General features: G+C 60.9%; 50 protein-coding genes and 3 tRNA genes (1 of these 53 running past the window's edge). 16 read left to right on the plus strand and 37 right to left on the minus strand.

Annotated features, from left to right (window positions below):
• Both FH975_RS02970 and FH975_RS02975 read right to left on the minus strand, forming a co-directional pair.
• The coding region (locus FH975_RS02970; protein WP_202922952.1) for an asparagine synthase-related protein at window positions 1-1240 on the minus strand (1240 nt) is incomplete at its 3' end.
• A 50-nt stretch (window positions 1241-1290) separates the two neighbouring features.
• Window positions 1291-2493: a glycosyltransferase gene (locus FH975_RS02975; RefSeq protein ID WP_162319950.1), complete on the minus strand. Its 1203-nt coding sequence runs from the start codon at window positions 2491-2493 to the stop codon at window positions 1291-1293.
• Window positions 2494-2534: 41 nt separating this feature from the next.
• Here FH975_RS02975 and FH975_RS02980 point away from each other — a divergent pair, with 41 nt between their 5' ends.
• The 5 genes from FH975_RS02980 (at window position 2535) to FH975_RS03000 (ending at window position 9282) form a co-directional block, all read left to right on the plus strand.
• Window positions 2535-3650 (plus strand): hypothetical protein, encoded by a 1116-nt coding sequence (locus FH975_RS02980; protein ID WP_162319951.1) that lies wholly within the window; start codon window positions 2535-2537, stop codon window positions 3648-3650.
• A 64-nt stretch (window positions 3651-3714) separates the two neighbouring features.
• Window positions 3715-5076 (plus strand): glycosyltransferase, encoded by a 1362-nt coding sequence (locus FH975_RS02985; protein WP_162319952.1) that lies wholly within the window; start codon window positions 3715-3717, stop codon window positions 5074-5076.
• A complete protein-coding gene (locus FH975_RS02990) occupies window positions 5073-6704 on the plus strand; it encodes a glycosyl hydrolase family 28-related protein (RefSeq protein WP_162319953.1) in 1632 nt (543 codons plus the stop codon). The genes FH975_RS02985 and FH975_RS02990 overlap by 4 nt, the downstream gene beginning before the upstream one ends.
• On the plus strand, window positions 6701-7951 hold the full coding sequence (locus FH975_RS02995; RefSeq protein ID WP_162319954.1) for a glycosyltransferase: 1251 nt from the start codon (window positions 6701-6703) through the stop codon (window positions 7949-7951). Before FH975_RS02990 ends, FH975_RS02995 begins: the two co-directional genes overlap by 4 nt.
• On the plus strand, window positions 7948-9282 hold the full coding sequence (locus FH975_RS03000) for a polysaccharide pyruvyl transferase family protein (RefSeq protein WP_162319955.1): 1335 nt from the start codon (window positions 7948-7950) through the stop codon (window positions 9280-9282). Before FH975_RS02995 ends, FH975_RS03000 begins: the two co-directional genes overlap by 4 nt.
• Here FH975_RS03000 and FH975_RS03005 read toward each other — a convergent pair.
• The 3 genes from FH975_RS03005 to FH975_RS03015 form a co-directional block, all read right to left on the minus strand.
• Window positions 9276-10532, minus strand: a complete 1257-nt coding sequence (locus tag FH975_RS03005; RefSeq protein WP_162319956.1) for an ATP-grasp fold amidoligase family protein — start codon at window positions 10530-10532, stop codon at window positions 9276-9278. The two genes, FH975_RS03000 and FH975_RS03005, sit on opposite strands and share 7 nt — an antisense overlap.
• The gene (locus FH975_RS03010) at window positions 10529-13360 is read right to left on the minus strand and encodes a glycosyltransferase family 2 protein (RefSeq protein WP_162319957.1); all 2832 of its coding nucleotides are present in this window, start codon (window positions 13358-13360) and stop codon (window positions 10529-10531) included. The genes FH975_RS03005 and FH975_RS03010 overlap by 4 nt, the downstream gene beginning before the upstream one ends.
• Before the next feature lie 113 nt (window positions 13361-13473).
• A complete protein-coding gene (locus FH975_RS03015) occupies window positions 13474-14283 on the minus strand; it encodes a methyltransferase domain-containing protein (RefSeq protein ID WP_162319958.1) in 810 nt (269 codons plus the stop codon).
• Window positions 14284-14462: 179 nt separating this feature from the next.
• On the opposite strand from FH975_RS03015, the gene FH975_RS03020 reads away from it, so the two are divergent.
• Entirely contained in the window at window positions 14463-15398 is a 936-nt protein-coding gene (locus FH975_RS03020; RefSeq protein WP_162319959.1) for an ABC transporter permease, read from the plus strand.
• A 10-nt stretch (window positions 15399-15408) separates the two neighbouring features.
• Window positions 15409-16455 carry an ABC transporter ATP-binding protein gene (locus tag FH975_RS03025; RefSeq protein ID WP_162319960.1) on the plus strand — a complete coding sequence of 349 codons (1047 nt, stop codon included), beginning with the start codon at window positions 15409-15411 and terminating at the stop codon, window positions 16453-16455.
• Between the two features lies 1 nt (window position 16456).
• Here FH975_RS03025 and ndk read toward each other — a convergent pair whose 3' ends face one another.
• The 4 genes from ndk to ileS are packed head-to-tail and all read right to left on the minus strand — an operon-like array spanning window position 16457 to window position 22104.
• Window positions 16457-16870, minus strand: coding sequence for a nucleoside-diphosphate kinase (gene ndk / locus FH975_RS03030; protein WP_162319961.1), 414 nt, complete (start codon window positions 16868-16870; stop codon window positions 16457-16459).
• Window positions 16867-17373 carry a DUF4233 domain-containing protein gene (locus FH975_RS03035; protein ID WP_162319962.1) on the minus strand — a complete coding sequence of 169 codons (507 nt, stop codon included), beginning with the start codon at window positions 17371-17373 and terminating at the stop codon, window positions 16867-16869. Before FH975_RS03035 ends, ndk begins: the two co-directional genes overlap by 4 nt.
• A complete protein-coding gene (locus tag FH975_RS03040) occupies window positions 17373-18791 on the minus strand; it encodes a bifunctional folylpolyglutamate synthase/dihydrofolate synthase (protein ID WP_235928294.1) in 1419 nt (472 codons plus the stop codon). Before FH975_RS03040 ends, FH975_RS03035 begins: the two co-directional genes overlap by 1 nt.
• On the minus strand, window positions 18784-22104 hold the full coding sequence (ileS, locus tag FH975_RS03045; protein ID WP_162319963.1) for an isoleucine--tRNA ligase: 3321 nt from the start codon (window positions 22102-22104) through the stop codon (window positions 18784-18786). Before ileS ends, FH975_RS03040 begins: the two co-directional genes overlap by 8 nt.
• A gap of 407 nt (window positions 22105-22511) precedes the next feature.
• On the opposite strand from ileS, the gene FH975_RS03050 reads away from it, so the two are divergent.
• Complete coding sequence (locus FH975_RS03050; protein ID WP_162319964.1) at window positions 22512-23222, plus strand: MgtC/SapB family protein; 711 nt, start codon at window positions 22512-22514, stop codon at window positions 23220-23222.
• A gap of 18 nt (window positions 23223-23240) precedes the next feature.
• On the opposite strand, the gene valS is transcribed toward FH975_RS03050, so the two are convergent.
• A complete protein-coding gene (gene valS / locus FH975_RS03055) occupies window positions 23241-25874 on the minus strand; it encodes a valine--tRNA ligase (protein WP_162319965.1) in 2634 nt (877 codons plus the stop codon).
• 95 nt (window positions 25875-25969) lie between these two features.
• Between valS and FH975_RS03060 the strand changes: the two genes are divergently transcribed.
• Entirely contained in the window at window positions 25970-26731 is a 762-nt protein-coding gene (locus FH975_RS03060; protein WP_162319966.1) for an SDR family oxidoreductase, read from the plus strand.
• A gap of 153 nt (window positions 26732-26884) precedes the next feature.
• Here FH975_RS03060 and FH975_RS03065 read toward each other — a convergent pair whose 3' ends face one another.
• The 11 genes from FH975_RS03065 to FH975_RS03115 form a co-directional block, all read right to left on the minus strand.
• Window positions 26885-27484, minus strand: coding sequence for a mycothiol-dependent nitroreductase Rv2466c family protein (locus FH975_RS03065; protein WP_162319967.1), 600 nt, complete (start codon window positions 27482-27484; stop codon window positions 26885-26887).
• Window positions 27485-27554: 70 nt separating this feature from the next.
• Window positions 27555-28988 (minus strand): mycothione reductase, encoded by a 1434-nt coding sequence (locus tag FH975_RS03070; protein ID WP_162320070.1) that lies wholly within the window; start codon window positions 28986-28988, stop codon window positions 27555-27557.
• A 5-nt stretch (window positions 28989-28993) separates the two neighbouring features.
• A complete protein-coding gene (locus FH975_RS03075; protein ID WP_162319968.1) occupies window positions 28994-29800 on the minus strand; it encodes a ParA family protein in 807 nt (268 codons plus the stop codon).
• A 71-nt stretch (window positions 29801-29871) separates the two neighbouring features.
• Window positions 29872-30201, minus strand: a complete 330-nt coding sequence (locus FH975_RS03080; protein ID WP_162319969.1) for a putative quinol monooxygenase — start codon at window positions 30199-30201, stop codon at window positions 29872-29874.
• Window positions 30202-30263: 62 nt separating this feature from the next.
• A complete protein-coding gene (locus FH975_RS03085; RefSeq protein WP_328821750.1) occupies window positions 30264-30872 on the minus strand; it encodes a MerR family transcriptional regulator in 609 nt (202 codons plus the stop codon).
• A gap of 107 nt (window positions 30873-30979) precedes the next feature.
• Complete coding sequence (locus FH975_RS03090) at window positions 30980-31537, minus strand: bifunctional nuclease family protein (RefSeq protein ID WP_162319970.1); 558 nt, start codon at window positions 31535-31537, stop codon at window positions 30980-30982.
• 44 nt (window positions 31538-31581) lie between these two features.
• A complete protein-coding gene (gene ftsR, locus FH975_RS03095; RefSeq protein WP_138251558.1) occupies window positions 31582-32337 on the minus strand; it encodes a transcriptional regulator FtsR in 756 nt (251 codons plus the stop codon).
• 98 nt (window positions 32338-32435) lie between these two features.
• Window positions 32436-32897, minus strand: a complete 462-nt coding sequence (locus tag FH975_RS03100; protein WP_162320072.1) for an FHA domain-containing protein — start codon at window positions 32895-32897, stop codon at window positions 32436-32438.
• Between the two features lie 93 nt (window positions 32898-32990).
• Window positions 32991-33377 carry a glycine cleavage system protein GcvH gene (gene gcvH, locus FH975_RS03105; protein WP_162319971.1) on the minus strand — a complete coding sequence of 129 codons (387 nt, stop codon included), beginning with the start codon at window positions 33375-33377 and terminating at the stop codon, window positions 32991-32993.
• Window positions 33378-33459: 82 nt separating this feature from the next.
• Window positions 33460-34143 carry a response regulator gene (locus FH975_RS03110; RefSeq protein ID WP_162319972.1) on the minus strand — a complete coding sequence of 228 codons (684 nt, stop codon included), beginning with the start codon at window positions 34141-34143 and terminating at the stop codon, window positions 33460-33462.
• Window positions 34140-35318: a sensor histidine kinase gene (locus tag FH975_RS03115; protein WP_162319973.1), complete on the minus strand. Its 1179-nt coding sequence runs from the start codon at window positions 35316-35318 to the stop codon at window positions 34140-34142. Before FH975_RS03115 ends, FH975_RS03110 begins: the two co-directional genes overlap by 4 nt.
• Window positions 35319-35425: 107 nt before the next feature.
• On the opposite strand from FH975_RS03115, the gene FH975_RS03120 reads away from it, so the two are divergent.
• Window positions 35426-36172 carry an ABC transporter ATP-binding protein gene (locus FH975_RS03120; protein WP_162319974.1) on the plus strand — a complete coding sequence of 249 codons (747 nt, stop codon included), beginning with the start codon at window positions 35426-35428 and terminating at the stop codon, window positions 36170-36172.
• 5 nt (window positions 36173-36177) lie between these two features.
• On the plus strand, window positions 36178-36960 hold the full coding sequence (locus FH975_RS03125; protein WP_162319975.1) for an ABC transporter permease: 783 nt from the start codon (window positions 36178-36180) through the stop codon (window positions 36958-36960).
• 11 nt (window positions 36961-36971) lie between these two features.
• Here FH975_RS03125 and FH975_RS03130 read toward each other — a convergent pair whose 3' ends face one another.
• The 11 genes from FH975_RS03130 to FH975_RS03180 form a co-directional block, all read right to left on the minus strand.
• Window positions 36972-38237 carry an ABC transporter ATP-binding protein gene (locus FH975_RS03130; protein ID WP_162319976.1) on the minus strand — a complete coding sequence of 422 codons (1266 nt, stop codon included), beginning with the start codon at window positions 38235-38237 and terminating at the stop codon, window positions 36972-36974.
• A 32-nt stretch (window positions 38238-38269) separates the two neighbouring features.
• The gene (locus FH975_RS03135; protein ID WP_162319977.1) at window positions 38270-39121 is read right to left on the minus strand and encodes a carbohydrate ABC transporter permease; all 852 of its coding nucleotides are present in this window, start codon (window positions 39119-39121) and stop codon (window positions 38270-38272) included.
• Window positions 39121-40101: a carbohydrate ABC transporter permease gene (locus tag FH975_RS03140; RefSeq protein ID WP_162319978.1), complete on the minus strand. Its 981-nt coding sequence runs from the start codon at window positions 40099-40101 to the stop codon at window positions 39121-39123. Before FH975_RS03140 ends, FH975_RS03135 begins: the two co-directional genes overlap by 1 nt.
• The gene (locus FH975_RS03145; RefSeq protein WP_202923008.1) at window positions 40098-41381 is read right to left on the minus strand and encodes an extracellular solute-binding protein; all 1284 of its coding nucleotides are present in this window, start codon (window positions 41379-41381) and stop codon (window positions 40098-40100) included. The genes FH975_RS03140 and FH975_RS03145 overlap by 4 nt, the downstream gene beginning before the upstream one ends.
• Window positions 41382-41520: 139 nt before the next feature.
• Window positions 41521-42813, minus strand: coding sequence for an ATP-dependent Clp protease ATP-binding subunit ClpX (clpX, locus tag FH975_RS03150; RefSeq protein WP_162319980.1), 1293 nt, complete (start codon window positions 42811-42813; stop codon window positions 41521-41523).
• A gap of 114 nt (window positions 42814-42927) precedes the next feature.
• Window positions 42928-43539: an ATP-dependent Clp protease proteolytic subunit gene (locus FH975_RS03155; protein ID WP_162319981.1), complete on the minus strand. Its 612-nt coding sequence runs from the start codon at window positions 43537-43539 to the stop codon at window positions 42928-42930.
• Window positions 43540-43589: 50 nt separating this feature from the next.
• A complete protein-coding gene (locus FH975_RS03160) occupies window positions 43590-44198 on the minus strand; it encodes an ATP-dependent Clp protease proteolytic subunit (RefSeq protein WP_162319982.1) in 609 nt (202 codons plus the stop codon).
• A gap of 174 nt (window positions 44199-44372) precedes the next feature.
• On the minus strand, window positions 44373-45782 hold the full coding sequence (tig, locus tag FH975_RS03165; RefSeq protein WP_162319983.1) for a trigger factor: 1410 nt from the start codon (window positions 45780-45782) through the stop codon (window positions 44373-44375).
• 133 nt (window positions 45783-45915) lie between these two features.
• Window positions 45916-45989 (minus strand) — tRNA-Pro (locus FH975_RS03170).
• 179 nt (window positions 45990-46168) lie between these two features.
• Window positions 46169-46241 (minus strand) — tRNA-Lys (locus FH975_RS03175).
• Between the two features lie 111 nt (window positions 46242-46352).
• Window positions 46353-46895, minus strand: coding sequence for a hypothetical protein (locus tag FH975_RS03180; RefSeq protein ID WP_162319984.1), 543 nt, complete (start codon window positions 46893-46895; stop codon window positions 46353-46355).
• Between the two features lie 53 nt (window positions 46896-46948).
• Between FH975_RS03180 and bcp the strand changes: the two genes are divergently transcribed.
• The 4 genes from bcp (at window position 46949) to FH975_RS03200 (ending at window position 50821) form a co-directional block, all read left to right on the plus strand.
• Window positions 46949-47416 (plus strand): thioredoxin-dependent thiol peroxidase, encoded by a 468-nt coding sequence (gene bcp, locus FH975_RS03185; protein ID WP_162319985.1) that lies wholly within the window; start codon window positions 46949-46951, stop codon window positions 47414-47416.
• An 86-nt stretch (window positions 47417-47502) separates the two neighbouring features.
• Window positions 47503-47584 (plus strand) — tRNA-Leu (locus FH975_RS03190).
• Window position 47585: 1 nt separating this feature from the next.
• Window positions 47586-49235: an ABC transporter substrate-binding protein gene (locus tag FH975_RS03195; RefSeq protein WP_162319986.1), complete on the plus strand. Its 1650-nt coding sequence runs from the start codon at window positions 47586-47588 to the stop codon at window positions 49233-49235.
• Between the two features lie 89 nt (window positions 49236-49324).
• Window positions 49325-50821, plus strand: coding sequence for a malate:quinone oxidoreductase (locus tag FH975_RS03200; RefSeq protein ID WP_162319987.1), 1497 nt, complete (start codon window positions 49325-49327; stop codon window positions 50819-50821).
• 6 nt (window positions 50822-50827) lie between these two features.
• Here the strand turns inward: FH975_RS03200 and FH975_RS03205 are convergent, their stop codons facing one another.
• Genes FH975_RS03205 through FH975_RS03215 form a run of 3 tightly spaced genes read right to left on the minus strand, consistent with a single transcriptional unit; the run spans window position 50828 to window position 55577 of the window.
• Complete coding sequence (locus tag FH975_RS03205; protein ID WP_162319988.1) at window positions 50828-51334, minus strand: hypothetical protein; 507 nt, start codon at window positions 51332-51334, stop codon at window positions 50828-50830.
• Entirely contained in the window at window positions 51331-54357 is a 3027-nt protein-coding gene (locus FH975_RS03210; protein ID WP_162319989.1) for an AAA family ATPase, read from the minus strand. The genes FH975_RS03205 and FH975_RS03210 overlap by 4 nt, the downstream gene beginning before the upstream one ends.
• Window positions 54354-55577 (minus strand): exonuclease SbcCD subunit D, encoded by a 1224-nt coding sequence (locus tag FH975_RS03215; protein ID WP_162319990.1) that lies wholly within the window; start codon window positions 55575-55577, stop codon window positions 54354-54356. The genes FH975_RS03210 and FH975_RS03215 overlap by 4 nt, the downstream gene beginning before the upstream one ends.
• 94 nt (window positions 55578-55671) lie before the next feature.
• Between FH975_RS03215 and FH975_RS03220 the strand changes: the two genes are divergently transcribed.
• Window positions 55672-56325 carry a hypothetical protein gene (locus FH975_RS03220; protein ID WP_162319991.1) on the plus strand — a complete coding sequence of 218 codons (654 nt, stop codon included), beginning with the start codon at window positions 55672-55674 and terminating at the stop codon, window positions 56323-56325.
• On the opposite strand, the gene FH975_RS03225 is transcribed toward FH975_RS03220, so the two are convergent.
• Complete coding sequence (locus FH975_RS03225) at window positions 56306-57424, minus strand: exonuclease domain-containing protein (RefSeq protein ID WP_162319992.1); 1119 nt, start codon at window positions 57422-57424, stop codon at window positions 56306-56308. The two genes, FH975_RS03220 and FH975_RS03225, sit on opposite strands and share 20 nt — an antisense overlap.
• Window positions 57425-57671, minus strand: the 3' end of a protein-coding gene (gene rdgB / locus FH975_RS03230) for an RdgB/HAM1 family non-canonical purine NTP pyrophosphatase (protein WP_162319993.1). Its footprint extends 389 nt past the window's final position; the window shows 247 of its 636 coding nt (coding positions 390-636); its start codon lies off the right edge, out of view — the gene reads right to left on this strand; it ends in the stop codon at window positions 57425-57427. It abuts the gene before it with no gap.

Below are 57671 nucleotides of genomic sequence, written 5' to 3' on the forward strand. Positions count from 1 at the left end.
CCTTGGCTGGCGCCGGAGCAATCCCGGGGACTGTTCGCAGCAGATACGAGGTGAGGGTATGGGCGTTAGGGTGATCGGCGTACCGTTCGGCAGTGACTCGCGCCCCGCTGTAGGCTCGCTCCTCCACATAGGCGGCAGCCCCACCCTGCAGAATCTTGTGCGCCTCCGTCAGGTACCGGGAACGGGCCTGGACTCGGCTGAGCATCAGTTCATGTCTGCTGGCCTGTGAGGCGTCGACGGGGTCAGCGAATCCACCGCCGAGCAGGACTCCTCCACCGATACCATCGAATATGGCGCCCGGGCTTTTCCGTAGTTCTCGGACCACCGGCATCAACCAGAAATGAAAGGAAGCTTGGTAGTCCACAGCCTCGGCATAGTCGGCGAAATCTTGTCCGAATTGGTCGTACCGGCCGGTGATGATGCGGTGATCAACGCCAAGGGTCTCAGCCACCTGCGAGGCGACGAGCTCCTCAAGGGCCGATCCAGCATCCGAACTGGTCGACCACGCCGTGAGGCTCTTCCGGTCCGGGCTCTCCCGAGCGGCTAGCGCAGTCAGCATCCGGGAGTCTCGGCCACCGGAGAGCATGGGGTTGGCCGCAGCTCCGGAGTGGACTCCGCTGAGGTGGGGCCGCATGTGATCAGCCATCGCCTCGATGGTCTCCCTGGTCACCTCATCCACGTTCGATCCACTCTGCGGGGTGTAGTCTTCCCACGGCCAGTGCTGCTGCTTCAGGTGCACAGCGCCGGAATCGGTGACCTCGGCGTATTCCATGGGCATCAGCCGGCGGATCTCAGTGAAGGTGGTTCGGCCAGACAGTGGAGCGCCGAACGCCAGGATCTCGCTCCATGCCTGCCAGTCGGGGGTCAACGCCTCTGCGGTGTCGACTAACCAGCGCAGCCTCGTGGAGAAGAACACTGCGGAGTCGGCGGTATGGACGTAGAGCACCTGGCATCCAGAGACGCTTCCGTGCACTAGGCCCGTTCCGCGAGCATTGCTGCGCAGTCCACAGGCGTCGGCTTCCCGAGCGGTTCGGTCCCATGGCTGTTCCAGAAGCTCCGAATCGATCTGCCCTGCAGCGTTCCATGCAGCGGCCATGGTGCGCTCAGTCCGACTGACAGCAGACGCAGCGGTCACTCTCAGTGTCAAGCCCGGCACCAGGTAAGAGGGCTCCCAGGACACGCCCTCGCCTTCAGCGAGTTCCGCCATGCGATCTGCACGCTGCCGGTGAGCTTCGGTCATGCGTCCGAGTACACCGCACACCGCGGTGGGCTGCAGCCTCGGCGGCGCCGTCACGGAGTCACGCCCAACGACCGCAGGCGCTCCAGGTGTCTTCCCGGCCCATGATCGACAGCGAACTGCTGACCTCGGCGTGACTGTTCGAGAAACGCATCCCGGTCCATCCAATACTGATCAATCAGGCCAGTCACCTCACCCGGCTCGGCATATACCGCCGCCGCACCGAAAATCTCTTCCAGATAGTGCGGCAGCACCACCAGACAACCGGCGGCGAGCGCTTCCATGATGGCCCTCCCGAACGCCTCCTTCCAACCGGGGTGGTGCATGTAGACCCAGAAGTCGATCCGCTGGAGAAATTCGTCCGGAGCCTCCGATCCGAAAGGTTGGACATGCCATGTGCCCGGAACCTCGCCGAGAATCTCCTCCGGAACTGCAGCGCCTCCGAGGACCTCCACCTGGTAGTGGGTGCTTTCCGGGTACGCAGCCCGAATGTCCCTAGCAGTAGCGGGCCATTTCTCTTTATCCGGCCGGGAATGCCGTCCGATCACCGGTCGCTCAGTGACGAATCCTGTCCGCGGGGTGGTGACGACCTCATGACCAAAAATATTGGCCCAGTCCTGGTCGGTGAGGTTAACATCAGGGGCTTTCTGCGCCAGAATGCTCGCCCGCACGACCGGGCTGATGGGCGCCCACTCGGCCTGCACGCCGAACTTCTCGAAAGCTTTATCACCTACGCCCCTGACGGAGTAGTGCCAGGTTTCATCCGCGTCGATCGCGGGATGGTTCGCCACGATCACCATCCGATCGGTCGATATCTTTCCGAACTTGGCGGCACTGGTGCCGATGACGGTGGGGTGTCGAATCACCACGACTCCAACATCCAGCTCGGCTCGTGGGGAGACAATGTGGACACCAGGGAGTCCCATCACCGACTGGATATGGCGGCTGAACCCGGTGACCGTGGTGGTGACCGCAGACTGGGCGTGGATAAGAGCGGTGGTGAGTCCTGCGGCAGACTGAGCCCGCACCTCTTCAGCGATCGAAGCTGTTGTGCCTCCACGGAGTCGGAAATCAGAGACTATTGCCACATCAACCCGCCGTACGGGGTCCTCGCCGGCGCGCTGCAACTGGGCAGCCAATGTGCTGACCTCACCTGAGAGCTCGGCCACTTGTGTGTGTAGCGCCTCACGTTCCGCTCCGGTGACCCTCCGGCGGAGACGACCCAGTGTGCGGCGCAGATCCGTGGTTCGGTTCATCAACGCCACTGTATCGCCTCAGACGCGTTAAGCTGTGGATCGTGCCTGCGCTGACAACTGTGCCCGATGCTGACCGCCCAATCGGCAAGTTCATTGTGGACTCCGTGCTCCCACGGTGGGACAGCATCAACACGTTCAGGCACGCGTTCCCCCACAGCCGCATGATGACAGTGATGCTCCAGCGCCGACGAGTCCACGTCCACCAGTTCAAGGGAATCGTTGCAGCGTTTCTCTACAACGGGGACATTGTGGGCGGACGCACCGGACGATTGACCACATTGGTCAGCGACCAGGCTCTGGAAGCCTGCAACTCCAAAAGCTTGGCACGTGAGTACTTCACCGCCGCCGAGGTTCCCGTTCCGCGGGGGCAGGTGTTCACCAGCGACCAGCAGAAGGCAGCCGCGGCCTTCGTGTCCAAGCCAGGACCCTGGGTTCTGAAGCCAGACGAGGGACGGCATGGTCGAGGGGTTCGCTTCGGCGTAACTGAGGAGACGTTGGACACATCCTGGACCGCGACTCTGAGCTCAATCCCGCGGACCGCCGAGGGCCCCAAGCAGCTCCTCATTGATCAGTTCCGGGACGCCTTGTGCTTGCGCTTCTATGTGGTCGGCAGCGCCGTCCAAGCAGTAGCCGTGCGTGTCCCGGCATTCGTGGTGGGCGACGGAACACGCCCGATCAGCACGCTGCTGACAGAGTCTTTTGCCGCTAGGGAAGCACATCCCCTGCTGCGCAAAACTCTGCCGCAGATTGGCGACAACTTGCTTAACTCCACGGACTGGTCTCTAGACCAGGTTCCAGCCGCCGGAGAGCTGGCGCTGCTGGGAACTGACGGCTCCATGACCAGGGGCGGTGTACCCGTGGACGTCACTGACGAGGTCAGCTCCGAGCTCAACGACCTGGCGGTCCGCGCGGCCGATTCGATCCCCGGCTTAGTAGCGGCAGGTATAGACATCCTCGCCCCCGAGCTCAACAGCGCCCAGGACGCAGTAGTCCTCGACGCCGATGCCTGGGCCAACACTACGATCCACAGGTATCCCGCGCTGGGCCGTCCGCGGCGCGCCGGTGCAACGGCCGTCGCCGAGCACATCAGGCTTCGGGCCGCGCACTGGGACAAACCGGCCTTGCCTCCCGAGCCGCAGGATCCAGACGACGACTAGCGTCACACAGGCCCGTCGCTGCGGATGGTTAGACTCACATCTAAGTGCAATGAAAGCGAGATTCATGAACGCACTATCCACTATCGGGCAACGTGCCCGGCGCGTTGCCCAGCGGGCCAGGCAGGCCATCCGAGGATCGGAAAACCAGGCGGCCCCGTCTCTCAGCGCAGAACGCGCCTCGAGGGTGCTGTTCGTCGGGCATACCCGCTTCAGCGTTCACCAATACGGTTCCCGCTACTTCAATGCCACCAGAGACGGTGATGCCGGAGCCGGATTCAGCGAAGAGCAGTACACCCAGTGGCTCTACAGTGACGAACGGATGGATCCCCGGACTGAGATCTTCACCACGCTCAGCCTCCCGCAGCTTGCGCAGGCCGCTGAGGACTTCAATGTGGTCCACTACGTCTCCTACTCGCCCTCACTTCCACAGAAGCACAAAAATGCACTGCGCCAGGCCGCACGCAGCTACGAATTTCTTGAACTCAACGAAACCAACAAAACAGTGTCGTCAACACCTACCAAGAACCTCATCCGCAAAGCCGCGCACAAACATCACCTCAGCTCCGGGCCCATCGGCGTCTACCGGCTCGATGACGATGACGTCCTCTCGGTGAACTACTTTCACCTCATGGCTCCATATGTCAGAAGCAGCCACATTGGCTGGTGGGTCTCCCAGGGGTTAGGTATCGCCGCAGTGCGATTAGGGGATGACTTTGTCTACGCCCGGGACTACTACTACCCCAAAAGTGCCTTCGGCCCACTGTGCATCGCAGGTTACGACAACGGAGAAGTGAGCCACACCCAGGCCCCAAAGCACACAGTCATGGACCACACCAACCCCACCATCCTTGATTCCCGTGAGCCTGCCTATTTCCATATTCGTCACCGGGGACAGGACAGCACCCTGGGAGGAAAACCTCTCCCCTTCTATCCGGAGGCCATGATGCGCATCCGCAGCGAGGGGCCAGCGGATCTTGAACGGGTCCGCACATTGTTCCCGCTGGTCGCCGACCGGTTGCGCCTGACACCAGGGAAAGCCGATAACGCCGTCACCCTTGAACCAACTGCGCTCAGCGCCAACAGCGAACCGGTGCACCATTCCTGGGACCAACCCGGGGCTCTCGCCCTCCGTGTGGAGCTCCCCGACCGCGGAAAGCTTGCCCCGCGCCAGCTCAGGGTGAGTTTCTCCACCACCGAAGAAGCGCACTGCGAGTACTCGAAGGCCCAGGAACGCGAGTTCTTCGCCGCTGCCAACGTCCAGTCAGATGACGCGGGCTACTCCGCGTGGGTCCCCCACCAGAGCACTGGGCTAGGTCACATCCTTGTCCTCGAACCGCCCCAAGGTGTTCGCATCACGAGCTTGAGACTGCACGCTGACCAGCAAGAGCCGCTCACCATCCAGCAGGCGACCGCCTACCCGCTATGACCTTCGGACCGCTGCATCAGCTCAGGGCACATCTCCAGAGACTCTTCCACAAGCAGGACACTTCCCTGGCCGCTCAGCTGTGGCGTGATTACACAGCTCATCCCTCCAAACATCCGCGCATTCCCAACGTCTCCTACGCTGGATATCAGATGGGGAACCAGCCCATCCCCAACCGCGCCGGCCCGCTGTTTCGCGTTGAAGAGTTCGGTGCTCACCCTGACACATCAAGCGAATGCGATGAAGCAGTGGCTGCGGCCGTCCACGCGGCAGAAGAGGCCGGCGGCGGCGTCGTGCTCTTCCCGGAAGGAATCTTCTACTTTTCCTCCGTGATCTGGGTTCACGCATCCAATGTCGTGATCCGCGGGGCGGGCCAGGGCAAGACCACCCTGTACTTCACTCAGCCGCTTGAGGCGGCTTACCGCCACTCACGTATGGGCGAATGGTCCTGGACCGGGGGCCTGGTATGGTTCCTGCCCCGCGAGCTCCGACACGAACTCGAAACCTCCGACTGGGCGTGGGGAACCAATGAAGGGTGGACCGGCAACCGCGAACTGGCGAAACTGACCCAGCCTGTCGTTCGCGGAACCCGGCGTATACACCTCACCGACACCATGGAGATCCTTCCCGGTGATGAGATCATCCTCACCCTCACCAATACACCCGATAACAGCTTGCTCTCGCACCTATGCGGAGATCTGCCACCAGGAAGCTATGACTTCGCCCAGCTGGCCAGCTCACTGCACAAACAGAAGAACTACCGGCAGTTGCGCTGGCCTGTGCGAGTCGAAGCGGTGGAGGAGAACTCCCTGATCCTCGCCCAGCCCACAAAAGTCGATCTGCGACTCGAATGGGACCCTACCGTCACATCCCTCGGCCCGCATGTGCGGGAATCCGGAATCGAAGACTGCACGATCCGCATGCACCCCTCGGCGCAGCAGCCGCACAACCAGGACCACGGGTTCAACGGCCCCCACTTCCAGGCAGCGCTGGACTGCTGGGCCCGCCGGGTCGAGGTCATCGACGCTGACAACGGCTTCGGCTTCACCTCAGCCAAAGGGATCACCCTGCACCAAGTCGCCGTCAGTGGCCGGGCAAGACACCACAGCTTTATCTGCAGAGAACAGAGCCATGACTGCCTGGTTCACGAGTTCTCCATCGCCGCAGCGACCACCGCATTGGCCGCCCAGGCGCTCACTCACGGGCTCAACGTGGAAGGTTACTCCTCTGGAAATGTGTGGTCGGAGGGTGAGATGGAAGGCACATTCGATTCCCACCGGCGAGTTCCTTTCGAAAATGTCCGCACCTGCATCAGACTGACAAACACCGGTTCGCTGGGTGGGGCCAAGAAGGCCGGACCCCACTGGGGGGCCCGCTTCGTCCACTGGAATGTGGAAGTGACCAATAAGCGCGCCTTCGCTGTCCGCCTTGAACACCATGCCCCTTACAGCGCGATGGTGGGTGTCACCGGACCGAGCAAACCGCATCCCAAACCCAGTGAATTCTCCGGCGACCTACACTCAATCCTTGCTGATGTCGGGACCACCGTTTCGCCCCGGAATCTCTATCTCGCCCAACTGAAGCATCGGTTGGAGTCGTCGGCAGCACGTACGCGGAAGGAACAGCTGTGAGCACTCTCTTCATCGGATATACGAGGTTCAGCGTGCACCAATACGAATCGGGGAGCTTCAAAGCGACCAGCACAGCAGGTGGTTTTTCTGAGACTGAGTACACCGAGTGGCTCTACGACTCAGACCGGCTCGACACACGAACAGCCATCTTCGTGGACGAGAGCCTCCCGCAGCTGGCGCAGGCTTCGAAGAAGTGCGATCTGGTCCACATCGTCGCGATCTCCCCTTCCCTGCCTGAGAAGTACAAGGCCACGCTGCAGGAAGCCCGCTCGCGCTACCCCTTCCTGCGAATCCACGAAACCAAACAGCGCGCCGCACCGAGCCACCCCAACCTTCCGCTGGTGAAAACCATGCTCACAAAACGCGGCTTAGCCGGCCAGGTGTTCGGCATGTACCGGCTCGACGATGACGATCTTCTGCCGATCGACTATTTCGAGCGAATGATTCCCTACGTCACCGGTGAGCACGTCGGTTATCGGGTGTCCCTGCCCCAGGGCATCGGAACCATCCGCGCGCAGAACGGTTACGTGCTGCCGTGGACGTTCTACGAGGCGAAATCCTCCGCCGGGTTCCTCAGCGTCCACCGGTTCTCCCCGGACGGCCAAAAGATCTTCGGCCTCGAAGCCAGACACCACGTGAAGGGCCACCACAAAGCCGACCGCAACTTCCCTGTGATCCTAGATGGCCGCCAGCCAGGATTCTTCCGCGTCCGGCATCAGACCCAGGACAGCACCCTGACCACCTCGGCCGGGGCATTCTTCACCCGTGTAGTGGAGCAGGCCACCGGCCGTCCTACCGCAACCCACGACGCCGTCGCCTCCGCTTTCCCCCACATCGCTGACCGGGTCTGTGACTCCGCTGAACATCTCCACGGGACAGCCAGTCTGACCGCTGAGCCGATATCGCTGGCCAGCTGCGACCTTGCCGTCAGCTGTGACTACCGGCTTCCGATGCTGCTGAGCGGCGGCTTGGCCCGCTCTGCTGCAACACCAGCCATCCAGCTGCGGCTGACACTGGAGGAGGTTCCAGATGAGAGCGCTGTGGCGTTCTTCCGTGAGGCAGGTTTCACCGTGGACTCCCAAAATAAGTTCGAACGAGCGCTGCGGTGGGCAGATCAGAAGATCACCGACGTGCTAGAACCTCCCCCGGGCACTGCCATCACCCGTCTTGAACTCTCCAGTTCTGATGATGTAACACTCACCTCGTTGTTTGCTGCGCCCCTGAAAACAGTCGGTGCATCAACATGAGGCCGGATCCTGAGCGCTACATCCTGAAACGGTTGGGCGGGCGCAGTCTGCGCAACCGCAAAGCGCGGCTACTGCTTGGCCCGCCCACGTTGAATGCGCATTCGATCACCTGGCACATCACGACGGCCGTGGGACAGGTTGACCTGGTGGCACGTCTGTCGGAGGGTCGCCTCAGACTGGAGTGCACCAGTGGCGATCCATTGGTAGCCCGATCTTTGCGGGCCATGCTGATCACCAAAGCGACATTGGTCGCCGAGCCCGAGGAGCACCATGTGCTCACTGAGATTTCCGCAGAATCCAGGGGTGCAACCGGACGCTTCGTACACCACGCCATGGTCTGGGCTCAGGACGTGACGTCGATGGCTCAGCGCCAACAGCAGGTCCACAGTGGCTCTAAGTCACTGCAACACATCGTCGCGCAGGGCATTTGGTACGACCGGCGCCCCAATTTTGGTGACGCAGTCGGCCCGTGGCTAGTCGCAGCTCTTACCGGTAAGGACGTCGTCAATGTCCGGCGCACCCGGGAGACTCCTACCAAAGCCCGGGGCCGCGCCACGCTTCTCGTAGGGTCGATCATCCAGATGCTCAACCGGAACAATGTGGACATCTGGGGCAGTGGGCTGATGCGCGAGTTGTCCGAAGAGCAGGTTGCGGCGTTCTCCCGGTTGCAGAACATTCGTGTACGAGCTGTTCGGGGTGAGCTGACCGCCGCTGAGCTGCGGGAGAAACTCGGCTGGGAGGTTCCAGACATATACGGCGACCCGGCGCTGCTGCTGCCACGACACTTTCCTGTCGCGGCCCGCGGACACCACATCGCCGTAGTGCCGCATTTGAAGCACCGAGCTGTGATGCGAGATATTGCCAACCGGACGTTGATCCTGGCAGATGTTCGTGAAGACTTAGAGACGGTGGTCACTCAGATCGCATCAGCTCAGGCATGCATCTCCACATCCCTCCACGGCATCATCGTGGCGCAGGCATATGGCGTGCCGTGGGTGTGGCTCAATGTCACCGATTCACCGGTGGACGGACGCGACTTCAAGTTTGATGATTTCTTCACCACGATCGATGCCTCGGCCGTTTCGCGTCAGGATGTTCCGCTCGGCGCGGTGGCTAGTCTAGATTTCGCCGAGTTGGCAAAGAAGGCGACGCTGCCCGAACTCAGAACGGACCTCAACACACTAGAGTCTGCCCTTCCGGTGCGTCGGACGGCTGCCCGGGCTGGCGGACCGGAGCCGACCCGCAGCCAGCGCAGCACGATCACAGTCAAAATAGCTCGTCGTCTGCGGCGAGCCAGTTCAGGGCTCTTCCGACGGACGCGTAGTCAGTAGCACCACTCGTCGCAGCTCTGGCGGGGGCGGCTCCACATTGGAGGATTCTCTTTCCCCGGCTGGGTGAACTGGTCGTACCACCAGGTGTACTTTTGCCGTCCGTAGAGGGAGCCGTAGGGCCGGCCTGCGGCAAGATCCTGTTCCAGTCGCGCTTGGGCCTTAACCCATTCGAGGCCCATGTATGCGTCATGCTCAGCGCGGTATCTCTGCCGCCCACCGGGTGTTGGGGTCAGTTCTCCAAGGACAAGTCCGCGCGGTGTGTGATAGAGATCCACTCGTACGAATGGCATACCTACCGCTCGTGAAAGGTACTGGGCCGTCTCCGTGATGTGGTCCATGTTCTCAGGTGTCGGGATGTCGGGGTTCCAGGTGCCCATTTCGGCGACTCTGCCTAGATCCTCGCCGTTGGCACCGAGGTAGCGGCGAGTGTAGGACCGGCGGTCCATGGAGCCCTCTCCTCCGGCCTGCATCAGCAGAATCTGCAGCACCTCTCCGTAGGCGGTGTAGACCTTGATGTCCTCGGGTATTACCGCTCCAGAGGTTCCTTCAAGGAGTTCTTCAGCAAAGTAGGGACCGTGCCACTGACTAAAGCGCTCAAGAATCTCAGGTGGAGGCGCATCGTCCTGGAACTGGATAGTTCCGTCCAACGTTTCCCAGCCGTCGGGTGTGCGCTGCAGAATGAAGACACCATGACCGCTGTGTCCACCATCAGACTTCAACACAAGTTTGTCCGTGGCCAGTGAGCTGAGGCGAATGTCCTCCGCGTGTTCCCACACCCGGTAGACCTCAGGCACGCCGATCCCGTGGCTCTGAGCCAGGGAGTAGTTGCGCAACTTATAAGGCATCTGCCACAGGGACAGTCCGTCGGGGGCAGAAGCAGCGAATCGCTGCTCGTACAGTTCACGGTAGGCCACCAGCAGCGTCAGAAATGATGGTTTGTCCAACCGGCTCCGCGATCGCCGGAGATCTGCCTCCAAGCGCTGGATGTGCTCTTGGAGCTTATGAAGCTCGAGGTCCTTGGTGCGGATGGCATCGAGTTTCTGACGCTCGAGAAACTCGCTCCGCTCCCGGAATGTCTCTACTCGACGCAGCGCCCGATTCAGCCGGTCTTCCAATCGCGCCCGTTGTTCCTCACTCCAACGGATCTTGCCCGCTGATCGGCGAGCTTCCAGCTCAAGTTCTTTGATTCGCCGATCCCGGGACGCGACTGGGGGAAGCCGCCGCACCATTCGCGCCCCCACCTGCTTCATCCCGCGGGCTCCAGTTCGGGGACGTCTTCGGAAGAAGGCTGCCGCAGACGAGCCAGGTACAGCTCAGCAGAACGCTTCTTTCGGAGAAACTGCACTCCATGCTGCTGTTGGGCGATGTAGCGTTCGGGGTCTTCCCACAGCGACGTCAGTATCCGACGAACATCTTTGGGTTCGGCGTAGACGGCGGCCTCACCGTAGGCCTGGCGGTATTCTGGGGCGAGTATCACCACCACCCCCGCCTTGAGAGCGGCCAGAACGCTGGGCTCCACCGACTCATGCCATGGCTGGTTGTCGAAACAGACAAGGAAATCCAAAGCGCCGAGATAGTCCGCGAAGGCCTCCTCACCCGGTGTTTCAACATGCCACGACGGAGGTGCTCCTTCTGCGCCGATGACACCATGCTGACGCAGCGCCTGAACGTTGGACCGCAGTTCTATCCGCACACTTCCGTTACTGGGATATATCTGAGAGCGCAGGGTCCTGCTCGGCCAATGGGACTCGGTTTCACTCACCGGACGTCCGATTACCGGCACCGCCGTCACGTCATGCGGCTCAGGCCGCAGCTCACCGACGTGAGCAACCACCGAAACCCAGTCGTAGTCCAAAAGCTCCTGCGCCGGCAACTGCCCGGAGAGATAGCTGCGGGCCAGAGCTGATTGAGGAGCCCACATGGGCGACTGGCCGAACGCCGCCACACAGTTCCGGCTGACCTGATCCATAGAGTAATACCTATCGTCACTGTGCATCGCTGCGGGCAGCTGATTCGCGACCACCACGATCCGGCCTGCTTCAATGTTGGAGACCGTCCCGGTGTCCAGCTGCATCACTGTCGGCCAGTGGATGACCATCAGCGGGGTCTTCGCCTGCCGGTCCAACGTCAACCAGTCGATGCGCCCAGCGAGGAAGAGCCGCTCAAGCTCGGGCACCAGCCGTCTCTTCGCCGCCGAGGGCACAAGACCGTTCTGCAGAGCGATCAGCCCTACTCGCATCCCTCCCTGCAGGGCGGCTTCGATCTCCTGAACCAGGCCGAGTGTGTTGCCGCCGAGCACCCCACACTCTGACAGGAAGATGACGTCGTACTCCGGGATATACGTCTTGTCACGTCCCGGTAGGAAGGACGGAGGCGCCACGAAGGGACGCTTCTCCGGGTTCTTCGACATGTAAGGGCTGGCTCCGGCGCTGATGCTCTGATGCCACGCCCCGTATGCCCGCTGGTAAATTTCCCGATCCGGATGGCGGTAGCCCAAACCGAAGTCATTCGACGTCAGGTTGTCCTCACCGAGCAGGGAGAAAGCCATCGGCACCGGATCCTCAGCGACCAGTTTGGTGTTGAAGACCAGTTCGAATCGCTTCTTGTACTCGTTGTCAGCCGATTTGCGCACCGCATCCCAGTAGCCGAGCTTCTCCTTGACAGTCTCCCGGCGGAACATGATGCAGGCGAAGCTGGGATGAATCACGCGGTCAGGGCCCCAGCGAACCTGGAACTTTACGTTCTCGTCGACCCTCACCCACTGCACAATATTGGCGTGCTTGTCCCGGTGTTTGATCAGGTCCCGCACTTGGCGCTCGATACGTTGAGGGTGGTGCCAATCATCTTTGTCAGCGACCGTCACGAACTCCCCGGTGGCGAGATCGAAAGCGTCATTGCGGACCGCGTACGCTCCACGGTTCTGTTCGCAGAACACCAAACGGATGCGGTTGTCCCGGGCTGCCCAGCCTTCAAGCTGGGCACGGTATGGGGTGGGGTTGCCGAGTTCGTCTGCCTCCGGAGAGGCGTCATCTATGATGATGATCTCCAGGTTTCTCCAGGATTGGTCCAGCAGCGACTGGACTGCCACGTCAGTTGCAGCGTTCGGCTCATAGATGGGCATGATGACCGAGACCAGCGGCAGGTCATCGCCTGGGGCTGAGGGAGCCGCACAGCGAATCTGATAGAACGACGGCGCCTGTGGGTCTTCAAAGACCGGCGGCACCAACCCGTGCCCACTGAACTCCTCCCCAAGTTGAGCCAACCACTGGCCCGCCTGATGACGTTGCCCGGTGAGATTCGGATTCACCGTATTCAGGCGCAGGTACCGCTGCGAGTACTCGCGATCCGGATCGGGGTCCTGATAATTGAGCACCTCAGCTGCGCGGGAGTGTTCACCGTTCCAGCTGAGCAGATCTGCGTAGTGCGAGCGGTCAACACCTTCGCTGAAGACTCGCAGGCCGAATATCTCCTCAGCGAAACTGTAGAGCGACAGGCAGCTGAAGAGGTCCCGGTTGTCTAAACGCTGACTGTAAAGCACCCGCGCCAGCGAGAGGTACGCCGGAGCCCACAGCAGTTGCTGAAGAAGTGCCCTGCGCTGCAGATCAGTGGAGCGGAAGCGCAAGGATTCGATCTCACGTACCAGGGACCTGTAGTCGTACGCTCCGGATGTTGCGCTCAGGGCCAACACATCCCGGGCACCGGTGAGGCGGGTTTCACGAGCGAGGGCGGCGAACCACTGAAGTCTGCCGCCGCGGCGAAGCTCCTTCGCCCACTGCAGCAGCGTCGGGTCGTGACCTTGCAGCGGCACCTGCTCGGCGGCACCTCTGGGAACCTCGGCTGGGGCCGGCAAATCGAAGGTATTGCCGAAGAGTCGCCGTCTGGCGTCCTCATTGCCATAGATCACGACACAGAGGGTCCCGACGACCAGAGCCGTCAGACACCCCAGTGCTAATCCATATATCTGGAGAAACGCTGCCGCTACGGCAAGCAGGGAAATGAGTGCCGCGAGCGCCAGTGCCGCCTTGTGAAGACGACTCAGCTTCCGCACTTCCCGCTTCACCTTTTCAATTGTGCTCACGGCGTTGAACTTCCTTCATCGACAATGGCTATTAGCAGGCCAGTGTAATCCGATGAACCCCGCAATGGTGCTTACCAGCACATAAAAAAAGTGTGCTCTGCAGCACTGTCCATCTATTGGCTGCGGCGAGCGATGAAGAAGATTCTCCGGAATGGCAGGATCGTCCCGATACGAGTCTCCGGGTAGGCCTTTTTGAGTGCGGCTTTGTACTCAGCGGTGAACCTCTCCAGCAGATGTGGAGGCAGAGCCGACAGCACAGGCCGTGCCGCTGCCCCGGAAATCCAGTCAAAGACGGGGTCACTGCCGTGAAGTACATGGTGGTAGGTCGTTTCCCAGGCCTCGACCTGCCAACCCTCTCTGCTGACATCGAGCATGTAGTCGATCACCCCAGCGGTGGGAGTCAGCAGTGTTGAGGGGTCCACATGTTCTGCGTAAGGGCTGCTGCCGGCCATCTCGGCGAGCAGCCGGTGGCTCGGCGCCGCGTAGTTGCCCGGGACTTGGACCGCCAAGGCCCCACCGGGGGCGATGGAACGCTGAATATCTGGCAACAGTTCTCTGTGGTCGGGCAGCCACTGCAGTGCCGCGTTCGACACGATAAGGTCTACCGGCTCTGCAGTGGCGAAGGTCCGGATGTCTGCCCGCTCATAGGTGATTTTGGCGTCGTCACTAGTGGACTCGCGAGCTTTGTCCAGCATTTCTTGACTGGAATCGACCCCTGTGATGTGAGCAGCTGGCCAATGGTGCCGGAGAACCGGCATTCCATTTCCGGGCCCACAGCCGAGATCGACCACCGTCCGAGCGTTGGGATGGCTGACTCGGCCCAGGAGGTCCACGAAGGGACGTGTCCGTTCTGAGGCGAAGGCCAGGTAGCTCGTTGGGTTCCAGGTAGTGTCCGAGGGCACGCTGGAGGAGGATGAGGGCATGGACTGATTCTAGGGACCGAACGTGTCAGCGGCCGAGACCGATGACACGTGGCGCAATGAAGGAGCTGCAGAAGACCGGTGACGCCCAGCTCCACGGCACTCACACAGCCCGCTGGTAGACTGGGCCGCGCTTTGCCCCGCCGCGTGCGAGGCACGCACTTCACCCCGGGAGGACTCTCATGGCAGCACCTGCCTCTGAACGACATAGGCCCAGTTTTCAGCTGGGTCCCCAGCGGGTCGTCCAAATGGACGGAGACCAGTTGGTCCGAGTAGGTGCTCGCCCAGGCCTGATTCGTTACATCCGGAACATCTGGGCTTTCCGCCATTTCCTTCAGTATGATGCGCACGCCCGCACGTCTTCGCAGAATAACCTGGACTCACTCGGTCGGTTCTGGATGGTGATGAACCCGCTGCTTCAGGCGGCGGTCTACTTCTTTATCTTCGGCTACATCCTGGAGACTCACCGCGGCATTGTGAATTTCATCGGATATCTCATCATCGGTGTGCTGACCTTCCGCTTCATTCAGGGCGCTGTGGTCAGTGCGTCGAACTCCATCGCCGGGAACCAGCAGGTGGTTCAGGCCTTTAACTTTCCCAGGGCATGTCTGCCGATCTCCTCCGCAGTCCGAGAACTCTTCGCCACGGTCCCCACCTTTGTGGTGATGGCGGTTCTGGTGTATTTCATCGGTGACTACCAGATTGCCGATATGGAGCGCGCCAACATCACCCTGGACTGGAAGTGGCTGATGTTCTTCCCGGCCATCTTCCTGGGGCTGATGGTCATGACCGGGCTCGGCCTGATCCTGGCGCGAGTTGTGGCCAACTACAACGACGTCAAACACCTCATCAGCATCGGGACAAGGCTGTGGTTCTACGCCTCCGCCGTCATCTTCAGTGTGGACCGCTTCGCTGATCGCGGTCACGACTGGATCATCACGGTCATGTACTACAACCCGGCCTTCTGCATCTTGGACATTATTCGTGACGCCTGGCTCTATGACGGTGTTGGCGAGCCGTTTCGCTGGGCCGTGCTGGGCGGCTGGGCCGTCGGCGCTATGGTGATCGGCATGATTATCTTCTGGCGCGGGGAAGAAACTTACGGACGGGAGCGCTGAGCCGACCGATATGAGCACTCCAACATCCCCCTACACCCCACGCCGGGCCAACTGGCCGGCCCGCAACGGGAACGCCGGCGAGAGTCTCGACTTGGACCCTGAGGTTTTCGACGACGGCTTCGGGTTCAACGAGATCGAAGAGATCGCGTGGGACGACCATCCGCTCACGCAGAACGCCCCCCAGGTGGAGACCGTCGACCCGGAGAAGGTCTCAGTGGCGGTGGACAGCGCCTCCAAGATCTACCGCATCCGCTCTGGCAGCGAACACAAGAATTCCACCAAACGGATCGGCCGTCACCTGCAACGGGCCCTCGGCTCAGGCTGGTCGGAGATTCCCGCTCTGGACGAGCTCAGCTTTGTGGTCAACCGCGGAGAGACCGTGGGCGTCATCGGCACCAACGGTTCCGGTAAATCCACCCTGATGAAACTCCTGACAGGCAAGATTCGCCCTACCTCTGGAGAGGTATTCGCGACGTCGACTCCGGTGATGCTGGGCGTCAATGCGGCTCTGGTGCGGGAGATCTCCGGGCGGGAGAACATCAAGCTCGGTTGCCTTGCCATGGGGCTCTCCCCCAAAGAGGCGCAGAAGAAGTTCGACATGATCGTCGAGATATCCGGCCTTCAGGACGCGTTGGACAGACCGCTGAAGGCTTATTCCTCTGGTATGGCGTCCCGGCTGCAATTCGCTATCGCGACGAGTGTGGACCCGGATATCCTGCTGATCGATGAGGCGCTTAACACAGGTGACGCCCAATTCCGGTCCCGGACCAAAAAGCGGCTCGACGAGGTCCGCGCCCAAGCCGGTTGTGTTTTCCTGGTGTCCCACTCCCTTGGCACGATCAAGCAGATGTGCACCAGGGTGATATGGATCGAGCAGGGTCGCATGCTCGCCGACGGTGACCCGGAATGGGTATGCGCGCAGTATCAGGAGTACACCGACCACAAGTCGAATGGGCGGATGCGCGCGGCGCAGATCGTCTACGATCGCACCCAGTTGAAACTGTCACCTATCCAGGTGGAGTTCATCGACGGCACCCGCCCGACGAAGGCCGGCTAGCTCAGCCGAACCAGATGCTGATTTCCCGTTCAGCGCTCTCGACCGAATCGGAACCGTGGACGAGGTTTTTCTGTACCTTTACACCCCAGTCGCGGCCCAAGTCACCGCGGATAGTGCCCGGGGCTGCGGTGGTCGGGTCGGTCTGCCCCGCCAGTGAGCGGAACCCTTTGATGACCTCGTCACCCTCCACCACAGCGGCCACAACGGGCCCCGAGAGCATGAAGTCGACCAGCGGCTGATAGAACGGTTTGCCCTCATGTTCCGAGTAGTGCGCAGCCAACTGATCCGGAGCGGCATCGAGTTTGGTCAGCCGCGTGATGACGTACCCCTTAGCTTCAACCCTGCGCAGGATCTCACCGGTGAGACCCCGCTCCACACCGTCAGGCTTGATGAGCACCAGTGTGCGTTCGGTCATGATGTCTTCTCCTCATTATCGTCTGCGCCAGCACCGGGTTCCTCTCCCTCTGCTTGCGCTGCAAGTTCTTCTTCCGCTTTCCATCTTTCCATCTTTTCGACGTCCACCTGGGCTCCTCTCGAGACGGCGTACCACCAGCAGGCTGCGAACCCGAGCCCTGGCAGCAGTGTCAGCGGCACGATCAGGCCCTCCGTCGTAATCGCTGCTACGCCCACGAAGCTGGCCACTATGACACCCTGCATCACCCATCCTGCGGGGTACCCAAAGGGTCGGTGAAGGACTGCACATAGGGCGACACACAGCATGGCCACCACGCACGCACCGGAAAAGATCCACCAGGCGTACCATTCGTTCTGATTCAAGCCCCAAGCAGTCAGCCCAAAGAAGAACATCAAGGCCGCTTCCAGGCAGAGAACTGTGGAGGCGAACAGGGCCTTCACGGACCGGGGAGGTCGGACCTGTCCTGGCTCCCATTCCCGTTGTGCCCGCGTCTGCCACGCCATCAGAGCCCACCTTCGGCGGCGTCGGTGTCCGGGATGCCGGTGTCGACAGCACCGAAGAGCGCCCGCGCCTCGGCGACCACGGTGATGGACCCTGTGACGAGTATCCCCCCTGTTTCGGTGGCGCCGTGCTCGTCAGTACGCGCCACCGCCCAGCTGATCGCCTCATCAAGACGCTCTGCGCTGTGAACGTTCTCCTCCTGAAATCCAGCATCCAGAGCCAGCTCAGCCAACTCGGCGGCAGGAATGGCCCGCGGCGAGGTGGAGGCAGTGAGACAGACTGCGCTGGCGAGCTCGCTGTACTGCTCGAACAGCTCCCGCAGCATGGACCGGACGTCTTTGTCCTGCAGAATCCCGACGACGAGCACAAGCTCAGTCACCCCGAAGCTCTCCTTCAGTGCCTGAGCGCTTGCCTCTATGCCCGCAGGGTTGTGGGCGGCGTCGACGATGATGGCCGGAGCAGAACGCAGTGTCTCCAAACGGCCTGGTGATGTGATGTGCTCACATGCGGTGCGTAGGTTCTCCACCACGAGCTCCCGATCCCCTCCCCCCAGGAACGCTTCCAGCGCTGCCACAGCCAGAGCGAAATTTTCTGCCTGGTGGGCGCCCAACAAAGGCAACATCAGCTCGGGGTAACGGCCAGCAAGTCCCTGGACGGTGACCTGCTGGCCTCCGACCCCGGGGAGCCTGGATTCGACGCCGAACTCGACTCCAGCGAAACGGAACGGCACACCAACTGTCTGGGCAGCCTCCAACAGAACATCGGCGGCATCGCGCTCCTGGGCCGCAGAGACGAGGAAACCGCCGGGTTTGATGATTCCAGCCTTCTCCTCAGCGATTTCCTCCACCGTCTCACCAAGCATGGCGGTATGGTCCAAGCTGATCGGTCCGATGACCTGCACGGCCCCATCGGCCACATTGGTGGCGTCCCACGAACCGCCCAGGCCGACTTCGATGACCATGACGTCGACCGGCTCATCGGCAAAGATCGCGAACGCCAGCACTGTCAGGAGTTCGAATAAGGTCAGCGGTGTCTCTCCCTGCTCGACCAGCTCCTGATCAACAAACCCGATATGGGGCCTGATCTCATCCCAGATCCGGACAAAGGCCTCATCCGAGACGGGTTTGCCATCAATTGCGATTCGTTCGGTCACTTTGCCCATATGCGGTGAGCTGTAACGTCCCACGCGCAGGTCATGAGCCAGCAGGCCCGCCTCGATCATTCGAGCAGTCGAGGTCTTGCCATTCGTGCCGCCGACATGAATCACCGGCGCAGTGCGCTGGGGCTCACCGAGCACGTCCATGGCCCGCTGCATAGGCTCTAGGCGGGGACGCATATCTGATTCCGGGGCGCGTGCGAGCATTTCGGCGTAGATGCTCTCGACAGAGAATTCGTCAGCAGACGGCATTGAATCAGGCATGGGACCCTTCGATCGCGACGACACTGGCACGGGTACTCTCGGTCTCTTCACCGGCGACGAGGTTCAATTCCACTGTCAGCGTCTCCGTCTTGACCAGCTCCGCGTGCGCCTCTACAGCGTCAACCACCGCAGGAGAAGCGGTCAGTGTGGTCGATATGCGGTCAGAGACCTGCAGATCCTCGTCTTTGCGGGCAGCCTGGATGGTGCGGATGACGTCACGGGCGGTGCCCTCTGCCATCAGCTCAGCCGTCAGCCGGGTGTCCAGAACCAAGAACCCTTGACCCGCGCCCAGTGCCTTCTCCAAGACCGTGACGGCCTTATCACCGAGCTCCTCAGAGACTGTGGTGGTCAACGTGTATTCCCCTTCCTTCAGCTCTAGTCCGCCCGCGGTGACGGCTCCGTCAGAGACGGACCAGTCTCCGGACTTCGCGCCTCGGATGGCGTGCTGGACTTCTTTGCCCAAGCGTGGACCTGCGACTCTGGCGTTGACGACCAGCTGCTGACCGATGCCGTACTGCTCAGCCGAGACCTCTTGGGTGTCGCGGAGCTCGACCTGTTTGATGTTCAGCTCATCAGCAATGATCTGCTCGTAGGTTCCCGCCAAGGATTGGGCTCCTGGCACCACGACAGTCAATGTGGCCAGAGGCTGCCGCACCCGGCGCTTAGCCTGTTTCCGCAGCGCTGAGCCAGCGGAGGTCACCACTCGGGTCAGGTCCATCAGCTCCACCGCACGCTCATCGCGGACATAGCGAGCTGGGTCCGGCCAGTCCGCCAGGTGCACACTGCGACCTCCGGTGAGCCCCCGCCACACTTCCTCGGTGACGAGGGGAAGCAGCGGCGCGGCCACACGAGTGAATGTTTCCAGGACGGTGTACAGCACGTCGTAGGCTGTGAAGTCCTCGTCATAGAACCTCTGACGGGACCGGCGGATATACCAGTTGGTCAGCAGGTCGGCGAACCGGCGCAGAGCATCACAGGCTCGTGAGACGTCGAAATCGTCCAGCGCCTCGGTGGCGTCGCGGACCAAGTCTCCTGTGGCAGCGAGGATGTAGTGGTCCAAGGGAGTGAGCTGGGCGTCGTCGTTCTCCACCGGTCTCGCCTGATACCCAGTTCCCGCATTGGCGGAATTAGCGTAGAGCGCGAAGAAGTGCCAGGCATTCCACATGGGAAGCAGCACCTGACGAACTCCTTCTCGAATCCCTTCCTCCGTGACCACGAGATTTCCTCCCCGGAGGATGGGCGAGCTCATCAGGAACCAACGCATGGCATCGGATCCGTCGCGATTGAAGACCTCGTTGACATCCGGGTAGTTCTGCAGTGATTTGGACATCTTCTGCCCGTCGGATCCCAGGACAATCCCGTGGCTGATCACGTTGCTGAACCCCGGCCGGTCGAAGAGGGCCGTGGCGAGAATGTGCATGGTGTAGAACCAGCCGCGAGTTTGACCGATGTACTCCACAATGAAGTCCGCAGGATTGTGACTGTCGAACCAACTGGCGTTTTCAAACGGGTAGTGCACCTGAGCGAACGGCATTGACCCTGAATCGAACCACACATCCAGGACGTCTTCGACCCTGCGCATGGTCGACTTTCCCGTGGGGTCATCGGGGTTGGGCCGTGTCAGCTGATCGATCCAGGGCCGGTGCAGGTCCGGCTCCCCCGCGGCGTTGCGCGGGTAGTCACCAAAAGCTTCTTTCAGCTCGTCCAGGGAACCGTACACCTCAGTGCGCGGGTAGTTCGGATCATCGGAAGCCCACACCGGAATGGGGCTGCCCCAGTAGCGATTGCGGGAAATGGACCAATCCCGGGCGTTCTCCAGCCATTTTCCGAACTGGCCGTACTTGACGTTGTCCGGGATCCAGTTGATCTGCTCGTTGAGCTCCAGCATGCGGGCCTTGATCTCGGTGACGGCCACGTACCAGGACGTGACAGCCTTGTACATCAAGGGGGTGCGGCAACGCCAGCAGTGCGGATAGGAGTGAACATAGGACTGTTCACGAACCAGCCGACCGTCAGCTTTGAGTCGATTAATGATGGGTCGGTTCGCCTCAAAGACCTGAACACCGGCGATCTCAGCCAGCGGCGTGTCCCCATGCGGCGTGGGCTCGGCGAACATTGGGAGGAACTGCGCGGCGGCATCAACGGAGAGGATCACCGGGATACCGGCCTCCTCAGATGACCGTTGGTCCTCCTCACCATAAGCCGAAGCCTGATGGACTATGCCCGTGCCATCGGTGGTGGTGATGTAGTCCTCAATGAGCACCCGCCAGGCGTTCTGGGTCCCCCAGGCCGCAGTGTCAGCGTAGTAGTGCCACAGCGGCTCGTACTCCAGCTGGGCAAGGTCCTTGCCCACATAGCGCCCCACAACTGCCGCCTGCGCCGCCTCAGCTGCGGAGACCTCGTTCTGGTCGGTGAAGCCAATGTCCTGAGCGTAGGCTCCCACCAAATCGGCAGCGATCATATGCCGACCCGGGAGCGGCCCATCAGCCGGGGCCTCCACCACCGCGTACTCGATGTCCGGTCCGACCGCCACCGAAAAGTTGGTGGGCAGTGTCCACGGGGTCGTGGTCCAGGCAAGAAGGTTCACTCCGCGCAGCTGGTCACCCAACGCCCCTCCACCCGTGATCGGGAACGTCACGGTAACCGACGGATCCTGCCGGTCCTTGTACACCTCATCGTCCATGCGCAGCTCGTGGTTGGACAGTGGGGTTTCGTCCTTCCAGCAGTACGGCAGGACCCGAAACCCCTGATAGGTCAGGCCCTTTTCGTGGAGCTGTTTGAACGCCCAGATGACTGACTCCATGAACTCAACATTCAGTGTCTTGTAGTCATTCTCGAAGTCCACCCAGCGTGCCTGGCGGTTGACGTAGGCGGACCACTCCTTGGTGAACTTCAACACATTAGAGCGGCAGGCGTCATTGAAATGTTCGATACCCATGGCCTCGATCTCAGCCTTGTCGGTCATGCCGAGATCCTTCATGGCGGACAGTTCAGCGGGCAGACCGTGCGTGTCCCAGCCGAAGCGGCGCTCGACCCGCTTGCCGCGCATGGTCTGGTACCGGGGCACCAGGTCTTTCACATATCCAGTCAGGAGGTGACCGTAATGCGGCAGGCCATTGGCAAAGGGAGGGCCGTCATAGAAAACAAACTCGTCGTCCTCCGGGCGGGACTCTACGGAAGCTTTGAAGGTATCGTCCGTCTCCCAGTACTTCAGGATGCGCTCCTCAATCTCCGGAAAGCGCACAGAATTCTGGACCTTGCCGTGGGCGGCAGAGGTCACGCGCGGGTAGGTGGGAGAGGCTTTCTCAGTCATGAAGGTCATCCTGGTGCATAGCTGTGGCCGGTTCTGCAAGGACGCCTGGTGCAGAAGAAGACTCCCACCCGCGTGCGCGGTACCACCTTGCTTGCTGGAATCCCGGTTGTCATACCGGAAGTTCCAGCCGCTTCATGACTGCTATGACGGGCTTACCCGTCCGGTTCTACTGCGGAGAAGTGAGTGGAGCACTCCCCGGTTCTTCCGGAAGCTCACCGGTGATGGCCGGATCATTGCTGCTGCACAGGATTCTACGCGAAACCCTAGGCCGGGCCCAATCGCTCTCACTGGTCGAAGATGCCGCCGACAGGGGTCGTCCACACCAGATCTGAGCGCAGAATCGGCCAATCGGTGGGGACAAATCAGCCTCCAGGCTGGTTCAAGCCTGGGAGTCTACCGTGAGACGTATGGACATTGACCTGATACCTGACACGCTGGCCACTGAGGCCGCTCTTCTGGCCTGCGCGTTCGTCCTGTCTGCCGTAGTGGGTCTGGAACGGGAGCTGGGCCAGAAGTCCGCGGGAGCCCGCACCCACATATTGGTGGGACTTGGTTCAGCACTCTTCACTCTTGTCTCGGCATACGGATTCTCCCACCTGCTGGGCGAGGGCGTCATTTTGGATCCCTCCCGGATCGCCGCACAGATCGTCTCCGGCATCGGCTTCATCGGTGCCGGCGTGATCTTCGTTCGCCAGAACATCGTCTCCGGGCTGACAACCGCCGGTTCCGTATGGGTCACCGCTGCGGTCGGTATGGCCTGCGGTGCCGGAATGCCGCTGATCGCCGCATTGACGGTGATCTTCTACCTGCTGGCGGTCACAATTGTGACCCGGCTGGCGAGGAAAATCCCAAAGCGCGGCCGTACCCACCGCTACGAGGTCCGCTACCAGGACGGGCACGGCATTCTGCGTGATGTGCTCACCACAGCGTCAGGACTGGGCTATGAAGTGGCGTTGAACCGCACTCGGCGTAAGGACAGCGAGGAAGAAGGCGCAGTGGTTGATGCCGAACTGAGTTTCTCGCGTTCTCAGTACCTCTCCCCGGACCAGCTGCATCACCGCCTCAGTGAGTTAGAAGGCGTGTTGGAAGTCCGCGCCATCGAGGCCGAAAACGAATGACCGCCAGTCCGGTGCGGGTCAGGGCTGGTCTGTCTCAGCCAGCGACACGTCAGTGACGCTGATTTCAGGACTCTCCTCACCGGAGCTCTCCAGCTGAAGCACCTGGGACTTGGTTGCCGCCCGCAGATCCTCCAAAGCTGACCGAACAGCATCAATATTGTGCTCCGAACCGGTAATTCGCGCGGAAAGGATCTCTGTGCGCTGTTTGACTTTAGCTTCGGCCTTAGCACGGCGCAGACTGGTCAACGCTTCGGCGACGGCATCCAGCACAGCCGGAGCTCCAACCACACCATCAAGATCCGAAGCCTGAGGCCAACTCGCCCCATGAACGGAACCGTGCCGCCACCACCGCCACACCTCATCTGTGGCGAACGGCAGCACCGGAGCGAACAGGCGCAGCAGGTTATCCAGTGCAGTAGCGAGGGTGGCACGCACTGAGGCCTGGGCCTGCTCGCCCTGAGCTCCGTACGCCCGGTCCTTGACCAACTCCACATAGTCATCCGTGAAGGCCCAGAAAAAGCTCTCCGTGAGGTTCAGCGCTCGGGCGTAGTCATAGTTTTCGAAGTGGTCGGTTGCCTGTTGCACCACACTGCGGAGCTTGGCCAGCAGTGCCTGGTCCAGCGGTTCAGTGATGACGACGCCGTCGTTGCCGGAGCCCACAACGTGTTCCTCGGTGACTCCCATGCCGAAGGCGAACTTGGAGACATTGAGCAGTTTGATGGCCAGACGACGACCTATCTTCATCTGGCTGATCTCGTAGGCCGTATCGGCTCCCAGTTTTGCTGAAGCTGCCCAGTACCGCACGGCATCTGCTCCGAACTGCTCCAGCGGCTCGTTCGGGATCACCACATTGCCTTTGGACTTAGACATCTTCTTCCGGTCCGGGTCCAGGATCCAACCGGAGATGGCCGTGTTGGTCCACGGCACCGTGTCATGCAATGAGTTCGCGCGCACCACGCTGGAAAACAGCCAGGTACGGATAATGTCGTGTCCTTGAGGGCGCAAATCGAACGGGAAAACCCGGTTAAACAGGTCAGGGTCGCGCTCCCATTTGCCGGCGATCTGAGGTGTCAGGGACGACGTCGCCCAGGTGTCCAGTACATCAGGTTCCCCCATAAAGCCACCGGGCTCGCCGCGCTGGGATTCTGCGAATCCCGGAGCTGGTTCTGACGCCGGGTCCACGGGAAGCTGGTCTTCCTCAGGCAGAATCGGGTGGTCGTAGTCCGGCTCTGCGGAACTGTTGAGCGGATACCACACCGGGATCGGCACCCCGAAGAACCTCTGGCGTGAGATGAGCCAGTCTCCGTTGAGGCCTTCGACCCAGTTTTCGTACCGGGAGCGCATAAAGCCTGGATTCCAGGTGATCTTGCGGCCCCGCTCCACCAGTTGGTCGCGGCGGTCAGCATCACGTCCACCGTTTCGGATGTACCACTGGCGCGATGTCACCACTTCCAGTGGCTTATCGCCCTTCTCGTAGAAGTGGACGGCATGGGTGATCTTCTCCGGCTCAGCGCGCAGCAGATCGGCTGCCTGCAGAAGCTCGACAACAGCCTCTTTAGCTGAGTGCACGGTCTTGCCGGCCAACTGCTGATAGTTTTCCCGGCCGTGTTCTGTGGTGATCCATTCAGGCGTGTCACCGGTGAAGCGACCTTCACGGCCAATCAGCGCTCGGGTAGGGAGGTTCAGCTCACGCCACCAGGTCACATCGGTCATATCACCGAATGTGCAGATCATGGCGATACCCGAACCCTTCTCAGGGTCGGCCAAGGTGTGCGCCTTGACGGGCACTTCCACATCGAAAAGTGGTGAGGTGACAGAGTGGCCGAACATGTGCTGATAGCGCTCATCCTCCGGGTGCGCGACAAGCGCTACGCACGAGGGCAGCAGTTCAGGCCGAGTGGTGGCGATAACGACCTCGTTGCCGGCGTCGTCGGTGAAGGGATACCGGTAGTACGCACCAGGGCGCTCTTTTGCCTCCAACTCCGCCTGGGCCACCGCAGTCCTGAAGGTCACATCCCAGAGGGTCGGTGCCTCTGCCGTGTAAGCGTTGTCGGAGCGCACATCACGTAGGAATGCACGTTGAGAGGCTGTGCGCGAATGGTCGTCGATAGTGCGGTAGGTCTGCCGCCAGTCCACCGACAGGCCCAGTGTGGTGAACAGGTCCTCGAAGACTTTCTCATCCTCAACAGTGAGCGTCTCACACAGCTCGATGAAGTTGCGCCGGGAAATCATGTCCCAGTCTCGCTGGTTTTTGGCCGGTTTCTCCGGGGGCGCATAATTCGGATCGTAAGGCTTGGTGGGATCGCACCGTACCCCGTAGTAGTTCTGCACACGTCGCTCGGTCGGCAGACCGTTGTCATCCCAGCCGAGCGGGTAGAAGACTTTCTTTCCGCGCATCCGCTTGAAGCGGGCCACCACATCAGTCTGGGTGTAGGAGAACATGTGGCCTACGTGGAGTGACCCGGAGGCAGTCGGCGGCGGGGTGTCGATGGAATACACCTGGTCGCGGGTGGCACTGTCGTCAAAATGAAAGATCTGCTCCTGTGCCCACGCCGTGTTGAGCTTCTGCTCCAATCCTTCCAAAGCTGGTTTATCGGGGACTTCCGGAGTCTTGTATGCGGGCGCGTCGGTGCCCTTTATGTTTTCGGCCATGGGCCCCATTCTGCCACGCATGAAAAAGTCACTCGTCCGTCTCACATGTCGGAAATGCTGCCCACAGATCCGTTGTTACTGATTAGTCTGTCCCCATGAACATTGAACCTTCACCTCGCCGAGCGCTCGTCACCGGAGCCTCCTCCGGGATCGGCGCTGCCACCGCTCTGCGTCTGACCTCCGAAGGGTGGCACGTCTTCGCCGTTGCTCGCCGGGCCGAAAAGCTGGAACACCTTGCCGAGCAGGAAGGAATCGTTCCTGTGGTGTGTGACGTTACCGACGCCACCCAGGTGGCCTCGCTCCTGCAGACCGTCACTGAGTCTGGTGGTATCGACACGCTCATCAACAACGCCGGCGGCGCTCTGGGAGTGGAGTCGGTCGCGCAGAGCAGGGCAGAGGATTGGCGGTGGATGTACGAGGTCAATGTGCTGGGGACACTGAATATCACGCAGGCTTTCCTCCCCATGCTCCGCACTCACGGTGAGGGAACAGTCCTGAACCTGACCTCGACGGCAGGAGTGGTTGCCTACGAGGGCGGTGCCGGGTACAACGCTGCAAAGTTCGGCCAGCATTCGCTCACCAGTGTTCTCAGGCTAGAGGAAGCTGAGCACAACATCCGGGTCATCGAGGTCCAGCCCGGGATGGTGCGTACTGATGAGTTCGCAGCCAAAAGGCTGCGGGGCGACGCCGCGGCCGCTGAGAAGATCTACGCCGGGGTGGAGAAGCCGCTTGTGGCCGAGGATATAGCTGAGGTCATCGCCCATGCGGTGACGCTTCCACACCATGTGAACCTCGATCAGATCGTGGTGCGGCCGGTGGCCCAGGCCGCCCAGCACAAAGTGATTCGCAAAGGCTGAGTCCCCCAGATACGCCGCGCGATGGGCATTTCGATAGGAACGGTCGCGGAGGCCATCGAGAATCCCATCACAGTGGTCTCTCCCTTTCGGACGGCACAAAGAAGCCCCGACCCGGCGCACGAAACGTCAGATCGGGGCTTTTCTTTGGCTAAATCAGCCGAACTGAGGGCCCTCAGTCCGTGAACGCTTGAGTTCGAAGAAGTAGGGGTACTCTGCCAAAGCGAGGGCCCCGTCGAAGATCTTCCCGGCATCCTCTCCGGTCGGCACCCGGGTAATGACGGGGCCGAAGAATGCTGTCCCAGCGAAGGCGACGATCGGAGTGCCGACGTCTTGCCCTACCTGGGAGATTCCGGCATCGTGAGAGGTGCGCATCGCGTCGTCGTAGGTATCAGTTTTGGCACCATCGACCAGAGTCTCGTCCAGGCCAATTTCGGCCAGTGCACGGCGTGAGGCTGCTTCAAAGTCGCGGTGTCCGTTGACGTGGATGTCATGGCCGATGGCGGTGTAGAAGTCGCCTATCTTCTCCGGAGCCGTCTGAGCCACCGCCGTGGAGGTACGCGCCGGAATCCAACGAGCCAGGACGTCGTCGTCCTCAGTGGGTGCCGGGTTCTTGTCCTCATTGAGCACACCCAGGCTCATGACGTTCCACTTCACCTCGATGTCGCGGACTTTCTCGACTTCGAGAATCCATCGGGAGGTCGCGTAGGCGAAGGGGCAGATGGGGTCAAACCAGAAGTCAACGCGCTCAGCCATGAGGTGGTCCTTTCAATCAGCGTATAGAGATTCCTCTCATGCCAACCCTGAGCGGACCAAAGTCATTCCTTTACAGCGGAGGCTCTGCCGGGACCGGGACGTCCAAACCGAGCAGAGCGTTCTCTGTGACCTCCATCAGCGCCGGGTGAATCCAGTACTGGCCCCTGGCCGCGGTGTAGGCGTCCTGCCCGAAGCTCATGGCGTGCACGATGGGCTGGATGAGGTTTGACGACTGGTATCCCATGGCGTGGGCGCCCAGAATTTTTCCGTCCCGGCTGTCAGCGATGACCTTCATGATGCCGGTCTGGTCCTCCATAGCCCAGCCGTAGGCAGTGTCCCCGTAGCGCTGAGTCTTGACGGTCAGGTGCTCGGCTCCGACTTCCTCTGCGGCCTGGGCTTCGGTAAGACCCACGTGGGCGATCTCCGGGTGGGAGAAGATCGCCGCTGGGATCACCTCGTGGCGCACCCGTCGCAGGCGCTGCGGATGTTCCAGGTTGTGCGCCGCCACCCGCGCTTCATGATTGGCGACATGCTTGAGCATGGGCGCAGAAGAGATGTCTCCGATGGCGTAAACGCCTTCAACCGGCTTCCCTTCCTTCTGGACGCGCAGGTACTCATCAACTGCGATCCGCCCGTCGGGGTGAAGGTCGAGGCCCACAGCTGCGGCACCCACGGAGTCGCTATTGGGTACTCGTCCAATGGCAATCAGCACGGTGTCGACGTGCAGTTCTTCGGCACGGCCGTCTGAAGTGACCAGCTGAGCCGTGACTCCCCCGTCGGCAGCTTCGGTGATGCGGGCCAGAGTCCTCTGATAGAGCACTGACCAGTTAGCCTCCGCCTGAGCGGAATAGGCCGCAGCGATTTCTTGGTCGAGCTGGTTCATCAGCCCGAGGCTGCGGTTGATCTGGATCACCTCTGAGCCGAGCCCGGTGAATATGCCCGCAAACTCACAGGCGATGTACCCGCCACCGATAATTAGGATTCTCTCTGGCAGAGCGTCAACTCGCATGATCGTGTCAGAAGTGTGGACCTGCGGGAGATCAACACCGGGAACATCGGGAAGTACCGGACGTGAACCTGCGGCGATGACCATCTGCTCTGCTGTGACCTCGACCCCGGAGTCGCTGCGGAAGGACCGGGGGCTGGTCAGCGTGACGCGCTCTGTAATGAGGTCTACGTTCTCCAAACGGTCACGGTAGTCGCGCCCTGCAGCGGAGATCGCATCAATCCGGCTGAAAATGCGGTCTCGGATCGCTGGCCAGTCGGCGCGCTCAGTGGTCATCTCCACGCCGAGGCGTGCCGCTTCCTCAGGAGCCCTGGCCAGAGCAGAGGGGCGAACATACATTTTAGTGGGGATGCAGCCCACATTGAGGCAGGTTCCTCCGAATGCCCCGGTGGCTGGAATGCCTTGATCGGCCAGGGCCACCCGCTTCTGGTCCCAATGGGGGGTGATCAGGGAGTTTCCGGAGCCGGAGCCGATGATGGCGAGGTCGTGCGCTGCCATATGGTTCACGAGCCAAGGTTCTTGGCTGGAACGAGCTGTTTGATGAGCTCATCAAAGCTCTTGGCCATGTCCCGCACCTGGTCTCCAGGCCACTGGTGCACGGGGTAGGCCGCTCCTTGGATCTGCTGCCAATGGGGGTTCTCCTCCAGCACCGGCAGCATGAGCTTATCGGCGTAGAGCCGTTCCATTTCCAGCAACCTGTATTCGTGTTCCGCAGAATCCGCACGAGCCCTGTTAACGACGACGCCTGCTTGGGTCAGTTGCGGAGCGAACTCGTTGGAGAACATTCGGATGGCACGCATGGTCCGTTCGGTGCCAGCCACGGAGAAGAGGGAAGGTTCAGCGACGAGTAAAACTTGGTGGGACGCGGCCCAGGCGATTCTGGTCAGCCCGGAGAGTGAGGGTGGGCAGTCGACCAGCACCAGGTCGTATCCGCTGAGACCGTCAACGAGGCTTTTCAGCCGTTTCATATCCCGTGGCCGGATATCGGGGCGGTCGAAAGTGGCAGACAGCGCTGAACCGACCACAACGTCGAGTACAGCGGTTTTCTGCTTCTCCGGATCCAGCAGATCCAACCAGCCGGATCGGACAACATGGTCCGAGATCTTCGCTCTGCGGGATTCCTTCAGCAGCTGACCTGCCTCGCGTCCTGTTCCCCGCGCAACGCTTAGCCCAGTAGTGGCATCGGCGTGCGGGTCAAGGTCGATCACGAGGGTCTTGACGCCTCTGTGAAGGGCCGCTGAGGCCAAACCCATGGTGACCGAGGTCTTTCCGACCCCGCCTTTCAGACTGGACACACTGAGAATCTGCACGGTTTCATCCTAATGCTGAAGACGGCCGCACAGGGCAACCTGCGCGGGAAGGGCGGGGATTTGACAGAAAGCTACGACACCTTCATCTCGCCCATCTCACTCCATCCGTCGGCTTCGATGGTCTGGGAGATGATGCGTGGGGTGGCAGCAAGGGCGCGGTGCATAGGCCCCTGCGGGTCGATCGCGGCCTGAAAGTGCTCAGAGGTGACATGCGCTTCCGCGGCGTCGTCTTCGAATCCCTCGACCAACACGTACTCGTTGGGGTCTTCCACACCTCGAGACCATTCGAAGAACTTATTGCCGGGCTCAGCTCGGGTGGCGTTGGTGAATTCCCGAACAATCTCGGGCCACTGCTCCGCGTGCGAGGCTTTGACAGGGAACTTCACGACAATCAGAATCATCGGCGCAGGCCTTCCCAGTAGTGGTGACGTCGGTGTGAACCTGGATTATGGGGCAGTAACGGTCATGACGCCTGCTGCCGCTTGGCTCGAAGTTGGGCGAGCTCATCCATTGTGGCAGGACTAGACGGTTCTGCGGGAACAGCTTCAGGGGCCTCGCTGCGTTCTCTCGGAAGCTCGGCGAGGCTGCCTTCCACTTCACGCCACACACGGCCGACAGCGATTCCGAACACTCCCTGTCCACCCTGGACGAGGTCGATGACCTCATCGGTGGAGGTGCATTCGTACACGCTGGCGCCGTCTGACATCAGCGTGATCTCCGCGAGGTCATCGACACCTCGCTCACGGAGGTGTTCGATCGCCGCACGAATCTGCTGCAGGGACACGCCTGTGTCCAACAACCGCTTGACGACTTTCAGCACCAGGACGTCCCGGAAGGAGTACAGGCGCGCGGATCCGGATCCCGAGGCATTGCGCAATGACGGTTCAACCAGCTTGGTACGAGCCCAGTAGTCCAGCTGGCGGTAGGTGATACCGGCCGCCGAACACGCAATCGGTCCCCGGTATCCCATGTCCTCATCCAAGTCAGGCAAACCGTCGTTGAACAGGGTGTCCTGAGCCGGGGGGCGGGAGTGCTGGCGGGTGCGCGGTAGTTCAGCGCGTTGGTCCTTCACTCAGGCACCTCTCTGGTGGTGTGCGTCACGTCGTATCGGATAGCTGTGGCCAGTCTATCCGCGTCGAGCGTGGTTGTGGTGGCAGGAGCGCTCAGTCTCGGCGTGTCTCATGACCTGCCGAAGTCTTCGGGGTCGGCGTCGGTGAGGTACTTCTGAAATTCGCGAATCTCATCTTCGGAGATAGGGCCTTTGCCTGCCAGATGCTGGGCTTCAGGGCTGGCTGCGGAGGAGGGCTGGTTCTGTGAGGTCCTATACCGGGGCGTCACGGAGACGGCCTCAAGTGTCCCGCGGGCCATTGTGACCGGACATTGAGCTCGGACGGCCACGGCAATCGCGTCGGAGGCTCGGGCGTCGATGGTGCTGCCACTGTTGAGCCGAACATAGCCGGCGTAGGTACTCATATCCAGGAGTCTGATCTCAACGGCGGCAATACCCCTGCCGAAACTCTCCAAGACACTGGTCAGCAAATCGTGTGTCATCGGACGCGGGGGAACCTCCCCTTGGAGAGCTCGGGCCACTGCAGCAGCCTCAGCTGGACCGACGACGACGGCCACATGGAGTGCCTCTGTGCCCGGTTCGGCACCACGCAGTATCAGCACAGGTTGGTTATTGGGCAGCTCCACGCGAACGCCCATCACCTCTAGCCGCACCTGCACGTCATCCATAGTTCCAGTGTATGCCTGAAGAGCCGACTGAGGGGCCCAGTTGCTCAGCGTCTGTCGATTTTCTCCACTGCAGCGTCCATTATGGAGGCGCGCAGCTCTTTGAGACACTGCAGCATTTCTTTGGAGGATTCGGCGACGCGTGCGCGTGCAGCAGCGTCCTTCCTAGCTGCCTGCGGGGCCATAGCTCGCCCTATGAGGTCAAGTTCGGCATCAGCGGAACGGCGCAGGGTGACCAGGTGTTTCGGTTCCAGCCCATAGCGTGCCAACACCCGGACCGCTTTGACTGCTTTGAGGTCGTGATGGCTGTAGTTACCCTGGGCGTCAGCAGTGATGATGCGGAACTTCTCCAGCGTGTCGAGCATGCCGCGAGTCGCTCCCGAGAGGGCACGCAATTCCTTGCGGCTCATGGGACGGCTGCGCCCCGTGATCTGTGCCGCCATCTCTCCCGTGACCTCACGGGGGCCAACTGGCGCTGACTCTGGGAGCGCTTCCGGTTTCTCCCCGACGTCAATGGCGTCCATTGTCTGCTTAATGACGTCCAGTGGCATATAGCGGTCGCGCTGCAGCGCGAGGATGAAGCGCAGACGCTCGACGTCGGCTGCGGAGTACTTGCGGTAGCCGGATTGGGTCCGTGCAGGCTCCACCAGGTCCCGTTCTTCCAAGAATCTCAGCTTGGAGGCTGACAGATCCGGGAATTCGCGCTGCAGTTCACGCAGCACTTCAGAGATAGTGAAGACATGGGAATTGGCAGGCCCGGCCTTCTCAGCCGGTTTAGGCTGACGAGCAGGTGTTGCACTCACGGGCGCATCCTCTTTCAGGTTCAGGGGAAGGAAAGAAGTCAGCCTCAGAATAACGTGCGAATCGCCGAAGTCCGATCATTTGTCCATTGCCGGTGGTTTCAGTCGCCTCCGGAGTAGAACGTGAGGCGGAATTTGCCGATCTGCACTTCATCGCTCGTCTGGAGGGTGTAGTGGTCTACACGGTCATGGTTGACGTAGGTTCCATTGAGGCTTCCGAGGTCTTCGACTTCGAAACCTCGCTCATGTCTATTGATTTTCACATGGCGCCGGGAGACGGTCACGTCGTCGAGGAAGATGTCTGCCTCAGGGTGGCGACCCACGATGGTGTGGTCTTGGTCAAGAAGGAAGCGCGCACCCTGGTTGGCTCCGGTGTGGGCGATCAGTAGGGCGGAATTCTTAGGCAGCGCGCTGATAGCAGCGATGTCCTGCTCCGAGAGGTTGGCTTCGAGCGGGCCAGTATTCGCTGGCGGCAACGCAATGGATGTGGACTCCGCTGCACTTTCCGGAGTGCGTTGTTGATGATCATTCGGCTCAGTCACCGGTCCCTCCTCTCTGTGCATCATGGGGTACGGCAGCACCTGACATCGGTCACGGATATCACGGTGCGCTCAGGACCGAACCCCGGGTCACAACTATATAACAGTCTGCGGGGTTCAGCCCACTTGCTGGGTGTAATCCTCTGCACTGAGGAGATCGTCGATGCCCGAGGCTTCGGCGAGCTTGACTTCGAAGAGCCACCCAGCACCGTAAGGGTCGGAGTTGATGACCTGGGGCTGGTCGTCCAGCTCTTTGTTGACTGCGGTGATTTCACCCGCCACCGGGGCGAAGATGTCCGAGACTGACTTGGTGGATTCCACTTCTCCGACCACATCTCCGGCCGCCACGGAGGACCCCACTTCTGGGTGTTCGACGTACACCACCTCACCCAGTGCGTCTTGTGCGAAGTCTGTAATGCCGATGCGCACCACACCTTCGGTGTCGGCGGAGGCGATCCACTCGTGCTCTGCGCTGTACTTCAGCTCGGCGGGGATGCTGCTCATGGTGTGGGCTCCTTCAGAGTGGCGGGAGAAACGTGTACCGAGGACAACTTAGCACCCTGCCGGGGGTGCCGCAGGCCCGGGATCAGCCAAGAATCCCTTCGCGGATGGCGCGCAGCACGGCATTGGTGCGATCGCGGGCACCTAGTTTGATGAGGATGGAGGAAATATGGTTCTTGACGGTGCCCTCAGCCAAGTGGATCAGTTGGGCGACCTGTCGGTTCGAATACCCTTCAGCGACTAATCGCAGAACTTCTGACTCCCGATCGGTGAGGCTCTCTACGACGACGCCCGCGGCGCCGGCGGGCGGAGGAGAAGCCCTGATTGCCCGCACAAGCCGGTCTGTGATCGATGGCGCGATGAGTGTTCCGCCTGCCGCCAGCGCGTGAACTGCCTGGGCAAGTTGGTCGACGGTGACGTCCTTGAGCAGATAGCCGCGTGCGCCTGAACGGAGAGCCTCCAGCACCAGCGTGTCGTCATCGAAGGTGGTGAGCACCAGAACGGGGATATCGTTGCCGCGCTGCTGCAGGCGGTGGAGCAGCCAGAGACCGTCGTACTGCGGCATACGCAGGTCCAGGAGGACAACATCGGGACACTGCGTCTCCAGCACTGTGAGCGCCTCAGCACCGTCGCTGGCCTCCCCCACGACATGGATGCCTCCCAGCTCCAAAAGTGTGCGGATTCCATGACGCACCAATGTCTGATCGTCGACGACCAGCACGCTGACTGAGCTTGAGTGGGTGATTCTGGGGCGGTCCTGATTTGTCATGGACTGGCTTGTTCCTCGTCACGCAGCATCGATTCGGAGAGACTCCCAGCGGCGGGCAGTTGTACCTGCACAGTGAAGCAGGGAGAGGTGGTGACGCTCAGCTGCCCTCCCAAAAGTTCCACCCGTTCCTGCAGACCGGTGAGTCCATGACCGAAGGTGACGGTTTTCGGAGCCAGCCCGTCGTTGGTCCCGGTGAGGATCACGTGGGAGGCGTCCTGGGTGAGGACCAGTGAAAGCTCCCGGGCCTCCGAGTGCTTCACCGTGTTGGTGATGATCTCCTGGGCCGCCCGCACCAGCGCCGTGCCCTGCTGGTCATCGACGGCTGCGATGGCGTCGGTTTCTACATGGATCTCCAGCGATGGAACGGAACCTGCGATTCGTTCCAACTGGGCTTGCAGGTCACCCGGCTCGGTGGCCCGTAGCTCGCCCACAGTGGCCCGCACATCGGCGAGGAGTTCCTTGGCAACTTCAGCAGCCTGCTCAATATGAACGGTGACGTCTCCCACCTCAGCGCGTGCGGCGAGGCGATGTCGTGCTGCCTCCAACTCCAGGTTCAGCACGGTGAGCTGGTGACCGATGGCGTCATGGAGCTCGCGGGCGATACGAAGACGCTCCGCGGTTTTTGCCGAGTGCTCCAACAGGACACCTGCGGCTTCGAGTTCCACGTTCTTCTGTTCCAGTTCTGCCCTCAACGTCGTCTCGCGCCACAGAGCATAGGTGCTGAAGACTGCTGCTAGGTGGATGAAACCATAGAACACTGTACTGGCGATGGATTCCACCGGGTCCACACCGTGGATCACCTGCTGGAGAATCAGCGCCAGCAAGTTGAGCAGGACGATGCCCAACACCTTTGGAATGGACAGCAGGTAGCTGCCCACTGCTGCGATGACTACCAGGATCACCGCCAACATCCCCTGGTGGGGCATGGTGAACAGCAGCGCCCAAGAGCTCAACAGTGCGGCTGCGTAGAGCATCAGCTGGTGTCGGCGCGCGAACATCCCGCTAGCAGCGAGAAAGACGCTGCCGAGGCATCCAAGCAGCAGCAGCGCCCATGCCCACACGGGGATGAATGGTTCGACACCTACTAAGAGCGTCAACACGCCAATACCCAGGCACAGCACAAGAATGGCTGCGCCTGAATATTCTTCCAAGCGGCGGTGGTCCACGGTCATCATTGCCAGCTTACTGAAGTGTCCTCTGCTGGGTGGGTGCCGAAAGTCATGGTGGTGCACGTGACCGTTGGCACGGGCAATCACCTCGGATCCGCTAGAGACTCGGTGGCATGACGGAGAACAGTTCATCACATGCCATCGCGGCAGATCATTTGGTCAAACGGTATAAGGGGAAGACCGCAGTCGATGGCATCAGTCTGGAGATTCTCCACGGTGAGACCTTCGGTATCTTGGGCGCCAACGGCGCGGGAAAGACGACCACCGTGGAGATGATCGCTGGGCTGCGCAAGCCGACTGAGGGCGCAGTGCGGATCTTGGGGCTAGACCCCTTCACTGACCGGGCGAAAGTTCGGCAGCTTCTCGGTGTCCAGTTGCAGCAGGCGTATCTGCATGGGTCGCTGACGGCGCGTGAGTTGGTTGATCTTTACCGGAGTTTCTATCCCAATCCGCTCGACGCCGAGCAGGCGCTGCGCATGGTCGATCTGCAGGACAGGGCGAAGACGAAATTCGACAACCTGTCGGGGGGTCAGATGCAGCGACTCTCCATTGCGCTGGCCCTGATCGGCCAACCCCAGGTAGTCATCTTAGATGAGCTCACTACTGGATTGGATCCGAGAGCACGGCGCAGGATATGGGCGACTATCGAGGCGCTGGAGGCTCAGACAGTCATCCTCGTCAGTCACGCCATGGACGAGGTGGAACGGCTCTGCAACCGGGTAGCGCTGATCGACAACGGGCGCATCATCGCGCAGGGATCTCCTATCGATGTGCGCGAGCAGGCTGGGGCTCCCTCCTTGGAGGATGCCTTTGTCGCACTCACCGGAAAAGCAATCGATGAAGAACAGGACGAGGATTGATCCCCATGGCGGAAACTCCGACCCAGCCGGGCCTCCGAGGCCCTGGCGCAAAAGCCTGGATGCGACTTATTCAGGCTGAAGCCCGAATGACTATCCGGGACACTGCTGGACTGGTGATCCCACTCGGACTGCCCCTGCTCATACTTGTGATGCAGGCGATCTCGTTTGAAGACGTGCACCAGCAGTTGCCCTCAGGCGTCACTGTCTTGTCCTACTATGTGCTCCCCGTGGTGGTCACGCTGGTGATCGCCTCGATTGCGGTGATCAACATGCCCAGCTTCCTCGCCATGTACCGCAAGACTAAGCTGTTGCGCCGCCTCGCGGTGACCCCAGCCTCCCCGGCGATGGTGCTCATCGCGCAGATGGTGGTCAGTTTTATCCAGGTGTTGCTAGGAATCGGTATCGCCTACGGTGTGGCGGTGCTGTTCTTCCAAGCAAGCCCGCCACATGCACCTCTGACATCGGCGGCTGTACTCCTGGCTTCCTGTGCGGCGATGTATGGAGTGGGCATGGTGGTAGCTTCGGTTTCGCCCAGTCCGAATTCGGCACTTGCCATTGGACTGATCGCCTTCTTTGCTCTGGCAGCGCTGGGCGGAATGTTCGGCCCAGTGGAGAACCTACCTGATTCTCTACAGCAGATTGCCGGCTGGCTGCCGTTCGCTGCGGCGGTGGAGGCGTTCCAGCATGCATGGATAGCCGAGACTGTACCCACACAGAATTGGGTAGTGCTTGTGCTGAGTGCAGTGCTCGGCGCCGGGGTGGCTGCTGCGCTATTCCGTTGGGAGTGAGCGCATCCGGGCTATTGCTCGGCTTTCGCGGCGGACCGTTCCCGCTCCCGCCTACGGTCCTCAGCGGCTAGCCGGGTCAGTTCGGCACCGGCTTCTGCATCCCGGGTGAGGTTCTCCCCCGTCGCCGGGTCGAACAAGTGGATCCGCCTAGTGTCGACCCACAGATCAGTGGAGTCTCCGCCGCGCACCCGCGACATCGCGTCCAATGCGACCACCAGCTGAGTACGCAGGTCATCGGAGTCCATGTCCTGCGCCAGGTTGTGCAGGGTGTCGACGACTCTGGGATCGTTTTCGTAGCTGATGTAACCGTATTGTTCGTTGCCCAACCATTCAACGTGGGTCAGTTCGGCAGTTACTACGGATCCACGGCCTCGCTTATTCTCATCGACGGTGGAGGCCTCCGCGAAGAATTCAGGGCGGATGCCTGCCAGGACAACGTCCTTGCCCTGTCCGGCGGCGGCAATGTGTTCGGGCAGTTCAATCTCTCCCAGGGGGGTGTTCAGACACATCGACCCGGTTGAGCTGGGTTCCACCGTCCCGGGCAGGAAGTTCATGGAGGGCGCGCCAATGAAACCTGCCACGAAGAGGTTTGCCGGCTGCTCGTACAGTTCGCGGGGGGAGGCGATCTGCTGCAGCAGCCCTTTCTTCAGTACCGCTACGCGGTCCCCGAGGGTCATTGCTTCGGTCTGGTCGTGGGTGACATACACGCTGGTGGTGTTGAGGCTGCGCTGTAGTTGCGAGATCTCCGCCCGCATCTGGCCACGCAGTTTCGCATCGAGGTTGCTCAACGGCTCGTCGAATAGGAAGGCGTTGGCGTCCCGGACGATGGCTCGTCCCATGGCAACACGCTGACGCTGGCCGCCGGAGAGGTTGGCAGGTTTGCGGTCCAGATGCTCGGTCAGCTCGAGCATTCCCGCAGCCTTCTGAACCTTCTCCTCAACATCAGAAGCGCTGAAGGTCCCCTTGGCCAGTCGCATCGGGAAGGCGATGTTCTCGTAGACCGTCAGATGTGGGTAGAGCGCGTAGTTCTGGAACACCATCGCCAAGTTCCGCTCCCGAGGCGGCTTATCATTGACGCGCTCTCCGTCGATGAGCATGTCCCCCGACGTGATGTCCTCCAATCCCACGATCATCCGCAGCAGAGTGGATTTACCGCACCCGGAGGGACCGACGAGGATCACAAACTCACCGTCGTCGATATCTATAGAGATGTCGTTGACTGCTGGGAAGCCGTCGTCGTACTCCTTGACGATATTTTTCATCGTGATCGATGCCATGAGTCGTTTCCTTTCCTTGGCCCTTGACAGCCCTAGCCCTTGACCGCGCCCTGGGTCAGGCCGGAGACGATACGCCGCTGGAACAGCAGCACCAGTATGACGACGGGTATCGTCACCACGATCGCCGCTGCTGAGATCGCGCCGGTAGGTTCTTCGAATTGGCTGGCCCCTTGGAAGAACGCCAAGGCCGCAGGTACCGGCCGTGCAGCCTCGGTTGAGGTCAGCGATATTCCATAGACGAAGTCATTCCATGCGATGAAGAACGCCAGGATAGCGGTGGTGAAAACTCCTGGAGCCGCGAGCGGAATGATGGCTTTGCGGAATGCCTGCCATTGGGTGGCACCGTCAACCTGCGCTGCCTGCTCCAATTCCCAGGGAATCTGCCGGAAGAATGCTGAGAGAGTCCAGATCGAGATCGGCAGAGTCAACGACAGATAGGGGATGATCAGGCCCAACCAGGTGTCATAGAGTCCGATGGTCCGCCACAGGTTGAACAGCGGTGTGACCACCGATATCACCGGGAAGATGGAGACCGCCAGCGCTGCTCCAAGAATGATGCGCTTGCCTGGGAAGTTCAACCGGGCAATGGCGTAAGCACACAGTGTGGCCAGCACTACCGCCACGAACGTGGCGATCAGCGTGATGCCGATGCTGTTGCGCAGAGAGGACAGGAACAGGTCCTGCGCACTGCCGACGAAGATCATCTCGTAGTGCGTGAGGGTCCAATTGGCCGGCCAGAAGGTGGGATTTCCAAGATCTGCCTGAGTCTTGAAACTGTTGGCGAAGATGGCTGCTACGGGGAAGAGCGCATAGAGCAGAACGAGAATCGTCGTCACTGCCCAACCGAGCTTCTGCCGGCCGGTGAGACGCTTGGAGCTTGCCATCACTTCCCCCCATCTTTCTTGCCACTGGATGAGTCAGTACCGCTGGCGAGGTCCACTTTGAAGCCCTTCACGGCGAGCACGCACATCAACAGCACGCAGATGAACAGGACCACGGAGACCGCCGAGCCGAGGCCGATCTCAAGGCGTGAGATCGACTGGTTGTAGGCCAAGAGGGACAGCACTTCAGTGTTGGCATCGCCGCCGGTCATGATGAATACGTTGTCGAATATTCGGAATGCATCGAGCGCCCGGAACAGCACAGCCACCATAATGGCTGCTTTCATGTTGGGAATGATCACGCGAGTGAACTGCTGGACCTTGGTGGCGCCGTCGACCCGGGCTGCCTCGACTAGCTCATCGGGGACCTGCGCCAGACCGGCCAGCAGCAGCAGGGCGATGAAGGGAGTGGTCTTCCAGATCTCTGAGGCCATGATCACGGTGATCGCGGTCCCGAAGTTCGAGAACCAGTCGAGATCGCTGTCAATCCCCGGCACCCAACTGAGCCAGTTGTTAACGAAGCCAGAGTTGATGTCAAACATGTAGTACCAGGCGAAGGCCGAGACCACGGTAATGATTCCGTAGGGCACCAGGATTGCGGTTCTGAGGAGCCCACGCATTGACTTCAACGCCCTATGCATCACTAACGCCAGCGCGAAGCCGAGCACCAACTCCACGGCCACCGTCACCACGGTGATCAGCAGAGTCACCCCGAAGATCCTCCAGAACATCCCATCAGTGAAAAGCAGGAGGTAGTTGTCGAGGAAGACAAACGAGCGCTCATCGGGTGCGGTGAGTCGGAACGAAAAGAGCGAATCGAAGGTTGCTTGGGCGATCGGGTAGGCAGTGACTGCCAGCATGACGAAGAACGCCGGACCTGCCAGCAGCCACCCGAGCCGTATTTCAGCTTTGGTGCGGTCAGACTTTCGCGGGCGTTTGGAGGCTTGGCTCTCTTTGCTGGTGTTCTCGGCGGTGGCAGTCACAGCAGACGCTCCCCTCGCAGGACTTCCATGATGTATGTGTCAGTCTCGGCCGGCGTGGTCTCCTCATCGACGCCGGAGAGCGGGGTGAACCGGCCCTGGATGGATTCGGATATCTCGTTGTAGTAGGGCGTCTGAGGCCGCGGCGCTGCACTGTCGAGTGCTTCACGGATCACATCAGCCATCGGGAAGTCCTCTTCGACACGTGGGTCGTCGAAGGCTGATTCGGAGGAGGGCGGGTTTCCGTTGGTGACGAAGTACTCGGCTTGATTCTCCGGGGTCACGATGCACTCGATCGCCTCGTAGGCAAGCTCTGGATGTTCGGAGTCGGCGCCGACACCGAGGTTGATCCCGCCCAGCGGGTGGGCGGCTGGCGTATCGGGGTCGACTCTTGGGTAGAGCGCCCAACCAATGTCCTCAGGGATATCAGCATCGATGCTGCCTTCTTCAGCTGCTGAATTGGTCGCAGCCCAAACAAATGGCCAGTTGACCATGAAGGAGCCGTTGTCTCGTTGGAAAAGCAGCATGGACTGGTTCTCGTCCATGGAGGCGATACCGGGCCCGCCGAGGCCTTCTTGCCCGATGCGCGAGATGATGCTCGCGGCGTTGGCGCCAGCTTCGGAATCCAGATTGGTTTCGAGCTCTTCGGCGGAAGCTGATGGGTCCACCAGGATGGACTCATCCTGGGACTCTACGAGGGCGTTGACCCAGACCGTCATGGACTCGGCCCGAACGCCTTGAACACCTAAGTACTTATCCTGTTCTTCTGCGGCATCCATAATCTCGTCCCAGGTCACGGGTTCATCCATGTCGAGCCCTGCCGCCTCAGCAACAGATTCGCGGTACCAAAGGATCTGTGTGTTGGCCCAGAATGGGACGGTGACGAGCTCATCGCCCCACATAGCACCGGCCAGCGCCCCGTCCAATGTGTCTTCGGTTGTACGTTCGGCCACATCCTCGGGCACCGGCGCCAGAAAGCCTGGGGTTGCGAGTTCCGGAATGAAAGGTGGATCAATACTCATGATGTCCAGGGACGAGTCCCCGGCAGCGAGCCGGCGCGCCAACTGCTCTCGCTGAGCTGGAGCGTCCATTGGCAGCAGTGAAGTTTGGATACGGTAGGCGCCGTCGGCCTCTTCGGTGCACTGTTCAGCCAACGCTTGCTGGCCGCCATCATCAGGGTTGATATACCAGGTGAGAGTGGTCACCCCATCGTCGTCTCCGCATCCTGCCAAGAGCAGAACGGCAGCGGCGGCAGCCGCACCCGCTGATCGTGCTTTCACCAGTACTACACCTCCTCGTTGAGGTGACACGCGTCACTTTCCTTGGAGTGAACATTAGTACCAGTTGCAGATAAACGGAAGTCCTAGCGGATAACAGTTCCTACTCGAGAGCCACGCCGGCCGCTTGCCGCCCCGCAGGGGTTCAGGCAGATTTCTTGCGGAGCTTTTTCGCCTCGTCACGCGTGGTCAGCAGTGGCTCGGCACCCTCACGCACTACCTCGCCGGTGATGGTGACCGCAGCAATGTCGTCACGGCTGGGCAGGTCGAACATCATTGAGTTGAGCACGTTCTCCAGAATGGAGCGAAGTCCTCGTGCCCCCGTGCCTCGGAGCTGGGCTAGTTCGACGACGGCCTTGATCGCATCGTCGTCGAATTCCAGCTCTACATCATCAATGGCGAACATCTTCTGGTACTGCTTCAACAGCGCGTTCCTGGGCTTGCTGAGAATATCAGTCAGCGCCGCGTCATCCAGTTCCTCCACTGTGGCTACCACTGGGAGTCGGCCGATGAACTCAGGAATCAGGCCGAACTTATGCAGATCCTCAGGCTCAACATCGGCGTAACTGGCATCGCCGGGGACGATGGTGGACAAGGGCGCACCGAAACCTATGCCCTTCCGGCCCGCGCGGGACTCGATGATGTCCTCCAGTCCAGCGAAGGCGCCAGCAACGATGAACAGCACATTCGAGGTGTCGATTTGGATGAACTCTTGCTGCGGGTGCTTCCGTCCACCCTGCGGTGCCACAGATGCTGTGGTGCCCTCCAGAATTTTAAGCAGCGCCTGCTGCACGCCCTCACCGGAGACATCGCGGGTGATTGAGGGATTCTCCGACTTACGGGAAATCTTGTCTATCTCATCGATATAGACAATGCCGTGCTCGGCCTTCTTGACGTCACCATCGGCCGCCTGGATGAGCTTCAGGAGGATGTTCTCCACATCCTCACCCACGTAGCCTGCCTCAGTGAGACTCGTCGCGTCAGCGACGATAAACGGTACCTGAAGCTTCCTGGCCAGGGACTGCGCAAGGTAGGTTTTCCCTGAGCCAGTCGGCCCGACCATGAGGATATTGGACTTGCCAATCTCGACCTCGTCGAAGGGCCCCTTCTCCAGGGAGGTTGTCTTGGATGCTGAGCCGGTGGCTTGGATCCGCTTGTAGTGATTGTGGACTGCTACCGCGAGCGACCGCTTGGCTTTGTCCTGCCCAACCACATACTCGTCAAGGAAGTCCTTGATCTCTTTGGGAGTGGGCAACTCGACTTCAGAAGTCTCTTGGACCTCGTTGAGGTACTCATCAATGATCTCGTTGCACAGCTCGATGCACTCATCACAGATGTACACGCCAGGGCCCGCGATCAGCTTGTACCGCACCTGCTTCTGCGACTTGCCGCAGAAAGAGCACTTCAACAAGTCCGAGCTTTCACCTATTCGGGCCATGTGTAGGCAACCCTCTCACCGTGCAGATCGTTATGGGACTCCCTCAAGCGTACTTCAGACCCCGGACCTCGCCCGAAACCGCCACGGGAGGGTAACCCTAGCGGTGCAGCGACATCAGGCTGGGAGCTTGCGCGAGCTCAGCACTTCGTCGACGAGACCGTACTCCTTAGCACCGGCAGCCGAGAGGAACTTGTCCCGGTCGATGTCTTCCTTGATCTGGTCAGGAGTCTTCTTGGTGTGTTCGGCAAGCACGTCTTCCATCCACGTTCTGATGCGGCGGATCTCATCGGCCTGAATGGCAAGGTCTGTAGCCGTGCCTCTGGCTCCACCCATCGCTGGCTGGTGAATCAGCACACGCGCATTTGGCAGTGCCAACCGCTTTCCGGGTGTTCCAGCGGCCAGCAACACCGCGGCAGCAGAGGCAGCCTGCCCGAGGCAGACCGTCTGTACGTGCGGCCGGATGAACTGCATAGTGTCGTAGATGGCTGTCATCGCGGTGAAGGAACCACCCGGCGAGTTGATGTACAGCGTGATGTCGCGCTCGGAATCCATGGACTCCAGCACAAGCAGCTGGGCCATGATGTCGTCAGCGCTGGCGTCGTCCACCTGTGCGCCCAGGAAGACGATTCGGTCTTCAAAGAGCTTGGCGTAGGGATCTTGGCGCTTGAAACCGTAGGGGGTCCGTTCCTCGAAAGAAGGAAGGATATAGCGTGCTTCAAAATTCATCTCAAAGTCTCCTGTGAAGTCCTGGTGTTCCGCGGCGTCGTCGATAGTCCTCAGACTCCCCCGCCGCCGGAAACGGTCGAGGAGCGCTGGGCAATTTTGTCGAAGAAGCCGTATTCCAGGCCTTCCTCTGCGGTGAACCACTTGTCTCGCGCGTTGTCGTTGAGGATCGTCTCCACGGACTGTCCGGTCTGGTCCGCGGTGAGCTCAGCCATCACCTGCTTCATGTGCTTGATCAGCTCCGCCTGGATACGAACATCCGATTCAGTGCCGCCGATGCCGCCGGAAGGCTGGTGCATCAAAATCCGCGCGTTCGGTGTGGCGAAGCGTTTGCCCGGGGTCCCGGAGGAGAGCAGGAACTGCCCCATGGAAGCGGCGAGGCCTGTAGCCACCGTGACCACATCGTTGGGAATGAACTGCATGGTGTCGTAGATGGCCATACCAGCGGTGACAGATCCGCCGGGTGAGTTGATGTACAGGTAGATGTCCCGCTCGGGGTCCTCCGCGGACAACAGGAGCATCTGGGAGCAGAGGGTGTTGGCGTTGTCGTCACGAACCTCTGATCCCAGCCAGATAATCCGCTCCTTCAGGAGCCGGTTGTAGATGTAGTTCTCTTGCGATGCCGGGTCCACGTTCGAGGCCGTGGGCAGCTGCTCTGACATCAAGTTCCTCCATACGTCTCTGACTGGTTCGGCTACGACATTACTGGAGACCGACGACGTCGACACCGCTTGCGTTGGACTGTTCGCCCATGGCACACGAGAGGTCGGCTCTCCAGAGATGTGAAAGCGCCCCAGTCCGGTCGTGGACGGGGCGCTTTCACAGCGTAGGACGTTCTACTTGCTTTCGGTCTGGTCCTCAGCGGAGTCGGCGGGAGACTCAGTGGCTGGTTCTGACTCGCTCTCAGCCGGGTCGTCTGAAACTGCCTCAGCGGCTTCATCCTCCTGCTCCTCGGCAGGGGTGACGAACTCTGTGAGGTCGACTGTTTTGCCCTCAGTGTCAGTCACTGTGGCCAGTTCCAACACCTTGGCCAGAGCCTTGCGTCGGCGGACTTCACCCATGATCATTGGGACCTGACCTGCCTGGTCCAGCATCTGGGCGAACTGATTCGGCTCCATGCCGTACTGCTGGGCAGTCGCAACGATGTACTCGATGATCTCGCCCTGCTCTACGCCAATCTCTTCCTTCTCGGCGATGAGGTCGAGAACGATCTCATTGCGGAAGGCCTCCGAAGTCTGTTCGCGGATCTCCTCCCGGTGACCTTCAGTATCGTGGGAGTCACCTTCAGAATGGCCCTGCGAGCTGAAGTGCTGGCTGATCTGCTCTTCAACGACCGACTCGGGGACAGGGACCTCGACCAGGCTCATCAGCTTCTCGAGAACCTTATCGCGCGCTTCCACACCCTGCTTTTCCAGAACGGTGGATGCTGCTTTGGACTTCAGGTCCTCTTTGAGCTCATCGATGGTGTCGAATTCGGAGGCCATCTGAGCGAAGTCATCGTCAGCTTCGGGAAGCTCACGTTCCTTCACTGCGGTAAGCGTGACCTTGGCAGTGGCTTCTTCCCCGGAGTGCTCGCCGCCGGCCAGCGTGGTGTTGAAGGTGGCGTCCTCGCCTGCGGAAAGCCCCTCGAGGGCCTCATCGAGGCCATCGAGCATGGTTCCGGCTCCGACCTGGTAGCTCAGGCCCGTGGCGTTGTCGACTTCTTCTTCACCGATGGTCGCTGTGAGATCGATGGTCACAAAGTCGTCGGTAGTTGCTGGACGCTCTACGTCCTTCAGAGTTCCGAAACGTGAACGCAGGGCATCGAGTTCTTCTTGGACGGCTTCATCGTCAGCTTCAACGGCTTCAACCTCAACCTCGAGGCCCGAGTAGTCGGGCAGCTCGATGGTGGGCTTCACATCAAGCTCACCGGAGAACTTCAGCGTTCCCTCGTTCGTCTCAACGTTCGGGATTTCTTCGACCTCTACCTCAGGCCTGGACAAGGGGGTGATCTCAGCCTCGGCGAGCCCTGCCTGGTAGAACTCCTGGAGTCCATCGTTGATCGCCTGCTGGATTACTGCCTCGCGGCCGAAACGCTGGTCGATGATGGGCGCAGGGACCTTGCCCTTACGGAAGCCTGGAATCTGAACCTGGTGAGCGATGCTCTTGTAGGCGGCCTTGATTTTGGGCTCGAGCTCCTCGCCGGACACCTCTACGGTGAGCTTGATTCGAGTCGGGTTCAGTTCTTCGACGGTGCTCTTGACCACGTATGGGCTCCTGTTGCTGCGATTGCAAAACTTGACGTTGTACTCAGGTCAGATGCACCTGCGGTGAAGACCAGGCCTCTGACGCTTTAGGCCGAAGATCACCGCCGCTAGACGCGGGCGACTTCGGACACTGTCGGGATGACAGGATTTGAACCTGCGACCTCTCGCTCCCAAAGCGAGCGCTCTACCAAACTGAACTACATCCCGTGATGACCATGTGGGCCCGGAGTTTCAATATGCACTCCGGGACACGGACCGGTCAACAGTACCGTGTCTTTGCCCTCAGCCGCGAATCCTTCCCCGAACCGGCAGCATTCCAGACATGAAGCAGGAAAGCCGCCGATCGTCACGACCAGCGGCTTTCCTGCTTCATGTTCCTTGTTCCGTGGGCCCCGCGGGACTTGAACCCGCAACCTGCAGATTAAGAGTCTGATGCTCTGCCAGTTGAGCTAGAGGCCCCGAATCACAAGAACAAGGACACAAAGAAAGTCACCCACCCGGTGGGCAACGACACACAACACTAGCACCACTGGCAGATTCGCGCTAATCACCGTCTTGGTGAGTTTCGTCTCAATTCCGTTTGCGTTCGACCACGTCCATGAAGTGGTCCAAGAAGGTGTAGAAGTCCTCCACGTCGAACTGCTGATGCAGCGGGACACCCGGAATCTGCTCAAACGTGACGAGTGTCTGCACATCCAGCTTCACACGGCGACCAGTGGACAAAGCGATCTCCACGGTGGTGTCGTCAGCTGCCATACCCGCCAGGTTGGTCAGGTTCACCAGCACCGGCACTCGCGGGGAGGGGGCAGCGTCGTCATCGTCAGGTGGTAGCAGCGCAGCAGGATCAACGGGGCAGAGCACAAGCTCGGCAGGTTCGCGCCGGTACCCCACAATGAGATGCCTGGCGGACTCGACAGCCTCTTGTGCGGACAGCTCAGCTGCGGGGGCTTTAGTGCTGGAGAGCAGCAATTCTGGGTGCTCCTCCCTCCCGAACACGTTCTCCGCGTAGAGCAGGTTGTAGGAACCGAAGTTCATCACAGAGGCATCAAACACCGCCCGGAATGCTGCAACAAGTTGCTCTTCCTGAGGACTGCGCTCTGTGCGAATCACCATGCCGATAGTCTACGGGGGAGCACAGACTCGTCCCCAGATAGGAGCACTCTTCCATGACTGAACGCCTCTCCCCCGGAGATACCGCACCAGCCTTCACCCTGACCTCAGCTGAAGGTGGCACCGTGTCCCTGGCAGACTTCAGCGGCCAACAGGTGATTATCTATTTCTACCCGAAGGCATCCACGCCCGGGTGCACCACTCAGGCATGCGATTTCAGGGATTCCCTGGAGTCGCTGAACGCGGCCGGTTACCAGGTACTGGGTGTTTCCCCGGATCCGGTCTCCGATCTGAAACGCTTTGCGGACGAGGAAGGCCTCAGCTTCCCGCTCCTCTCAGACGAAGACCATGCCGTGGCTGAGGCCTACGGTGCTTGGGGGGAAAAGAAGAACTACGGCAAGCTGTACGAAGGGCTCATTCGATCCACCGTGGTGGTTGACGCCGACGGAGCGGTCACACTCGCGCAGTACAACGTTAAGGCGACCGGTCATGTGGCACGCCTGCGCAAGGAGCTCGCCGCTTAGGCAAACCAAGAACACGGCCATCCAGCACGGGCTGTACACTAGTGTGCTGCTGTGGCGTGCGTGGTGTGCACGCTGGGCAGCGCCTCGCGCGAGTGGCGGAATTGGTAGACGCGCTGGATTTAGGTTCCAGTGTCTTATGACGTGGGGGTTCAAGTCCCCCCTCGCGCACGTGAACTCACTTTCCCGGCTATCTCGGCGCCGGTTTCTCGGCGCTACGTCGGCGGCGGGTGCAGTTGCCGCACTTCACACAGCGTCAAGTGAAGTTCCGGAAGAAGTATCCGAAGACGCAGCAGACACTGACAACGGCTCGATTACGATCGCTGGCATTCACCGGCCACAGTCACTGGACCCGGGTCTGGCGACTGATGCGGAGACCGAGCGGATCGTCCGTCAAATTTACGAACCGCTGGTGGGTATCGATCAGAACACTGGTTCCTTCGAGCCCTTGCTCGCCGAAGAGTGGGACTCCAGCGACGATGAGCTGACCTACACGTTCACTCTGCGCCGTGATGTCCTCTTCCACGATGGATCGCAGTTGACCGCCGATGTGGTTGTCGAGAATTTCCAGCGATGGGGGCGGTTGGATTATCTCTATGGCTTCGGCAACATCAGCCAGTCGACGCCACTGGCGTTCCCTACCGTATTCGGCGGCTACTTCGACAGCGAGGAGTGTGTGCTGGAGTCGGTGGAGGCAGAAGATGACCGCACTGTGGTCCTCACCCTGTCTGAGCCGGTGGTGTACCTTCTGCAGGCGCTGACTCTGCCTGCGTTCGGCATCGCTTCTGCTGAGGTGCTGGTGGACAGCGACCCCGGCCTGGTCTCGCGAACCCCTATGGGCACGGGACCCTACCAGCTGGTCGAAACCGAGTCAGAGGACGCATCCCGACTGACACTCCAAGTGTTCAACGATTATTGGGAGGCCATCGAAGGCCCGTCTGAAGTGGTTGTTCGCCCTCTGCCGCGCACATTTGACCGACTCCGGGAGCTTCAGCGCGGGCAGGCTGACGTTTATGACCTGATTACCGCCGATAATCTGCGATCGCTCGTTCAGTCGGGTCGGATGATTCTTCAACGCGATCCGTTCTCTGTGCTGTACCTGGGTTTCAATCTCGATCACCCGGTGATGTCTGACATCGGCATTCGGGAGGCGGCGGCCCGCGCAGTGAACCGCCCACAACTGGTGGACAGATTGTTCTTGGAGGGGTCTAGGCCGGCATACGAGTTCACCCCGGCCGCGCTGTCGGTCCACTCCGATACCGCACAGCAGTACGCCTACAGTCTCTCCGATGCCCAGGAGCTGCTGGAAGATTCAGACTACGACGGCGAGCCGCTGGAGTTCTTCTACCCGATCAACACAACCCGCAGCTACCTACCCCAACCTGAGGCCGTCTTCGCGGCGATCGCGGCGGACCTCACCGCAGCCGGCTTCCGCATCCGGCCCAGACCTGTGCGATGGGGTGATGGCTACGTGGACCAGGTGATGAGTGACTCGTCACGGGCTCTGCATCTGTTGGGACGCAACGGCGGGTTCCGGTCCCCGCACGCGTTTCTCTCCCCGTTGTTCGGCCAGCCGAGTCGGGAATTCAACTTTCACGACGAGAACCTCGTGGAACTTCTGAATGAAGCGCGCGCAGAATCTGACGAAGAAACACGCACGGAAATCTATCGCGAAGCTGCTGACCGTATCCAGGAACAGTTGCCCGCCTTACCTTTGGCATATCCCATTTCCGGACTGGCCATGAACGCCCGCGTGGCGGACTACCCGATGTCACCGGTACTCAATGAACGTTTCGCGGAGATCCGCCTGACCGGTACGTGATGTGCGAAACACAATTTCTTGCCGCGCAGAGCCGGCGGTAAAGTCATGGGAGATCAGTTGCACCGCCTGCCACTAGAGGAGCCCCTGCCGTGAGCGAGTCATCGTCGACCCACTCCACCCAGCGATTCGATGTGATTCTCATCGGTGGTGGCATCATGTCCACCACGCTCGGAGCCATCCTGAAGGAACTTCAGCCAGAGTGGAACATCGCCCTGTTCGAAAAACTCGACGGAGTAGGCCAAGAGTCTTCGGACCCTTGGAACAACGCTGGAACCGGCCACACGGCTTACTGCGAACTCAATTACACTCCGCGCGGCACAGATGGGGCGATCTCCACTGACAAGGCGTGCGGCATCGCAGATCAGTTCCATGTCTCACGTCAGCTGTGGTCGCACTGGGTTAAGGAAGGTGTGCTGGGCTCGCCCCGCACATTCATCAACGCACTGCCGCACATCAGCTTTGTCTGGGGGGAGAAGAACTCCCAGTATCTGCGTGATCGTTACCAGGCCATGCGCGCTGAACCACTCTTCTCCCATATTGAACACACTGAAGATCCAGACACAATCGGCCGTTGGGCACCACTTCTGACCCGCGGGCGCAGTGTGGGCACACCCGTCGCCGCCTCGAGGTTCCAAGACGGAACTGATGTGGACTTCGGTTCCATCTCCCGCCAACTGGCTGGTCACTTGGACGCACAGGGTGTCGAGCTGCGTTACGGCCATGAGGTCTCAGGCTTGTCGCGAGGCAGCGACGGTCGCTGGGAGATGAAAGTGAAGAATACCGGCAGCGGAGAGAAGATCTCGGCCAGCGCACGCTTCGTCTTTGTCGGTGCTGGCGGGGGGGCGCTCAGCCTCCTGCAGGCCAGCGGCATCGAAGAGATCAAAGGTTTCGGCGGCTTCCCCGTCTCTGGACAATTTCTCCGCACCACAGAGTCGGCCATCACGCAGGAGCATCACGCCAAAGTGTATGGACTCGCTTCCGTCGGTGCTCCTCCCATGTCGGTCCCGCACCTAGACACCCGTTTCGTCGAAGGACGACGCTCGCTCATGTTCGGCCCCTTCGCAGGGTTCTCCACCAACTTCCTAAAATCCGGCTCGTACTTCGACCTGCCATTCTCCGTGCGGCGTCATAACCTGGTGCCGATGCTCCAAGTAGGAGCTGCGAACACTTCCCTAGTGACGTACCTGATGAAGGAAGTCGCGAAGACTCACAAGAAGAAGGTGGAAGCTCTTCGGGATTTCTATCCACAAGCCCACCAGGACCAGTGGGAACTGATCACCGCTGGCCAGCGGGTCCAGGTCATGAAGAAGAATGACGCCGGCAAGGGCGTCCTGCAGTTCGGCACCGAACTGATCGCTTCAGCCGATGGCTCGATCGCTGGTCTCCTCGGCGCCTCGCCTGGTGCGTCGACTGCCCCCAGCATCATGTTCAGATTGCTGGAACGCTGTTTCCCGGGCCAGATCGACGCGTGGAAACCACGGCTGGAGAACATGGTGCCTTCGTACGGTCGGCTGTTGAATGAGGACCCGCAGCTGCTGAACGAAGTGAGCAGGTCTACGGCCGAGACCCTCCAGCTGGATCCCTAGGAGCTACTACTGGGGTTCTTCGGAGCCCACCCGGTATCTGCGCATCACCAGCACCGGCACTGCCGCCGCGGCCGTCACTCCGCACACGGCCAGCGGGACCGACCACGCTCCGGTGAGACCGCACGCCAATGCCAGGAGTACGCTCAGTCCGAGTGCCGAACGATCTAGCCGGACGTTCGGCATGCACACCCGCTCCGCAGGTGCTGCTGCACCAGCGAGCAGTCCCAGGACCAGCACCAGCCACAAACGCTGCTGGTCGCTTGCAGCAATCAGCAGCACCACCAGGACGACATAGGTGACAGTCTGGCCGAGTAGCAGGTTCCTCCAACTCCCCCACCACCTCACGAGCATCTGCGCGATGCCTGCCGAGAGGAAGTACCCGACCACGGCGGCGACTCCCCCAGCCAAGGCCGTCCACCACCCCACACCGACCAGACTGACCAGGCTTGACGCGATTGCGAACGGCAGCAGGGTTCCCGGAAGGCGGGCAAGTAGCTCAAGGACACGCGTCATGAAACACCGATGAGGTCGAGTGTGGACCCACTGTTCGTCTTGGTGACCTTCAACTGAACAGGAATTTGTTGGTGCATCTCGCTGACATGACTGACCACACCAATTCTCCTCCCCTCACCTTGCAGGGTGTGCAGGGCGGACATCACCGACTCCAACGTGTGGTCGTCCAGTGATCCAAAGCCCTCATCGATAAAGAGGCTGTCCAGCCCCACACCACCGGATTCTGATTGGACAACCTCGGCAAGCCCCAGTGCCAAGGACAGCGAAGCCATAAAGGTCTCCCCACCTGAGAGGGACTCTGCTGGCCGTTCCTGCTCGGCATACTCGTCATACACCTTCAGGTCCAGGCCCCGCAACCGCTGGCCGGTCCCCGTGCGCTCAGGGTCCAGCAACAGCTGATACCGCCCGTCGGTCATGGCAATCAAATGCCTGGTGGCCGCTTCGGTGACTCGCTCCAGGCGTGCGGCCAATACGTAGGTGGTCAGGCGCATTCCTTTGTCATTGTCACCCCCCTGAGCCCGAACAGCATCAGCGAGTTCTGCACGGAGATGTGCTTCGACGGCCTGGTCCTGCCGACTCCTCAGCACTTTTTCTAAGTCCGCCGCTGCGCGCTCGACCGCCTTTGACTCAGCTTTGTACTGAGCCAGTTGCTGATGAACATGTTCCAGAGCGTCACGTGCCTGGTGAGCTCGGGACGCGGCGTCATCTAGGTCTTTCTGTGAGGGAAGCTTCTCTCCCTGCTCTGAGCGCCGCCTTCCGGCCGTGACATCCTCAAGCTCAGCTTCGAAGCGAAGTCTCTTCTCACCGTCGGCGAACGTGGTCACCTGCTGACTGAGACGCTGGAGAGTCTCTTCCGGCAGCCGCGCGCTGATCACAGCGTGGCGATCTGCGAAGGGAGAGGCATTGATGTGTTCATCAGCTTCTTCAGCGCTGCGCTGGGCCGCAGCTGCGGCGTTCTCGGCCTCCTGTCGTGCCTTCTGCGCGCACTTGAAAACCTGCTGCCACTGGTTCAGTGCGGCCACGCGGTCGGCGATACTCGAGTGCTGTCCCCGCAAGTGAGTGAGGCGCTGGCGGAGAGTCTGGGCCTCTTCGCTGATGCGGTGGGCATCCGCGGCCCGTCGACTTGCGGTGTGCTCAGCGGTCGTCTGCTCTTGCCGCAGGGTCACGAGCCGCTCCCGGATTTCCTGCACCTGATCCGTGAGTTCCCGCTGTTGGCGTCGTCGCTGAGTGGCGTCACGGCACTGCTGAAGGCTCGCCGCATAGGCTTCTCGGGCCTCGTCAGCTGAGAGGTGGGCATCTGCTGAGAGCGCTGAATGGATCCCTTGGAGCTTCGTCTCAGCGCTGAGCTGACGGTCTGCGATGCTGCCGCGTGTCAGACGCGCCTGCTGCAGGGCTTCAGTCACCGCATTGAGATCCTCCTTAGTCACCGTCTCAGTGTCCCGTTTCAGAGGTTCGGGGTGTTCGGTTGACCCGCAGACCAGACACGGTTCACCGTCGGAGAGGTTTTCAGCGAGCTCCTGCGCTAGGGACTGAAGGTAAGCCGCGGAGGTTCTCCGATAATCCTTCTCTGCCCTGTCCTGCCGAGTTTGCGCCTCTTCCGCCTGCCTGCCAAGCTCCTCCACCTGTGAAGCTGTGGCGTCCCGATCAGCTACCTGCTCCATGCGCGCCTGCGCCGCCCGCACCGTCGCCTGCGCAGCCTCGACCTCACGGTCGGTCTGCTCTGGGGAAACGATCTGGTCTTGCTGCTGCTGGAGCGTTTCCTGAGCGGATGCGACCTGGGAACTGAGCGTATGCGCCTGCCGTTCAGCCTCGGCGGCTCCCTGTTCGGCGCTCTGAGCCGCTGCGCCGAGCTCGGTGTAGCGCTCGTCGAGTCCGCGAGCTTCAGGGTCAGTGAGCCGCGCATGCAGCTGCCCGAGTTCTTCTGCCGCCGCTTCGAGGGTATCGGCGATGACTTCTGACTGGTCTTGCAGCAGGACCTGGGCTTCCTGCTCGGCGGAGACTGCCATCGCTTCCTGCTGCTGGGCTGCGTTTGCCTCACGGTCAGCGCGAACGAGCCACTGATGGACGGCCTCCGCTGCCTGGTGCTCGGCCAGTAGGTGTTCTGCCTGGACTGCCTCTGGCCGCGCCTGTTCGTGGATACGGCGCTGTTCAGTGTGCTCCGCCCAGTATGTCAGCTGGCGATGCCGCGTAGTGAGCAGATCGAGCTCTTGGGCTGCGTGTTCAGCTGCTTGCTGCGCCTGAGCCTCTGCGGCACGCAACCGCTGGTGACCCTTCTCCGCTCTGCTCAGCAGCGGCTCAATCAGTTCCTCCGGCGACTGAGCTTCAGTTGCGGGCATGTCATCGCGGAGCAGAGCAGCTGCGGCGCTGATCAGCTGGTTGGTATGCGCCGCGATCCGGGAGTCAAGTTCTTTGAGGTGACTTTCCGATTCCTTTTTGTGCTCCCATAGGTAGCCTTCCAACCGGTCATAGATTCCGATGTCGAACAACTGCTCAAGTATCCTGCGCCGTTCTTCATTGGTGGCGTGCAGCAGCTGGGCGAACGAGCCTTGGGGAAGCATGATCACTTTGGTGAATTCGCTCATGGAGAGACCGAGGATGCTTGCCAGCTCGGCTCCGCCTTCATCGATCTTGTGCACCGGCAGGGGTTTCCACTCGCCGTGGTGAAGACGTTTGATGTACAGCGCCTGACTCTCCCGTTGCGGAGCCGCTCCACGGCGTTTGGCGGGTCGGTAGTAGCTAGCCTCGCGGCGGACCCACAGGCGGTCCTCGCCGGTGGAGAACTCCAACTCCACATAGGGTTTCCGTTCCATCGGCGCGTGTTGGGACTTCAAACCTTCGGGTCGCCGCTCCCCCGGGACGTTCCCGTAGAGTGCAAAAGTGATGGCGTCGAGGACAGAGGTTTTGCCCGAGCCAGTCTGGCCCCGCAGAAGGAACAGTCCGTCGGAGCTAAGGGCGTCAAAGTTCACCGTCTGAGTTCCGGCGAAGGGCCCAAATGCGCAGACCGTCAAGGAGTGGAATTTCATGCCCGCTCCCCCGTGTTTTGGGTGCGCACGGCGTCCAACGCAGATGTCACCGCGTTGAGCTCCTGCTGTGTCACTGACCGGTCGCGGACATGTTCGAGGAACCCAGCCACCACCTCAACTTCACTCTGTGCTGTATGCAGCCGCTGGGCGAAGCTTTGCCCGGAGCGATTGAGGCCCGCCCCGGCATACCGGTATTGCATCACGTGCGGGTAGGCTTCCCGCAGGCGGTTGTAGGCCCGTTCGGGGCGTTCGTCATCGGTGAGCGTGATCTGGAGAAAGGCCTCCTGGAACCTCTTCACACGTTCCAGGTCCAGGATGTCTTGGATGTCTCCCTGAAGGCGGACGACTTCACGGCCCAGATCCCAGTCCAGAGCGGTTACCGCTGCCGCAGCGTCGTCGAGCTCTGTGCTGTCAATCAGCCAGGCCCCTTTGTCCTGTTTGTCCTCGGAGAAGGAATAGCGGATCGGGGCCCCGGAGTAGCGGACGCGGTCAGAGAGCCGCTGACGCCCGTGGAGGTGGCCTAGAGCCACATAGTCGAATCCGTCGAATACCTCCAGGGGCACCACGGCGAGACCCCCGGCGCTATCCTCATGATGCTCCAAGGTGCGTTCCGGTACGGCAGGGGCCCCGATGTTACGTTCGGATTCGCTGGCCTGTCCTCGGTCAGCGAACACATGCGCCATCACAATCACCCGCAGTGCAGCGCCGTCCTTGGCGACTCTTCGGGCAGCAACATCCGCATGAATTCTGCTGACTACCTCGGCCATCACCGCTGAATGATGAGCCCGGTCCAAGCCGAGCTGTTCGGCGTAGACCTGCGGCTCCAGATAAGGGACTCCGTAGACCAGCAGCCGCTCACCATCCCCGGCAAGCTCCACCGGCGTCCAGGCGTCGTCCAGCCCAGAACGGATATGCACCCCGGATTGGGCGATGAGTTCGCGGTTGAAGCCCAAGCGCACCGCAGAGTCATGGTTGCCGCTGGTCATCACCACCTGTGCTCCGGCTTCGCGAAGGGCCCGCAGACACTGCCCCAGCTCCCGGACCGCCCACTCCGGCGGAAGTGCGCGGTCAAAGACGTCTCCAGAGACCAGCACCACGTCTATCTGGTGCTCGGTCACCGCAGAGCATACGGTCCTCATCATCTCCAGCTGGGTTTCGCGGAGGTCCGCGCCGTGGAATCCTCGCCCCAGATGCCAGTCCGAGGTGTGCAGCAGCTTCATGATTCACTCGCTTCGGTCGTCACTACCCTCACCCTACGGCGGGGCACGCACATCAACTCCGCCGGACGCGCGAATGTCGGTATTCTTGCCCTTCGTGACGTCCCCACTCAACCCAGAAGACCTCCGCCTCGTCGATTCCTTCGAACCGACCATGCGCAGCCTGCTCCCCGGACCAGATGAACCGGTCCATGCAGAAGCCCTGCTTGCCCTCTGCATGGGGGACGGCCTGCTAGAAGTACTCGAATGGTCCCGCGAGGGGTCCGGGGCTGATCCGGCAGCCAGCATGTGGTTGGCCGCCCTGCGTTGGCACAGGGTCCTGGCCGGCGATTTCCCGCAGGGTTGCCCCCGGCCGACGCCGCGGCCCACTGACCATGCCCTGAGGCTCATCGTAAAATCTGGGGGCCTCGCCCTCATCCCCGGCAGTGCAGACACCTCGCTCGCCAGTTTGAGCTCTGCGGAGATGGGCACTCGCGCCGCGCCTCCTCAGCCAGCAGCGGATGACGAAGCCGCCTTGCTGCGCATTCTGCCCATCAGCCTCGTACCGTACGTGGAGGCATCAATGAAACAGAATTGGGCCGAACAAGCCGTTTGCCTCACGCACGGGAATCCGCGGCTGCTGCGCGAAGCCCGGCGCCGAGCGTTGGCGCCTCCTCCACCGGCGAAGCACGCACCGGCTCATGAACTGCTGGCTGTGGTCGTTGAGGACCTCAGTCAGCGCTGGCGGAAGACTACTCTGCCCGGGACGTGACTGCTGAGGGCTGCGGCAGCGGCCACGCGCTGCCCAGCATCTGCCGGTAGTCATCCTCCGTCAGGAGGCTGATCGGTTGGCCCTGGTCTCGGCGGCTGAGCGCTTCCCTGACTTTGCGTGCCTGCAGCGGAGGCACTCGGTGCTCAGCCTCCAAATCCTCGCGGCAGACACCGTCACCGATCACCACCACTGTGGTGGCGCTGGTGACTTTCGACGCAGTGACAGCACCATGTTCAGCGGCAAGCGCTTTGACATCCGCCCGTGGGATGGCGAGATTGCCGGTGAAGACTATGTGTTCACCGAACAGCGGATGATTCGGGTCAGCGTGCTCATTGGCCGGAAGGTTGCGGCCTTCGTCCTGCCAGCGCATCAGATCCGGAAGCATATCGTCGCTGACGTCTTCACTGCGTGCGTCGAGCAAGTATGCGCAGCTGCGCACTTGGCGTGTGGCCCGGGACTCGTAGGGACGGCCTCCGGTCCAGGACTCCAGTTCTTCGGGTTCGATCTGGTGTGCGGCGAAAAGGTCGTTGAGATTCCCGCGTTTTTCCCGCTCTGCTATGTCAACGACTATCGCAGCTGCGGCTCGGGCGTCCCACAAGGCGTGATGGTGGTGCTTGAGGTGAAAGCCCGCTTCAGCTGCGGACCGGGGCAGTGCGTGGGATTCTAGGCGGTAGACAGTGCGTGCCAAACGCAGTGAGCACAGAGCGCGCAGTCCTGGCGAATCCATGCCCGAAACTTCCAACGCGGACTCAAAGACCTCAATATCGAAACCAGCATTGTGGGCGATGAGCGTATCGGAGCCGATGAACTCGACGATCTCTGCGAAGAGCTCCCCAAAACGTGGCTGGGCGGCCACCCGATCGGCGGTGATGCCATGGATGGCCACATTGCGCGGATCAAACCTGTCGAAACCCTGCGGTGGCCGCATCCGTTTGAAGAAAAGCTCGTCCACGTTGCCGTCTCTGACGCGCACCATGCCAATCGCGCAGGGCGAGCCGCGGAAGCCATTGGCCGTCTCAAAATCGACGGCGGTGAAGTTCAGGCCTTTGACACGAGGCGGCCGCAGGTCAGATAACGATCCGAGTGCTGACGGAGACATTTAGACGAGCACCTCCACAATACGATGCGCGAGGGCCCTGAAGGCTTTGCCGCGGTGAGAGATGGCGTTCTTTTCGGCCATCGAGAGCTCCGCGCAGGAGCGGCTGTCCCCCACTGGCTGAAGGATCGGATCGTAGCCGAAACCTCCACTGCCATGCTCTTCGGTCAACAGCGTGCCCTCCAGTCGGCCTTCGGCAGTGAACTCAGCTGCAGGGGCACCGTCGTGTCCGGGAATGACCAATGAGGCG

The organism is Nesterenkonia haasae, assembly GCF_010119385.1.
GTDB lineage: Bacteria > Actinomycetota > Actinomycetes > Actinomycetales > Micrococcaceae > Nesterenkonia > Nesterenkonia haasae.

Excerpts from the sequence above, each read along its gene's own strand:
- FH975_RS02975 (WP_162319950.1), bottom strand. The coding sequence starts at position 2,493 with ATGAACCGAACCACGGATCTGCGCCGCACACTGGGTCGTCTCCGCCGG.
- FH975_RS02985 (WP_162319952.1), top strand. The coding sequence starts at position 3,715 with ATGAACGCACTATCCACTATCGGGCAACGTGCCCGGCGCGTTGCCCAG.
- FH975_RS02990 (WP_162319953.1), top strand. The coding sequence starts at position 5,073 with ATGACCTTCGGACCGCTGCATCAGCTCAGGGCACATCTCCAGAGACTC.
- FH975_RS03000 (WP_162319955.1), top strand. The coding sequence starts at position 7,948 with ATGAGGCCGGATCCTGAGCGCTACATCCTGAAACGGTTGGGCGGGCGC.
- FH975_RS03005 (WP_162319956.1), bottom strand. The coding sequence starts at position 10,532 with ATGAAGCAGGTGGGGGCGCGAATGGTGCGGCGGCTTCCCCCAGTCGCG.
- FH975_RS03015 (WP_162319958.1), bottom strand. The coding sequence starts at position 14,283 with ATGCCCTCATCCTCCTCCAGCGTGCCCTCGGACACTACCTGGAACCCA.
- FH975_RS03020 (WP_162319959.1), top strand. The coding sequence starts at position 14,463 with ATGGCAGCACCTGCCTCTGAACGACATAGGCCCAGTTTTCAGCTGGGT.
- FH975_RS03025 (WP_162319960.1), top strand. The coding sequence starts at position 15,409 with ATGAGCACTCCAACATCCCCCTACACCCCACGCCGGGCCAACTGGCCG.
- ndk (WP_162319961.1), bottom strand. The coding sequence starts at position 16,870 with ATGACCGAACGCACACTGGTGCTCATCAAGCCTGACGGTGTGGAGCGG.
- FH975_RS03035 (WP_162319962.1), bottom strand. The coding sequence starts at position 17,373 with ATGGCGTGGCAGACGCGGGCACAACGGGAATGGGAGCCAGGACAGGTC.
- FH975_RS03040 (WP_235928294.1), bottom strand. The coding sequence starts at position 18,791 with ATGCCTGATTCAATGCCGTCTGCTGACGAATTCTCTGTCGAGAGCATC.
- ileS (WP_162319963.1), bottom strand. The coding sequence starts at position 22,104 with ATGACTGAGAAAGCCTCTCCCACCTACCCGCGCGTGACCTCTGCCGCC.
- FH975_RS03050 (WP_162319964.1), top strand. The coding sequence starts at position 22,512 with ATGGACATTGACCTGATACCTGACACGCTGGCCACTGAGGCCGCTCTT.
- valS (WP_162319965.1), bottom strand. The coding sequence starts at position 25,874 with ATGGCCGAAAACATAAAGGGCACCGACGCGCCCGCATACAAGACTCCG.
- FH975_RS03060 (WP_162319966.1), top strand. The coding sequence starts at position 25,970 with ATGAACATTGAACCTTCACCTCGCCGAGCGCTCGTCACCGGAGCCTCC.
- FH975_RS03065 (WP_162319967.1), bottom strand. The coding sequence starts at position 27,484 with ATGGCTGAGCGCGTTGACTTCTGGTTTGACCCCATCTGCCCCTTCGCC.
- FH975_RS03070 (WP_162320070.1), bottom strand. The coding sequence starts at position 28,988 with ATGGCAGCGCACGACCTCGCCATCATCGGCTCCGGCTCCGGAAACTCC.
- FH975_RS03080 (WP_162319969.1), bottom strand. The coding sequence starts at position 30,201 with ATGATTCTGATTGTCGTGAAGTTCCCTGTCAAAGCCTCGCACGCGGAG.
- FH975_RS03090 (WP_162319970.1), bottom strand. The coding sequence starts at position 31,537 with ATGGATGACGTGCAGGTGCGGCTAGAGGTGATGGGCGTTCGCGTGGAG.
- FH975_RS03100 (WP_162320072.1), bottom strand. The coding sequence starts at position 32,897 with ATGCACAGAGAGGAGGGACCGGTGACTGAGCCGAATGATCATCAACAA.
- gcvH (WP_162319971.1), bottom strand. The coding sequence starts at position 33,377 with ATGAGCAGCATCCCCGCCGAGCTGAAGTACAGCGCAGAGCACGAGTGG.
- FH975_RS03110 (WP_162319972.1), bottom strand. The coding sequence starts at position 34,143 with ATGACAAATCAGGACCGCCCCAGAATCACCCACTCAAGCTCAGTCAGC.
- FH975_RS03115 (WP_162319973.1), bottom strand. The coding sequence starts at position 35,318 with ATGATGACCGTGGACCACCGCCGCTTGGAAGAATATTCAGGCGCAGCC.
- FH975_RS03120 (WP_162319974.1), top strand. The coding sequence starts at position 35,426 with ATGACGGAGAACAGTTCATCACATGCCATCGCGGCAGATCATTTGGTC.
- FH975_RS03125 (WP_162319975.1), top strand. The coding sequence starts at position 36,178 with ATGGCGGAAACTCCGACCCAGCCGGGCCTCCGAGGCCCTGGCGCAAAA.
- FH975_RS03130 (WP_162319976.1), bottom strand. The coding sequence starts at position 38,237 with ATGGCATCGATCACGATGAAAAATATCGTCAAGGAGTACGACGACGGC.
- FH975_RS03135 (WP_162319977.1), bottom strand. The coding sequence starts at position 39,121 with ATGGCAAGCTCCAAGCGTCTCACCGGCCGGCAGAAGCTCGGTTGGGCA.
- clpX (WP_162319980.1), bottom strand. The coding sequence starts at position 42,813 with ATGGCCCGAATAGGTGAAAGCTCGGACTTGTTGAAGTGCTCTTTCTGC.
- FH975_RS03155 (WP_162319981.1), bottom strand. The coding sequence starts at position 43,539 with ATGAATTTTGAAGCACGCTATATCCTTCCTTCTTTCGAGGAACGGACC.
- FH975_RS03160 (WP_162319982.1), bottom strand. The coding sequence starts at position 44,198 with ATGTCAGAGCAGCTGCCCACGGCCTCGAACGTGGACCCGGCATCGCAA.
- FH975_RS03180 (WP_162319984.1), bottom strand. The coding sequence starts at position 46,895 with ATGGTGATTCGCACAGAGCGCAGTCCTCAGGAAGAGCAACTTGTTGCA.
- bcp (WP_162319985.1), top strand. The coding sequence starts at position 46,949 with ATGACTGAACGCCTCTCCCCCGGAGATACCGCACCAGCCTTCACCCTG.
- FH975_RS03205 (WP_162319988.1), bottom strand. The coding sequence starts at position 51,334 with ATGACGCGTGTCCTTGAGCTACTTGCCCGCCTTCCGGGAACCCTGCTG.
- FH975_RS03210 (WP_162319989.1), bottom strand. The coding sequence starts at position 54,357 with ATGAAATTCCACTCCTTGACGGTCTGCGCATTTGGGCCCTTCGCCGGA.
- FH975_RS03215 (WP_162319990.1), bottom strand. The coding sequence starts at position 55,577 with ATGAAGCTGCTGCACACCTCGGACTGGCATCTGGGGCGAGGATTCCAC.
- FH975_RS03225 (WP_162319992.1), bottom strand. The coding sequence starts at position 57,424 with ATGTCTCCGTCAGCACTCGGATCGTTATCTGACCTGCGGCCGCCTCGT.